Origin of the sequence: Paraglaciecola polaris LMG 21857, from assembly GCF_000315055.1 — a bacterium.
Taxonomy (GTDB): Bacteria; Pseudomonadota; Gammaproteobacteria; order Enterobacterales; family Alteromonadaceae; genus Paraglaciecola; species Paraglaciecola polaris.
On sequence record NZ_BAER01000033.1, the window covers coordinates 1 to 57,671 of the forward strand.

Annotated in this window: 46 protein-coding genes, 1 tRNA gene and 2 pseudogenes; 23 read left to right on the forward strand and 26 right to left on the reverse strand. The window is 45.5% G+C overall.

Features of this window, described 5'->3' with window-relative positions; translation table 11 throughout:
* Positions 1 to 168: 168 nt before the first annotated feature.
* From GPLA_RS06005 to GPLA_RS06035, 7 genes are all read right to left on the reverse strand, one after another.
* Complete coding sequence (locus tag GPLA_RS06005) at positions 169 to 372, reverse strand: alternative ribosome-rescue factor A (protein WP_040514019.1); 204 nt, start codon at positions 370 to 372, stop codon at positions 169 to 171.
* Positions 373 to 523: 151 nt separating this feature from the next.
* The gene (locus tag GPLA_RS06010) at positions 524 to 1,408 is read right to left on the reverse strand and encodes an aldo/keto reductase (protein WP_007103965.1); all 885 of its coding nucleotides are present in this window, start codon (positions 1,406 to 1,408) and stop codon (positions 524 to 526) included.
* Between the two features lie 373 nt (positions 1,409 to 1,781).
* On the reverse strand, positions 1,782 to 2,048 hold the full coding sequence (locus GPLA_RS06015) for a hypothetical protein (protein WP_007103966.1): 267 nt from the start codon (positions 2,046 to 2,048) through the stop codon (positions 1,782 to 1,784).
* 27 nt (positions 2,049 to 2,075) lie between these two features.
* The gene (locus tag GPLA_RS06020) at positions 2,076 to 2,546 is read right to left on the reverse strand and encodes a hypothetical protein (protein ID WP_007103967.1); all 471 of its coding nucleotides are present in this window, start codon (positions 2,544 to 2,546) and stop codon (positions 2,076 to 2,078) included.
* A 4-nt stretch (positions 2,547 to 2,550) separates the two neighbouring features.
* Positions 2,551 to 2,862, reverse strand: coding sequence for a hypothetical protein (locus GPLA_RS06025; protein ID WP_007103968.1), 312 nt, complete (start codon positions 2,860 to 2,862; stop codon positions 2,551 to 2,553).
* A gap of 370 nt (positions 2,863 to 3,232) precedes the next feature.
* Positions 3,233 to 3,832: a DUF502 domain-containing protein gene (locus GPLA_RS06030; protein WP_007103970.1), complete on the reverse strand. Its 600-nt coding sequence runs from the start codon at positions 3,830 to 3,832 to the stop codon at positions 3,233 to 3,235.
* 153 nt (positions 3,833 to 3,985) lie between these two features.
* A complete protein-coding gene (locus tag GPLA_RS06035) occupies positions 3,986 to 5,599 on the reverse strand; it encodes a methyl-accepting chemotaxis protein (RefSeq protein WP_040514031.1) in 1,614 nt (537 codons plus the stop codon).
* A gap of 428 nt (positions 5,600 to 6,027) precedes the next feature.
* Between GPLA_RS06035 and GPLA_RS06040 the strand changes: the two genes are divergently transcribed.
* Positions 6,028 to 7,164 (forward strand): arginase family protein, encoded by a 1,137-nt coding sequence (locus GPLA_RS06040; protein ID WP_007103972.1) that lies wholly within the window; start codon positions 6,028 to 6,030, stop codon positions 7,162 to 7,164.
* On the opposite strand, the gene GPLA_RS06045 is transcribed toward GPLA_RS06040, so the two are convergent.
* Positions 7,161 to 7,670, reverse strand: a complete 510-nt coding sequence (locus GPLA_RS06045) for an Lrp/AsnC family transcriptional regulator (protein WP_007103973.1) — start codon at positions 7,668 to 7,670, stop codon at positions 7,161 to 7,163. The genes GPLA_RS06040 and GPLA_RS06045 overlap by 4 nt on opposite strands.
* Positions 7,671 to 7,883: 213 nt before the next feature.
* Here GPLA_RS06045 and GPLA_RS06050 point away from each other — a divergent pair, with 213 nt between their 5' ends.
* From GPLA_RS06050 to GPLA_RS06065, 4 genes are all read left to right on the forward strand, one after another.
* On the forward strand, positions 7,884 to 10,043 hold the full coding sequence (locus GPLA_RS06050; protein ID WP_007103974.1) for a TonB-dependent receptor: 2,160 nt from the start codon (positions 7,884 to 7,886) through the stop codon (positions 10,041 to 10,043).
* A gap of 83 nt (positions 10,044 to 10,126) precedes the next feature.
* Positions 10,127 to 11,443, forward strand: a complete 1,317-nt coding sequence (locus GPLA_RS06055; protein WP_007103975.1) for a purine-cytosine permease family protein — start codon at positions 10,127 to 10,129, stop codon at positions 11,441 to 11,443.
* A gap of 156 nt (positions 11,444 to 11,599) precedes the next feature.
* Positions 11,600 to 12,736, forward strand: coding sequence for a DUF917 domain-containing protein (locus GPLA_RS06060; protein WP_007103976.1), 1,137 nt, complete (start codon positions 11,600 to 11,602; stop codon positions 12,734 to 12,736).
* A gap of 345 nt (positions 12,737 to 13,081) precedes the next feature.
* Entirely contained in the window at positions 13,082 to 14,767 is a 1,686-nt protein-coding gene (locus GPLA_RS06065) for a BamA/TamA family outer membrane protein (protein ID WP_007103978.1), read from the forward strand.
* A gap of 76 nt (positions 14,768 to 14,843) precedes the next feature.
* Here the strand turns inward: GPLA_RS06065 and GPLA_RS06070 are convergent, their stop codons facing one another.
* The 3 genes from GPLA_RS06070 to GPLA_RS06085 all read right to left on the reverse strand — a co-directional run bounded on the left by GPLA_RS06070 (position 14,844) and on the right by GPLA_RS06085 (position 18,707).
* Positions 14,844 to 15,530, reverse strand: a complete 687-nt coding sequence (locus GPLA_RS06070) for a pseudouridine synthase (RefSeq protein ID WP_007103979.1) — start codon at positions 15,528 to 15,530, stop codon at positions 14,844 to 14,846.
* 265 nt (positions 15,531 to 15,795) lie between these two features.
* The gene (locus GPLA_RS06080; RefSeq protein ID WP_007103981.1) at positions 15,796 to 17,262 is read right to left on the reverse strand and encodes a sulfatase family protein; all 1,467 of its coding nucleotides are present in this window, start codon (positions 17,260 to 17,262) and stop codon (positions 15,796 to 15,798) included.
* Positions 17,259 to 18,707, reverse strand: coding sequence for a sulfatase (locus GPLA_RS06085; RefSeq protein WP_007103982.1), 1,449 nt, complete (start codon positions 18,705 to 18,707; stop codon positions 17,259 to 17,261). Before GPLA_RS06085 ends, GPLA_RS06080 begins: the two co-directional genes overlap by 4 nt.
* A gap of 229 nt (positions 18,708 to 18,936) precedes the next feature.
* On the opposite strand from GPLA_RS06085, the gene GPLA_RS06090 reads away from it, so the two are divergent.
* Positions 18,937 to 21,132, forward strand: a complete 2,196-nt coding sequence (locus tag GPLA_RS06090) for a glycoside hydrolase family 3 C-terminal domain-containing protein (protein ID WP_007103983.1) — start codon at positions 18,937 to 18,939, stop codon at positions 21,130 to 21,132.
* A 63-nt stretch (positions 21,133 to 21,195) separates the two neighbouring features.
* Here GPLA_RS06090 and hmpA read toward each other — a convergent pair whose 3' ends face one another.
* Genes hmpA through GPLA_RS06105 form a run of 3 tightly spaced genes read right to left on the reverse strand, consistent with a single transcriptional unit; the run spans position 21,196 to position 23,929 of the window.
* Positions 21,196 to 22,386 carry an NO-inducible flavohemoprotein gene (gene hmpA / locus GPLA_RS06095; RefSeq protein WP_007103984.1) on the reverse strand — a complete coding sequence of 397 codons (1,191 nt, stop codon included), beginning with the start codon at positions 22,384 to 22,386 and terminating at the stop codon, positions 21,196 to 21,198.
* A gap of 52 nt (positions 22,387 to 22,438) precedes the next feature.
* Positions 22,439 to 23,674, reverse strand: coding sequence for an NnrS family protein (locus GPLA_RS06100; protein ID WP_007103985.1), 1,236 nt, complete (start codon positions 23,672 to 23,674; stop codon positions 22,439 to 22,441).
* A 3-nt stretch (positions 23,675 to 23,677) separates the two neighbouring features.
* Positions 23,678 to 23,929: a hypothetical protein gene (locus GPLA_RS06105; RefSeq protein ID WP_051997645.1), complete on the reverse strand. Its 252-nt coding sequence runs from the start codon at positions 23,927 to 23,929 to the stop codon at positions 23,678 to 23,680.
* A 280-nt stretch (positions 23,930 to 24,209) separates the two neighbouring features.
* Between GPLA_RS06105 and norR the strand changes: the two genes are divergently transcribed.
* Positions 24,210 to 25,796 carry a nitric oxide reductase transcriptional regulator NorR gene (norR, locus tag GPLA_RS06110; protein WP_040514020.1) on the forward strand — a complete coding sequence of 529 codons (1,587 nt, stop codon included), beginning with the start codon at positions 24,210 to 24,212 and terminating at the stop codon, positions 25,794 to 25,796.
* 76 nt (positions 25,797 to 25,872) lie between these two features.
* On the opposite strand, the gene GPLA_RS06115 is transcribed toward norR, so the two are convergent.
* Positions 25,873 to 26,847: an MBL fold metallo-hydrolase gene (locus tag GPLA_RS06115; protein WP_007103988.1), complete on the reverse strand. Its 975-nt coding sequence runs from the start codon at positions 26,845 to 26,847 to the stop codon at positions 25,873 to 25,875.
* 310 nt (positions 26,848 to 27,157) lie between these two features.
* On the opposite strand from GPLA_RS06115, the pseudogene GPLA_RS24315 reads away from it, so the two are divergent.
* Together GPLA_RS24315 and GPLA_RS24320 are read left to right on the forward strand one after the other, a co-directional pair.
* Positions 27,158 to 27,919 (forward strand): annotated as a pseudogene (locus tag GPLA_RS24315) (PAS domain-containing protein); the annotation flags it as partial.
* A gap of 204 nt (positions 27,920 to 28,123) precedes the next feature.
* Positions 28,124 to 28,459 (forward strand): annotated as a pseudogene (locus tag GPLA_RS24320) (methyl-accepting chemotaxis protein); the annotation flags it as partial.
* A 47-nt stretch (positions 28,460 to 28,506) separates the two neighbouring features.
* Here the strand turns inward: GPLA_RS24320 and cynS are convergent.
* The 5 genes from cynS to orn all read right to left on the reverse strand — a co-directional run bounded on the left by cynS (position 28,507) and on the right by orn (position 33,303).
* The gene (gene cynS, locus GPLA_RS06125; protein WP_007103990.1) at positions 28,507 to 28,953 is read right to left on the reverse strand and encodes a cyanase; all 447 of its coding nucleotides are present in this window, start codon (positions 28,951 to 28,953) and stop codon (positions 28,507 to 28,509) included.
* A 31-nt stretch (positions 28,954 to 28,984) separates the two neighbouring features.
* Complete coding sequence (locus tag GPLA_RS06130; RefSeq protein WP_007103991.1) at positions 28,985 to 30,727, reverse strand: bifunctional protein-serine/threonine kinase/phosphatase; 1,743 nt, start codon at positions 30,725 to 30,727, stop codon at positions 28,985 to 28,987.
* Positions 30,714 to 31,580 (reverse strand): formate/nitrite transporter family protein, encoded by an 867-nt coding sequence (locus tag GPLA_RS06135; RefSeq protein WP_040514035.1) that lies wholly within the window; start codon positions 31,578 to 31,580, stop codon positions 30,714 to 30,716. The genes GPLA_RS06130 and GPLA_RS06135 overlap by 14 nt, the downstream gene beginning before the upstream one ends.
* 891 nt (positions 31,581 to 32,471) lie before the next feature.
* Positions 32,472 to 32,546, reverse strand: a tRNA-Gly gene (locus GPLA_RS06140).
* Positions 32,547 to 32,757: 211 nt separating this feature from the next.
* Positions 32,758 to 33,303 (reverse strand): oligoribonuclease, encoded by a 546-nt coding sequence (gene orn, locus GPLA_RS06150; protein WP_007103995.1) that lies wholly within the window; start codon positions 33,301 to 33,303, stop codon positions 32,758 to 32,760.
* A gap of 112 nt (positions 33,304 to 33,415) precedes the next feature.
* On the opposite strand from orn, the gene rsgA reads away from it, so the two are divergent.
* From rsgA to GPLA_RS06170, 4 genes are all read left to right on the forward strand, one after another.
* Positions 33,416 to 34,444, forward strand: coding sequence for a small ribosomal subunit biogenesis GTPase RsgA (gene rsgA, locus GPLA_RS06155; protein ID WP_007103996.1), 1,029 nt, complete (start codon positions 33,416 to 33,418; stop codon positions 34,442 to 34,444).
* Between the two features lie 142 nt (positions 34,445 to 34,586).
* A complete protein-coding gene (gene asd, locus GPLA_RS06160; RefSeq protein ID WP_007103997.1) occupies positions 34,587 to 35,447 on the forward strand; it encodes an archaetidylserine decarboxylase in 861 nt (286 codons plus the stop codon).
* A gap of 2 nt (positions 35,448 to 35,449) precedes the next feature.
* Complete coding sequence (locus tag GPLA_RS06165) at positions 35,450 to 36,316, forward strand: DMT family transporter (protein ID WP_007103998.1); 867 nt, start codon at positions 35,450 to 35,452, stop codon at positions 36,314 to 36,316.
* A 9-nt stretch (positions 36,317 to 36,325) separates the two neighbouring features.
* Positions 36,326 to 37,018 (forward strand): glycerophosphodiester phosphodiesterase, encoded by a 693-nt coding sequence (locus GPLA_RS06170; protein ID WP_007103999.1) that lies wholly within the window; start codon positions 36,326 to 36,328, stop codon positions 37,016 to 37,018.
* Positions 37,019 to 37,070: 52 nt separating this feature from the next.
* On the opposite strand, the gene GPLA_RS06175 is transcribed toward GPLA_RS06170, so the two are convergent.
* Positions 37,071 to 37,481 carry a MerC domain-containing protein gene (locus tag GPLA_RS06175; RefSeq protein ID WP_007104000.1) on the reverse strand — a complete coding sequence of 137 codons (411 nt, stop codon included), beginning with the start codon at positions 37,479 to 37,481 and terminating at the stop codon, positions 37,071 to 37,073.
* A 507-nt stretch (positions 37,482 to 37,988) separates the two neighbouring features.
* Here GPLA_RS06175 and GPLA_RS06180 point away from each other — a divergent pair.
* The 10 genes from GPLA_RS06180 (at position 37,989) to GPLA_RS06225 (ending at position 53,051) form a co-directional block, all read left to right on the forward strand.
* Positions 37,989 to 39,344: a M24 family metallopeptidase gene (locus tag GPLA_RS06180; protein ID WP_007104001.1), complete on the forward strand. Its 1,356-nt coding sequence runs from the start codon at positions 37,989 to 37,991 to the stop codon at positions 39,342 to 39,344.
* On the forward strand, positions 39,344 to 41,110 hold the full coding sequence (locus GPLA_RS06185) for a DUF885 domain-containing protein (RefSeq protein WP_007104002.1): 1,767 nt from the start codon (positions 39,344 to 39,346) through the stop codon (positions 41,108 to 41,110). The genes GPLA_RS06180 and GPLA_RS06185 overlap by 1 nt, the downstream gene beginning before the upstream one ends.
* A gap of 169 nt (positions 41,111 to 41,279) precedes the next feature.
* Positions 41,280 to 42,908, forward strand: a complete 1,629-nt coding sequence (locus tag GPLA_RS06190) for a TldD/PmbA family protein (RefSeq protein ID WP_040514022.1) — start codon at positions 41,280 to 41,282, stop codon at positions 42,906 to 42,908.
* Between the two features lie 26 nt (positions 42,909 to 42,934).
* Positions 42,935 to 44,269: a TldD/PmbA family protein gene (locus tag GPLA_RS06195; RefSeq protein WP_007104004.1), complete on the forward strand. Its 1,335-nt coding sequence runs from the start codon at positions 42,935 to 42,937 to the stop codon at positions 44,267 to 44,269.
* Between the two features lie 72 nt (positions 44,270 to 44,341).
* Positions 44,342 to 45,052, forward strand: a complete 711-nt coding sequence (locus GPLA_RS06200) for a DUF4159 domain-containing protein (protein ID WP_007104005.1) — start codon at positions 44,342 to 44,344, stop codon at positions 45,050 to 45,052.
* 78 nt (positions 45,053 to 45,130) lie between these two features.
* Complete coding sequence (locus GPLA_RS06205; RefSeq protein ID WP_007104006.1) at positions 45,131 to 46,198, forward strand: AAA family ATPase; 1,068 nt, start codon at positions 45,131 to 45,133, stop codon at positions 46,196 to 46,198.
* Between the two features lie 2 nt (positions 46,199 to 46,200).
* A complete protein-coding gene (locus GPLA_RS06210; protein ID WP_007104007.1) occupies positions 46,201 to 47,103 on the forward strand; it encodes a DUF58 domain-containing protein in 903 nt (300 codons plus the stop codon).
* Between the two features lie 2 nt (positions 47,104 to 47,105).
* Positions 47,106 to 48,650: a BatA domain-containing protein gene (locus GPLA_RS06215; RefSeq protein WP_007104008.1), complete on the forward strand. Its 1,545-nt coding sequence runs from the start codon at positions 47,106 to 47,108 to the stop codon at positions 48,648 to 48,650.
* Positions 48,640 to 51,009, forward strand: a complete 2,370-nt coding sequence (locus GPLA_RS06220) for a hypothetical protein (RefSeq protein ID WP_007104009.1) — start codon at positions 48,640 to 48,642, stop codon at positions 51,007 to 51,009. Before GPLA_RS06215 ends, GPLA_RS06220 begins: the two co-directional genes overlap by 11 nt.
* The gene (locus GPLA_RS06225) at positions 51,006 to 53,051 is read left to right on the forward strand and encodes a hypothetical protein (protein WP_007104010.1); all 2,046 of its coding nucleotides are present in this window, start codon (positions 51,006 to 51,008) and stop codon (positions 53,049 to 53,051) included. The genes GPLA_RS06220 and GPLA_RS06225 overlap by 4 nt, the downstream gene beginning before the upstream one ends.
* Positions 53,052 to 53,097: 46 nt before the next feature.
* Here the strand turns inward: GPLA_RS06225 and GPLA_RS06230 are convergent, their stop codons facing one another.
* The 5 genes from GPLA_RS06230 to GPLA_RS06250 all read right to left on the reverse strand — a co-directional run bounded on the left by GPLA_RS06230 (position 53,098) and on the right by GPLA_RS06250 (position 57,649).
* Positions 53,098 to 53,706, reverse strand: coding sequence for a MarC family protein (locus GPLA_RS06230; RefSeq protein WP_007104011.1), 609 nt, complete (start codon positions 53,704 to 53,706; stop codon positions 53,098 to 53,100).
* Between the two features lie 273 nt (positions 53,707 to 53,979).
* The gene (gene ybaK / locus GPLA_RS06235; RefSeq protein ID WP_007104012.1) at positions 53,980 to 54,447 is read right to left on the reverse strand and encodes a Cys-tRNA(Pro) deacylase; all 468 of its coding nucleotides are present in this window, start codon (positions 54,445 to 54,447) and stop codon (positions 53,980 to 53,982) included.
* A gap of 24 nt (positions 54,448 to 54,471) precedes the next feature.
* A complete protein-coding gene (locus tag GPLA_RS06240) occupies positions 54,472 to 55,692 on the reverse strand; it encodes an FAD-dependent oxidoreductase (protein ID WP_007104013.1) in 1,221 nt (406 codons plus the stop codon).
* 40 nt (positions 55,693 to 55,732) lie between these two features.
* Positions 55,733 to 57,067: a Xaa-Pro aminopeptidase gene (gene pepP, locus GPLA_RS06245; RefSeq protein WP_007104014.1), complete on the reverse strand. Its 1,335-nt coding sequence runs from the start codon at positions 57,065 to 57,067 to the stop codon at positions 55,733 to 55,735.
* A gap of 12 nt (positions 57,068 to 57,079) precedes the next feature.
* The gene (locus tag GPLA_RS06250) at positions 57,080 to 57,649 is read right to left on the reverse strand and encodes a UPF0149 family protein (protein ID WP_007104015.1); all 570 of its coding nucleotides are present in this window, start codon (positions 57,647 to 57,649) and stop codon (positions 57,080 to 57,082) included.
* Between the last annotated feature and the right edge of the window lie 22 nt (positions 57,650 to 57,671).

Genomic DNA, 57,671 nt, shown 5'->3' on the forward strand with positions numbered 1-57,671 from the left:
AATTTGCCACTACAATAGAATGGCACGGGATAGTCGAGTCTCGCGATTGAGCCCGGACGCTGAAAAATGGCGGAGTGTGTAGACAAGCCTTTTTAGCCGTTTTTGCAAACGCTGAAGGTTAAGTGGAGAAGGGGTAAAAGTGTTATTTAATAGCGGCTATAAAAGCACTTAGGCCGCTATTAAATAAGACTCTTGTCTTATATTTTTTGCTTTGCGCTGGTAAGAACCTTTGCCTTTTTTGGCCTTCACTACCTGCATCTTATAAAGCTTTGAGGTCACTAGCGCGGCTAAAAAATTGTCTTTAATTTTGCCTCGCCCTAACTCCGTTTCACTCACTTGCGTTTTCCTTATTGTGTTTTTCTGCTTACTCATCATTTTTCCTTTCAGGTTGTTTATATATTTGCCTAGCAATGATTACTTATCCTATCACTGGCTGGTTCATCCAGGATAACGGTGTTACAAGGATGTGGATGTTCAGCCGTTATCGTGAATGTGTCACTTTTTCAGTCTAGTGTTAACGGTCTTAATCCGGCACTTGCATCTTCATATTGCCTTCGTAGGCAGTATCAGGATCGCCTCCGTATCTGTGATCACGGTTAAGTTGGTCGATTGCACTTAACTGCTCAGCACTAAGTTCAAACGAGTCCAGCTCAAGATTAGCCTTGATGTTTTTGTCACTCTCGGCTTTGGGAATAGCGATACGGCCCTGCTGTAAATCCCATTTTAGGATCACCTGCCCTGCACTGACACCATGTTTTTCAGCTATGCCAAGGACCACGGCATCCGCTATCGGTTTTTCATTGGTGGGTACACCGCTCCAGGTACCAGAGCCAAGAGGCGACCAGCAAGATACATAAATATCATGTTTATCACACACGTCACATAACGCCCGTTGGGTTAGATACGGATGAAGCTCTAGTTGATTGTAAATAGGTTTCACCTTTGCAAAACTCAACAACTGCTCTATGTCTGATGGTCTAAAATTCGACAAGCCCAACTGACGTACCTGACCTTGTGCATGAAGGTGTTCTAACGCTTGCCAAGTGGCCTGGGTTTTAGCGGGATTTGGCCAATGCACTAAATACAGGTCAATATAATCCATGTCTAAGCGTTTCAAGCTCGCATCAAAGGCGTTAAGGGTTTCATCGTAACCCTGCTCGGTATCCCACACTTTACTGACCACAAAAAATGCTTCTCTAGGTATCCCCGACGCTTTAATGGCTTTACCCACACTGCGCTCGTTGCCATAGAGCGAGGCAGTATCTATGTGTCGATATCCTGCTTTGATGGCTTTGAGTATGGTGTCGACAACATAGTCGTCATCTTGCTGCCAGTCGCCAATAGCGCAAGTGCCAAAGCCCAGTGCGGGAAAGCGAGTGCCGTCTTTTAATACGATTTCGTGTTGCATCAAATATTCTCCTGTAGTGGCAATAGATATGCGCCCATCCACTTTCTATTCAAGCTATTTAAAATAAAAATTAACGTCCCGTGCCATATATTTGATTTGCAAATTTGCGTCACAATACGAGGACGTATTGAAAGCGGCACAAAGCATTGAAAAGTATGTCTAACAGCTGGAGAACCAGCCTATATAGCACATTAATTAAGGTCACATGGATGGCAGGCTTGTATCTTAGAATAAAAAAGGAGTCACCAAAAAGCGGCAGAGGAATATTGCCTTTGGTAGGTTGGGTGACTCCTAAAAACTGTTGTAAACTGCCTGCGCTTGAAGCGCTGACAATAGGCTAAAAGGCTAAATTTAACCGATAAATTGGTCGACTCTAGAAGAGTCTCGCCATGGTAACAATACGCATAATAAGTGGCATCGCAGACGGCTTACTGTCATTGAGCACGCCTGCGGCACTGCCCGCAGCAAATGCGGCTATTGGGGTCAGTGGTTGCCTACATAATTCTTTTGTGGCACTGGTAATCTGCGCTCGGCGGGCCAAAATCATCTCTTGATTGGTGTGTGCTTGGCGCTCAACACCTTCAACATCCGTTAAACGCTGGCTAAGCAAAGCTCGACTAAAAAATTGTCCATTTAACATCAAATCACTCCTCTCGCGGTAACACCCTTACTTCTGAGCGTTATCAGGGGATTGTGCGGATGTGGAATTGTCAGCTGGTAGTTGAGTGGACAAAGTCAACGCATTCCATGTGCGACTAAGGCTGATATGTTTTAACAGCGCTCTGATCGTAGCAACAAGTCCCCACAGAACCAAACTGTTTAACAGTATTATTCCGCTTCCTACCCACATCCAATGCAATCCGAGTTGAATTAACCCAGTCGCTAGCATGGCATTTAACGTGACCCAGAGGGTCGCGCCAACCGCACTAATTGACAGTATCCCCACCAGCACCAGTAACAGTGCGCGAGCGGATAATTTCCACTCTCGCCCCGCTAGTGTGCGCGCCAACGTTAGTTGACGCTGATATCGTTTGCCTGCATCCGTCGCGGCCCCAAAAATTTCCTTAATAAGATCAGTATGCTGGGTTAACGGGTCGTCACTTTGGGCATTTGACTGATCTGGGTTAGGCACAGGCATCGACTTAACGCTTACGCAATAATGAAGTCAGTAACATGCCCGCCGTGAACGCGATACCCACCGTGGCAACCGGATTTTCTGTGGCGAAACGACGCACCTGCGAACCGTTCCATTGTTTGAGTACCTTTTCTTGGGTTTCCCCCAAAGACTCAGCAGATCTATGCGCGGTATCACGTACCGAACGCTCCGCTCTAGCGGCCTTATCAGCCACTGCGTCTACAGAATCATGTAACGCGTCTTGCGCCTTTTTAGAGATAGGTGAATCTGTTTTAGCAGTGTTTTTTGATGTTGATGTGGCTGTTTTCGCATTTTCCATGATAGTCCCCTTACAAATTTAAGATGCTGCTTCAATAATATTGTCGCTGAGCACCTAGTTAACTAAAATGCGCTGGCATCCTGAGAAACAATTCTCGTTAATGCACATTGCATCTGTTTTTTCATACTTGTATTGGTAAAAGCAATGCCTGTGCCAAAGTACTGCTAACGGCGCAATCCCATATTCCGCGTAATCTACAAGGGATATAAAATGTGTGATTTTACAGGAGAGAAACCCATTAACGGGTATATATTGCAACGGCTGTGCAATTATTACGAACTGACTTTGTTTATGGATTACCATCAAAAATGTCTGGGTTTATCGGCACCGCCGGTAAACCAAGATGCATTCAATTATGGTTGGGGCGGGTTTAACCTGACTTGCTTTTGCGCCGGGGGCCATCGCTTTTAGTTTGACTGCCACCGGTCAATGCAATGCGCATGGCCGTTTCAACATCGATATCCAATGCCGTCACCTTGCTTCGGTCGATATATAAGGTATAGCCACCTATTTGATAACTCAGTGGCACGTACACGCCAATTTTCTGCTCATCATTAAACAAGACTTTTCCGCCTTCGGCGTTTGTTACAAAGCCGATCAAATCAATACTGTCGCTGATTTGAACTGACACCACGCTTTGCATCTTTTGTTGCTTGCCGACGTTGATTAAATTGACCGCATCTTGGATCGCTCCATAAAAGGTTTTCACCAGGGGAATACGTTCAAATATCAGCTCTCCCCAATGCAACAACACTTTAATTACATAAGCATTCACCAATAAACCGGCAAAAAATAACAGCACGATCCCGGTGACTACTCCCATTCCGGGGAAATACCACTGCTGGGGTATGATAGGCGTTAGCGCCATTTCCACTGAGGTCACAAGCCAATATAAGGCGTATAAGGTCAATGTTATCGGGACCACGGCAAGTAAGCCCTGAACTACCAAGAGCGTTATTTTTTTAAGCATGTTTGTATCTCGATCTAGAAAAGAAGCCGTCCGCTAAGCAAGCAGCAATAATCATTTGATTTGGCGGGATTTTATCACGTTTTACTCAAAAATTAGCGACTAGGCGCTAATGCAGCACCGGCGAGCGTTCCGAGACTCGCTGGTGACACTGGATTACTGAACGAATTTTTGGATGATACTCGCCATTCGATCTTTAACATCCATTAACGTCAGATTGTCTTCGTCACACGACTGGGCATGCTCACCGTTTAGTTTGGCAATTTGGCTTAACTCATTCAAATGCTGCAAGATTTGTTCAGTGACACTGGTTTGATGAGCAATCGCATTTACAATCTGCTGGTTCACTCCAGCAATATCCTCAATGGCATTGGTCACGATTTTCAAGTTTCCATCGGCTTCCAGTACTTTATCCACACTGAATTTGGTTCCTTCCTGCCCTTGGCTAATGGCATTCACCGCATTGCTGGTACCTTTTTGTACGTTAGCGATCATCTGCTTGATCTCTTCCGTTGACTGCTGGGTTTTAGCTGCTAGTGTGCGAACTTCATCCGCTACCACGGCAAAACCCCGTCCGTGCTCTCCCGCGCGGGCGGCTTCGATAGCAGCATTTAAGGCCAGTAAATTGGTTTGCTCAGCAATACCTTGGATCACATCTAGTACTGAGCCTATTTTACGAGCATCCTCATTTAAATCAGAGATGACCTTAGCCGTATCTTCAATTTGCTGTGACGAGCTCGATATGGTCTCAATGGTTTGTTGCATCACATCGATACTGGTCACCGCTGATTGACTCGCTTGTGTGGCTGAATCTGCGGCTTGGTGAACATACTGAGATATGGTTTGCGCCACGTCGGTTAATTGATGTACGGCGTTTTGTACACTGGTAGTGCCGTGATTTTGCTCGGTCACACCTTGACTAATAGCCCCTGCGCTGTCGACTAAACTAAAGCAAACCCGGTCTAAATCCTGTTGCGTAGAACCAAGCCCTGAATGAATTTCGAGTAAATCTATACGCAATGACTCAATTGATTCCGTCATTTGTCCTATCTCATCTTTCCGGTCAGATGATAATGGCTCCGCTAACTTGCCTTGACTCACATGGTAGATATGGCGACTAAGTTGGCGCAGTGGTGTGGTCACTAAGGCTTTAATTGCCCACAGTAAAACTCCCGCGCCTAACACAAGTGCCAACACTAAACCCGTGCTACCCCACCAGAGTGAATTAGCCACCTGATTATTTTGGTATGCATTTTGTTCAATGACATGTTGACTGATTTGAGCACTGAGTGCTTCAAGTAACTTAGTGGGCGCTCGGTCAATTCCGGTAACGGCATTATCACCGGCGTAGGGATCAAACCCGGCCTGAACGAATGTGTCGTACCCCTTTTGATACTGTTTAAGTAAAGCACGGTGTTGAGTAGAAAAAATGCTCAGTTGCTGGCGGACACCTTGGCTCACTTGAATGTTTTTAAACTCTTCTACCAAGCCTTCTATTTCTTTATGCCGAGCAAGAAAGCTACGCCAATACTTTTCGCGTTTCGCGCTGTCTTTGCCACGCAATAACACGTTTTTCCATTCTTGAACTTGACGCTTGAAATTCAGGTTCATGCTGTCAATCAGTAACGTTGCTTTCACATCTTGCTCTAACAAATCACTGTATTGGCTCACGTGTGAATTGAGACTATTGATGATTAATGCTGCGATCAAAGCAAAAACGGCCACAAACATCATTAATACACTAAATACCTTGGAACTGAGTTTTTTCATAATAAACAGCATCTTATCCTATTGTATCAACCTAATATCACGCCGCCAATGCAGTATAAATGGCATAAAGCAACTTAGTCGCTACTAATATATCGTCCTAAATCGACATTTAATGAGCTCGTTTGTTGTCAATAAAAGACACTGACAGTGCCGAGTGCTTCTATCCCCCTCGATTAAACTTTGCGACTGTAGAGCAGTTTTCTTACATAAACATTAAAACATACAACAATTTAGGAAAATGAACTCGTTGTTAATATTGAAATATATGGAGTGGGGCGATATTCAGCGATGAGTATAAATAAACAGTTATTTTCTTGGTTAAGCATACAATTACAAAATTTTATTTTGTGCCTTCGCTATACACTTTTTTGTGACATCGACTGGCGTATTCCTGTCTCCAGGGCTGCGCGATAAAAATGGATAAATGTATGGCTGATAATATGACCTCCTTGATCGCAAACTTGGAAAACTTACTTTGCCCGCCTGGCAATGGCGTATTCACCGTCAATACCGCCAAAGCGCGCAAAGAAAAACTGCATCTTGCTTGTTTTGGCAGCACAGACAACGTGGAGCAGTTATGGCAAGAAAGCTTACGCAACTTAGCACATGGCTCAGATGCCTTATTGCTCGGCATCGCGTCAGATTGTGGAGGTGGTATATTACGCGGCGCAAACTGGGGGCCCTTATTTGTGCGCAGTACCCTTAAAGAACATTTTCCTGATAGCGGCTACTTTGACCTTGGTGACGTGCGGGTCATTCCGCACTTGTTGCACGACAAATACTTGAATCAGGCCACTATCGAGAATTGCAATCGGGCACTGTATCAAACCCAAAGTGGCAAAACCCCAAATGGTCAGGATAGTCGCCAGTACCCAGTTTCGCCCTTATCCATCACCCAAGATGTGGCGAGTATGATCTACGCGAGTTTCCCGCAAAAAGGAATTTTCGCCATTGGTGGCGATCACTCCGTTAGTTACCCTTTGGTTAAGGCATATTTACAAGCCAAAAAAGTTCAAGGTAAGCGGGCAGCAGTCATTCATTTTGACGCCCACACTGATTTGCTCACCGAACGCTTAGGCATTGATTTATGCTTTGGCTCTTGGTGTACTCATATTTTGCAAGATCTAGTTGACCCAAGCTTATTGGTGCAATTGGGTATCCGCTCTAGCGGCAAACCCAAAGCCTACTGGCAAGACACGTTTGGTATTACCCAGCACTGGGCAGATGAGATCCAAACCCAAGGTGTTGAGGTCATAACACAAGCAATTATCACGCAACTGACCGCCCATCAGGTAGATGAGTTGTATGTCAGTTTTGATATTGATGCCATAGACGAACAATACGCTGCGGCTACCGGTACACCGGAAGCAGGCGGCTTACACCCACAAGTAGCGTTAGATATTATTCGTATACTTGGTGAACATTTTTCGGTGACCGGAGCAGACATGATGGAAGTTGCACCATTTACCAACAGCACAGAAAACGCCAAAGATGCGCAAGCAACAACCCTTCAAGTCGCGGGGGAAATATCCGCATTACTGATTGCGCAAATTGCTCGTCCCTAGGGCGCTGAACTATCGTCAATCCACTTAAGATGAGCCAAGGGGTAACCCAGAAACCATTTGGCTCTGTCTAATACAATGCGGGTTTTAATGTGCTTAATCGATAACGCTGGGTTATCGCTTAGCGCCGTGCAGGCAGCATTCAATGCTTTAATATCTGGAAAACAACTTAACGAGATGTAATCCACGTCACCGCTAAGCTGCATGCAGTCCATGATATGCGGCATATCTTTGATCACCCCAGCAAACCTTCTGCGCATGGCCGCTGTATTGTCATCAAAGGTAAATTCAATATAAGCAAGTACGTGCTCGCAAAGCTGATCCAAGTTGACATCAGCATGGGATGCTCTGAAATAACCGGCTTCCTTTAGTGCTTTAACCCTTTGGAAACAGGCGCTAGATGATAAGTTTACTTTTTCAGCCAATTCGATATTGGTTAAGTCAGCTTGCAGGTGCAACGTGGCTAAGATTTTTCTATTGTAGTTATCAATCTTAATGGTCTTTTTCATATTTCTACCTAATTGCTTCACCGCGACCTCATTATGATGCAGTAAATCCGCACAATAAATGACTGACTCGGCTTGAGGTTCAATAAATTATGTATGTCGCTCAAAGCGATAACAAAATATTATTTTGCCAAATATATGGAGACTTAAATGACACAAAATATGAACAGGGTTGGAACTGTTCATCATACAAACAAACTCCCATTGAGGCGTATCATGCACAACAAAATAAAGTTATTTGCTAAATCTACCCTCGCGCTTTGCGTTAGTCTATCCCTTATTCCTGTGGTTCATGCTCAGGAGGATGAGCCCAGTACAAAGACAGGGCAAGCCAACAGCAAAGACATCGAAATCATCTCTATCTCAGCCCGTGGGCGAACAGAATCAATTCAATCTGTTCCTGACTCGGTCACCGCATTTTCCTCAGACATGATTGAAAGTGCTCGTATTAGCAACTTTCAAGATGTTGCTGCCCTTACGCCAAACTTAACCCAGCTCGATAATTTTCGCCCGGGGCTCGCACGTATCTCCATTCGTGGATTGATCACGCCCCAAGTGGGCGATCCACCACTTGCGTTTGTGGTAGACGGCGTAACGGCATCAGATCTGGAGTTTATCAATCAAGATCTAGTGGATGTTGAACGTATAGAAGTCATGCGCGGCGCCCAAGGTGCGTTATATGGTCGCGGAGCTGTGGGCGGCGCCGTTTTGATTACCACTAAACAGCCTATCGAAGAATTCGAAGGCAGCGTAAAAGGGTCTTATAGCAACGGCAATGCTTATCACCTCAGTGGCGTGTTATCAGGTTCCTTAAATGAAGAAGACACCGCCTATTTTAGAGTCGGCGGGTACAGTAAAAGCAGCGACGGCCTTATCGATAACACCTTGTTAAATGATGAAGCTGACGCACTGGACGAAGACTCAATATTTGGTCAGTTGCAATTTGATTTATTCGACGACACTAGCCTAAATATTAAGGGCCGTTATACCACCAGCACTGCTGGTTTTGCTTACTATCAAGGCGTAACGGAAGACAGCATTGAAGACTTTTCAATTCAGACTTCACAAAACATTAAAAATCGCGATGAGCGAGATGTTTACGAGATCAGCGCCAAACTCAGTCAGGATTATGACTTAGGCACATTCGATTTTATTACTGCCTATAGCAAATCTGAGAATGAGCATTTCTATGACGGCGATTATTCGGCCGATGCAACATTTATCGATACCGATGATTTTTTTCGAGCGCCCTTTGGAACCGCAGGTGAATTAGACGTTGAATCATTCACCGTTGAAAGCCGCTTTACATCCCAAAGCGAACAACCCTTGCGTTGGGCGGTTTCGTTGTTTTATCAAGACCGCCAGCGGGACAGCGTGGTCAGTTTTCTAGACGACTTTGCGGGCGATACACCGCGCACTCGCAGTGATTTTAGTGACGACGATATCTATCTTGTGATCGCCGATAACAACAGTAGCAAGGCTTGGGCGGTATCAGGGCAAGTTAACTATGACATCACTGAAAAACTGGAACTGACCGGCGCCCTGCGCTTCGATCATGACAAGCGTGAATCGTTTGATCCTAATTTTGCAGATGACACCTTTGCCAAAAAAACCTTTTCCCAATCCCAACCTAAAGTCACCCTAGCTTATCAAGCCACGCCCAATGTATTGCTGTATTCGAGTTACTCAAAAGGGTTTAGAAGCGGCGGTTTTAACGAGCCAGCAGAAGGCATCAGTCGAACATTCAATAAGGAAGTCTCTGATAGTATTGAAGCTGGCTTTAAAACCACCTTATTCGACAATTCAGTCACGTTAAACGGCGCGGTTTTTTCCATTGCCCAAGACGATGCCCAGATGACTAAATTCAATGTCAGAACCTTTACCTTAGAAAACCTAGCCATTGATGAAGTTGACACCAAGGGAGCGGAACTGGAGGTAGCTGTGGCCGCGACAGATAATTTGGATATCCGCTTTAGTGCCGGTTACATTGATTCTGACATCAAGAAATTTGCACGCGATCCCTCTTTAGTTGGCGAAACCATGTTCTGGGTACCAGAGTACAACCTTACCTTGTCAGCAACCCATCATCATGAGTTAAACGATACTTGGACACTCACCTCAAGAGCATCACTGCAAGTTGACGGTCCTAAATCGTTTGATATTTCTGCCCCGCAGATACGTTCTTCGCAATATCGCTTCATTAACGCTGGGATCGGTATTAAATCAGAGGAATGGACCTTGCAATTATTTGTCAAAAATCTTACTGATGAACGCACCATTGAAGATATATTCTTATTAGACGATGGGGTCACCGAATATGCACGCCAACCAAACAAACCGCGCACCTACGGTATTGAAGCGTCATATCGCTTCTAGTCCTGCATATATAGTCACCCTGAAATAAGCGATACACCTTTGCAGCCCCTTTTTGGGGCTCTCTTTTACATAGGCAGTAATAAATGACAGATAAACACGCTCCCTTGCCAAACTCTGCGTTTGATGACTACGCCACTAGCCCTGTTCCGCAAAGTGAAACCGTCAACGGGATTGGCATCGGCATGATCAATGGCGGACTGGCTTTCGCGGTTCCTGGGCTTATCACTGGCATTCAGTTGGGTGGATCCCTAGGGTTAGAAAAAAGTATTTTTGCCTTTCTACTGGGTGGCTTTGCCTTGGCAATGCTCGGCACGGTTACCGGTTTAGTCGGCATGCATAACCGCTTTTCTTCTTGCATGACGATCAAATTCGTCTTTGGTACCACAGGCGCCAACTTTATTAATCTCGCTTTCGTGGTTTCGTTACTCGGATGGTATGGGGTTAACGTGGATTTATTCAGCCAGGTCAGCCAACAATTTTTACTTAAATACGCTGGCGGCACACCTGACACTTGGCTGCTAGAGGTATTATTTGGTGTACTCATAACCGCCGTCACCATATGGGGGTTTAAGGTTATTGAGCGTATTACCAACTTACTGGTACCCATATTGTTTGCCATCATTGTCTACTTATTGGTGCAAAGTATTGGTTACGCCAACAGCCATGAAATTACGGCGATTACGCCGCAGACAATATCTTTGACCTTCGGTGAAGGTGTGTCTGCCGTGGTGGGCAGTTTTATTGTCAGCGTAGTATTAATGCCCGATTTTAGCCGTTATGCCGCTAAACCCATCGATACCGTTTATGCATCATTTTTACCATTTTTGCTCATCAATTCTTTTGTCTATGTGGTGTCAGCATTTGCTGGGATTGTGGTGGCAAATAGCGACATTCTTTCCGTCATGTTAGTACTCGGGCTTGGCGGGATGGCCTTTTTTTTATTGCTGGTATCGAGTTGCGTGACAAACGTCATTAACTTGTACAGCTGTGGTTTAGGGTTAATGGCTGTCTTTCCCAAATTTAAAGAATGGCAATGGATCATCGTCGCTGGGATATTGGGCGCAGTAGTGGCTTCGTTCAATGTATTGGACAACTTTACGAATTTCTTGTTTGGCTTGTCGATTATCTTTACCCCGGTGGCCGCTATTTACGTCGTTGATTTTTTCTTGATCAGGCAATCACGTAAGTACCAACTGGCCAGTTTGCAACGGGATCAAAATATCAATTATCGTGCGCTCATTGCTTGGTTAATTGGCATATGCACGTCTTTTTTGTCAAATCATGGCTGGTTAACGATCACGACCATAGAAGTCTTCGATGCCATGCTCGTTACCCTGCCAGTTTATTACTTACTATCGCGTAGCAAAATTCGCCGCAAGCGCCCTGAAGTGGCGAAATAACATTTTGTGTTTAGCCAAAATTCAAACGTTTGTTCGTCATAACGAAGTATTCGTCCGTAAATAAATTTTGCGTTGTGGTTAACATTTCAACGACGAATTAAACGCAGTATCCGCTCACTGTTCGACCAGCAGTTGGGATAAAACAAGGTAAAAACGATGAAAGAGTTAACGCGTGAAGATATATCCGATATTTTATATGGCTGCGCCATTCTTGGTACAGGTGGCGGCGGTGAACTCAGTGAAGGTTTTGGTTATATAGATGCAGCCATTGCCGCAGGTAAAACCTTTACTTTAGTCGATTTAGCAGAGGTACCAGCCGGACAAAAACTATGCACCCCTTATATGTTAGGTGCATTAACCCCCATTTCAGCAAGCGAAGAACAAGAATACTCAGCCCTGCCCAGAACGAACACAGTTCCTATGCTAGCGGCTTACGAACGCCTTAAAGCACTCACAGGGGATGACTATTACGGCACCATATGCTGTGAACTCGGCGGCGCAAACACCGCTATTTCGTTCTATCTTGCCGCAATGAGCGGAGGCTTTATTATCGATGCGGACCCTGCCGGACGCGCCGTACCGGAAATCACTCATTCAACCTATTATTTTAACGGTTTGCCCGCAGCCCCCATAGTGGCCGCCAATGAATTTGGTGAATGTTTTGTGTGCGAAAATGTGGTCGATGATTTACGCGCCGAACGTGTAGTGCGCGCGCTTGCGATGGTTAGTCGAAATGACATCGCCGCCATTGATCACGCATTACCGGTAGAGCAACTTAAAGGTGCAGTCATTCCTGGCACGATCAGCAAGGCGTTGAAAATCGGTCAAACTTATCGCTTAGCCGTTGCCGAAAAGCGCGATATCGCCGACGCCATCGCCCACAGTGGTAACGGCTACGTCGCTTTTCGCGGTCAGGTTAATCATTTTGATTTTACGACTGAAAATGGCTTTACACTAGGAACAATAGACATACAAGGAGAAGGACAGTACAGCGGCTCAACTTATGCTATTGAAGTTAAAAATGAAAATTTATTGGCGCGCATCAATGGCGAGATTGACGTCACAATTCCGGACCTGATTTGTTGTCTCGATCTTGATGAAAATGTGCCTATCACTAACCCCAATCATAAAATAGGAATGAATATAGCCGTAGTCATTTTACCTGCTCCCAAAGAATTCACTGGCGAAAAAGGCCTCGCCGCTTTTGGCCCTGCGTACCTAGGGTTAGCTGATGCATACCGCTGTGCAGTAACTCGCCACTTTGCTCAGCGGGCTAACACACTAGAAGCCTGAACCATACAAGTCAAAAGCAGCCTTGACGCTGCTTTTGACCCTTATACCTATTAACAACAGGCACCTTTGAACTGCCAAGCAATATTAGTCCACAGTCTAGAATCCTAACCAGACAACCCCAAGAGTGCGAACAAGACATTCTGGTTTGTGCTTTACCCCTAACACGTACGCCATTTACCCTTTGATACTTCGCCTAGGCTCAACCCGTCAACATTCTTTAGCAATGAAAACCATTCATTAAGTAAACCTTAATAATCTGCGCGCATGCTGCTTTTAACAAAAATGCAACAGTCAAGTTGACAGGGTATTTATGGCCGTCGTAACGAATATAATTAGGTGTACCCAATGGTGAATAAACACGCTTATCTAACCCTTACGGGCGTTATCGCACTATTCCCTGGTACATTGGTACATGCAGCCTCAGTGATCCTAGCCGATTGCCCAGCGTTTACCGCCAATGAAAATGATGCACAGAAGCAGCTTAAAACGCCGGAACTCATCGCCAGTACGATCAGCATTGATACCCAAGCAATTTTTGATACCCGTGCTCAAGACACGATGGCCATACACCGCTTTGCCAATTGGATGCACTATGACACCCGAGAAAGCGTGGTAAAACGCTTGCTGCCCTTTGCACCAGGACAGAAAATTACCGAATACGAATTAGCCGAAGCAGAACGCATTCTGCGCAGTGAAAGTTATTTACGGGATGCCAAGGTAACCGCCGAACCAGATTGTGATGGCAATTATCACGTCAAGGTAACGACTTGGGATAACTGGTCTTTACTGCCCACTTTTAGTTTTGGCCGCAAGGGCGGAGAAAACAAGCTCGCGCTAGGCTTTGAGGAAGACAACCTATTGGGCACAGGAATACGCACCACAGTGCGCTATAAAACAGATGACCAGCGTTCAGGTTATCAAGTTGATTTCAGATCTCCTGTGCCTTATTTATCCCATGCCACTATATCCACCCGCTTGATGGATAATGACGACGGCCAGTTGGTTCAACTGATACTGGATGATCCATTTTACCAAAGTTCAACCCAGCATATGTTCAATGTGCATTACGAGAGCGATCAGCGCATCGAACGCCTTTACCAAAATGGCGGAACCCGCAACCGATTTGCCCTAGATCATGATTTCAAGCAATTAACCTACGGTTGGTTGCTGCACAATGACCAACAAAGCGGCCATTACGGCGACGTGCTGCGGTTAACTGCGGGGATCACTCAGGATTCCACCCAGTTTACCTTACCCGAGTTTGAGCGGGCAGCTTCAGAACCGCTGTTTTTACCCGAAGATAGGGATTACCTATATCCTTGGTTAGGGTTGGAATACCGGCAAGCCGAATTCAAAGTGATGTCGAATGTCTACCTGATTGAGCAAAATGAGGATCTTAACTTAGGCTGGCATCACAGTGTGCGTGTTGGGGTTGATATGAACACCAATCAAACCGATTCCCGCCTGTTTCATTTAGACTTTAGCAGCGATAAAGGCTATCAGTGGCAAAATTATTTGCTGTTACTGTCAGTTCAAGGCCAAAGTGTTTTTGATGGCGACCAGCATAATCAGTTGAAACTGGCAGCGAGCGCAGAACATTTTTACCGCATAGACGATACGTGGTCATTGTATAGCAAACAAAGTCTGGTGACGTCTGCCCAGCAGTTTCGCGATCAACCTGTGGTCATAGGGGGCGACACCGGTGCCCGGGGTTATCCTTTGCAATATCAACACGGCGAGCATAGTGCATTGCTCAATGCAGAAATACGCGTATACCCCAAATACAATCTATACAAGTTATTCGATGTGGGTATGGTCGCTTTTGCCGATGTAGGCCGAGCGTGGGGCGGACAAGCAGCCATGCTGAATGAATCTGACTCAATATTATCAAGTGTCGGCATAGGTGCGCGTATTTACGCCAGTCGTTCAAGCCACCGTAATGTTATTCATATTGATATCGCAAAACCTTTGCTCAGTTCAGCATTTGTCGACAGTTGGGAGTGGCGCCTACAAGTTAAAAATAGTTTTTAATCGTGCCCAGCCCCGATGCAATGATTATTACCCGAATGTTATCCATGTATTCCCATATGGATAACATTCCTGTGCACTAAGGGATTAAATTGCGCCATTCACCTTCTGCCAAGTCACCCAGACAATAGGCACCAAACTCTTCTCTATGCAGGGTATCAACGTAATATCCGCACGCGGCAAACATGCGTCTAACTTGATGGTACTTTCCTTCATTTAGCGTGACGTTAGCCATGTTTTCGCCGATTATTTCTATCTTTGCCGGTAAACATTGCTCTTCTCCGTCACCTAACATGACACCTTTAGCAAATTCATTGACAATATTTTCCTCCAGCGGTCTATCCACACTGACCACGTATAACTTATCCACGTGATTTTTAGGCGATGTGAGCTGATGCACTAACTTGGTGTCGTCGGTGACTAATATAAGCCCTGTGGTATCTTTATCTAGACGACCTACACTCACAACCTTGGGATTGCGCGCCTCCCAGCGACTCGGTAGTAGATCATAAATGCGGCTGCCTTCGTTGTTATCATGACTGCAAACATAACCTTCGGGTTTATTAAGCATTACCAAGATCCCGTCTGGCATATCTAACGGTGCACCGTCGACTAAAACATTAGCAGGATCGACTTTTAGCGAAGCACTTTTTGTAATCTCGCCTGCCACACGTACCCGTTTGTCTTTGAGGAAGTAACGGGCTTCTTTGCGGCTGCAATAACCTAAATTACTCAGTAGTTGATCGAGACGTTTAAGGGTGGGCATAGTTAGTCCTAATTAGGGTAAAACATGGGTGTGCCAGGGCAGCTGATAACACAAGGTACTGCCGGTAAAACAACAAAAATCAGTGAGCGCGAGAGTATGCCATACCGAGGTGGATTTCCAAACCGTGATGATGGAACGTTATACAGAATGTATGACCTGTTAAATTATTTGTCGGGTCTGTTGGTTTTAATAAACGGGCATAGCTCAGGTCTGTGCGTCACCCGCTAGACAGGATGTGCTAGGAAGTGTTTGCCCCCTGTGAGCACTACTCTATAATTTGACTTTTACGCCCTAACGCTTTTTCTAATTGGGCCTGGTAAAGCTGTTGATAAAATGCTGCACGGCGGACTTTATAGGGCTCGTTTTGCAATAGAATATTTTCTTTATTTTCCTTGTTCCAATCGTTCCACAGTGCGGCAAGTTTGGCTTGTTGCTCGGGCATTTTGCCGTTTAGGTTAGTCGCCTCGTAAGGGTCAGCTTGCATGTCAAAAAAGCTTTTACCCACACCGGGCAGCGGTTGATTTAGATATTTAAAATCAGGGGTACGAACCGCCCATAAGTCGCTGGCCTCTTCTAAGCGCCAAAACAAGGCAAGATGCGGTGATTGGAGGTTTTCTCCTCGAATGTAAGGCAGTAAGTTTACCCCATCTAATTTGGCATCATGTACATCCGCTCCAGCTAAACCAAGGGATGTCGCGGCGATATCAAGGGATGATACTAGGCCATCGAACTGACCCTTGTTGCCAAAACCGGCCGGCCAGTGGGCAATAAAGGGCACATGCACCCCTCCTTCAGTTAAACTGACTTTACCGCGTCTAAAGGGTTTGTTGCTGGCCCAGTTCGAGTTTGGCATCCAAGATTCAGGATACACACCGCCATTGTCGGATAAAAAGAAAATCAGCGTATTTTCAAACTTACCACTTTGCTTTAGGCCGTTAACTAACCTACCTATACCTTGATCCATAGAGTCAACCATGGCGGCATAGGTCCTACGATTGATATCCTCGATATGTTGATATTTTGCTAAGTCTTTTTGTGTTGCCTCTAAGGGCTGGTGGGGCGCATTATAAGCTACATACATCATAAACGGCTGGGATGTCGTCATAGCAAACTCGGCTGCTTCTTTACTGATAGCCGTTGTTAAGTACTCGTTTAATTGGGCGGGTTTACCATTTCGCGACAAGGGAATACTGTATTCTTCATTACTCACTTTCACCGACTCAGGGAAATAGTCATGCCCACCACCGAGGAAGCCATAAAAATAATCAAAGCCTCGGTTATTTGGATGGAAATTAGGATGCGAGCCCATATGCCATTTGCCTATTACGGCCGTTTTATAACCCGCTTTTTGCATTCGTTTCGCAAACGTGGGTTCGTCAACTGGCAAGCCCATGAAGGGATCATCTGGAGAATGTGCGGCGTTAATTTCCATGCCAAAGCGCGCTTGATAACGTCCTGTTAACAAACCTGCTCGGGACGGCCCGCAATAGGGATGAGTCACGTAAGCATTACTGAACACCACACCCTTGTGTGCCAAGGCATCAATATTAGGCGTTTTGATTTCACGTGAGCCGGTAAACCCTAAATCGCCATAGCCTAAATCATCAGCCAATATCACTATTATATTTGGTCTGGAGTCTGCTTTAGTTTGGCCAGCATATGCCACGCTGGTTGCTAACAAAGTGCTTAAACATAAGCACTTTGCTGCGAGAATTAATGCACTGAATTTCATTTTTGCTTCATCTCCTGATTGCTAGTGATTCGGTAATTGTCCATGCGCATCATAGCGTCTCCCTCATATTGTCGTTTGAGTTGCCATAATGGACGTTCAAGGGTTAGTTCCCACTTAAAAAGACGCTCATATAGCTGGGCTACCCGCTCAGGGTACATATCAGCAAGATCGTGCATCTCTGAAATATCCTTGCTCAGGTCGTAAAGCTCTGCTGGGCGATCAGGAAAGCGCAGTAATTTCCAATTACCGTCTCTTATCGCCGCTCTGTTTTCTTTTTTCCAATACAGGCGTGAATGAGGTGGGCTGTTATTTTCCTGTTTAATGAATGGCAATAAATCCACTCCATCGATTGCCGCTAATTGCTGTTCATTCCCACCAGCAGCGCTAAAGAAAGTGGGCAATAAATCTAAGGTACTAATAGGATTAGGGTATTCCCCTTGAGACACCTTCCCCGCCGGCCAGCGCATAATAAAAGGCACGCGGATCCCGCCTTCCAGATGATTCGCTTTAGTGCCACTCAAAGGCCCATTATTAGATGCGTTGGTATCCGATGGCCCGCCATTATCATTGGTAAATACCACTAAGGTGTTGTCGCTCAGCCCCAACTCATCAAGCGTATTTAATACCTTGCCTATTTCCCGGTCCATGGATAGCGTCATAGCAGCCAGTTGTTGTCGCTTACCCTTAAGGTTGGAGAACTGAGCTAAGTCTGCAGGTTTGGCTTCCATAGGGGTGTGCACAGCATTAAATGACAAAAAGACGAAAAACGGATGTTTTTGATTTCGTTTAATAAATTCGACGGTTTCAGTCGCCAGCGCTTCCGTTAGATAACGCTTAGATTCTTGAAAGTGAGCAAAGCCACGCTCCAACTTATCCTCTGGGTAAGAAACGGGATTTTGAGCACCGAAACCGAAGTAACTTCGCGCACCGCCACGAAAGCCATAAAACTCATCGAACCCGCGTTTGGTTGGATGAAACCTGTCTGCATTGCCCTGATGCCATTTACCGATTAAGGCTGTTTTGTAGCCACGCTCGCGCAAATAATCCGCCATGGTTTTCTGATCAAGAGGTAAGCCCATATCGTCACCCGTTAAACCTGACTGACTCATATACCCAGGAACGTTATTTTCTTCATAGCCAAAGCGCTGCTGATATTTACCGGTTAATATTCCAGCCCTTGATGGGCCACACACCGCCGCACTTACATATGCTTGTGTAAATACCGTGCCTTGTGATGCCAATTTATCTAGGTTTGGGGTACGCATTACGTCGCTGCCCTGAAAGCCAAAATCCGCATACCCCGCATCGTCTGATAAAATAAATAGAATGTTGGGCGGGGACGTTTCCTGTTGCTGGCTGGCGTAAGACTGAATAGGCATCACGACGCTCACAGCAAGCATTAACCAGTGATTACGCCAAAATTTTTTCTGTATCAGCTTAGTCATAAAAAATTTTCTCCGCTCTATCTTGTAATCTGTTGCAATAACTTCCTCTCTATTGCACGTCTTGAGGCTCCATACCGGCACTTCGAATGTATTCATCTTCACTATTGATTGTCATTTTGTTAACAGTATACAATATACTTTAACCAAATTTACATTCAAAGGCAATTTATCCAGCACACTCTTAAATGGATTAAATAACGCTTTCGAAAATAGTGAGAAGGAATATTTGATGCTCAAAAAACTGACTGTGTTAGCACTTTTTTTAATAAGCCAATTAACCAATGCCACCGATAAAAATACAGCGCAACAGGTGTGGTTTGACCCTGACATCAGTTTTGCACAGCGGGCTAACCTCTTAGTTAATGCCATGACAGTGGACGAAAAAATCGCTCAGTTGTCACACGCCACGCCGGCCATTGCACGGCTTAATGTGCCCCAATACAATTGGTGGAACGAAGCGCTGCACGGTATCGCCCGTAACGGCAAAGCGACGATTTTCCCTCAGGCGATTGGCCTAGCTGCCACTTTCGATCCAGACCTAGCACATCAGGTAGCAAGTGCTATCTCAGATGAAGCGCGGGCCAAATATGCCATCGCCCAGTCTATCGGTAATCAAGGTCAATATGCCGGGCTGACCTTCTGGACCCCTAACGTCAATATTTTTCGCGACCCCCGCTGGGGGCGCGGACAAGAAACCTATGGAGAAGATCCCTTCTTGACCGCACAGATGGGTACGGCGTTTGTAAAAGGTCTGCAAGGTGATGATCCGAAATATTTGAAATCTGCCGGGGTGGCCAAGCATTTCGCGGTGCATTCGGGGCCTGAATCCTTGCGTCATCATTTTGATGTAGAACCCAGCCAAAAAGATTTATACGAGACCTATTTACCTGCCTTTGAAGCTCTCGTTACCCAAGCAAAGGTAGCTGGGGTGATGTGTGCATATAACGCTGTTAACGGCGAACCCGCCTGCGCCAGTGCCCAATTATTGGATGGCATTCTAAAAAAGCAATGGGGATTTCACGGCTATATAGTGTCTGACTGCGGCGCCCTAAACGATTTTCAAGCTGGGCATAAGGTCACAAAAAGCGGGCCTGAATCTGCCGCGCTAGCATTACAATCTGGCGTTAACCTTAATTGTGGCTCTACCTATGAGCATTTCCTAAAAGCTGCACTTGAGCAAAATTTAGTTCCCTTGGAACTGATTGACCAGCGCCTGACTCAATTACTGATGATCCGCTTTCAGTTAGGCTTCTTTGACCCTGCAGGGCTTAATCCTTACAACGAAGTTACCCCTGACGTCATTCATAGCCCTGAGCATATTAATCTGTCTCGTGACGTCGCACGTAAATCAATTGTGCTGCTTAAAAATGATAATCACGTATTGCCGCTTTCAAAAGACATCAAAGTGCCTTATGTAACCGGCCCATTTGCGGCCTCATCAGACATGTTGATTGGTAACTACTATGGTATATCTGACAGTTTAGTCAGTGTTCTGGAAGGTATTGCCGGTAAAGTGTCCTTGGGCTCTTCTTTAAATTATCGCAGCGGCTCACTGCCGTTTCATAACAATATCAACCCGCTAAATTGGGCGCCGCAAGTCGCCAAAACCGCAGATGCGGTTATTGCTGTGGTCGGTGTGTCTGCCGATATGGAAGGCGAAGAGGTCGATGCTATTGCCTCCGCTGACAGAGGGGATCGGGTCGCAATCACCTTGCCACAAAACCAAGTGGATTATGTAAAGCAGTTGGCAGCCCATAAAAAAGGCCCGTTGATACTGGTTGTTGCCGCTGGTAGTCCGGTTGATATCAGCGATTTAGAGCCCCTGGCTGATGCCATACTGTGGATATGGTACCCGGGGGAGCAAGGCGGTAATGCTGTAGCAGATGTGCTATTTGGTGATACCAATCCGTCAGGCCATTTACCCCTGACCTTTGTAAAATCGATTGATGATCTGCCGCCTTTTGATGATTACGCGATGACAGGCAGAACCTATAAATTCCTCGAAAAAGCGCCCTTGTATCCCTTCGGTTTTGGTCGATCATATACTGAATTTAGCTTCAATGATCTCACTGTTTCTCAAGGCAAAGCGATTGAAGGCGAAGCCTTGACCTTGAGTGTTGAAGTAGAGAACAGAGGAGACATCGCTGGTGAAACTGTCGTTCAAGCTTACCTGTCACCAATAGCGCGGATGAACAACGAGGCAATTAGCAGCCTTAAATCGTTTAAGCGCATCCATCTTGCCCCGAAAGAGACACGCTGGGTTGAGTTAACAATTCAGGGAAAGGATCTGTACCAAGTCAATAACGCAGGTGAAACTGTATGGCCACAAGGTCGATATAGCCTAGCGGTAGGCGACTCACTGCCCAGCCCACGCAGTCTTGAATTAGGCGCAGCGCCTCATCAGCGCCTAGAAATAAAATTTTAATAACGCTGGGATCGCCAGCGTGAATGAGCTGGCGATCGAGTTCGAGACTTTATCCCCGTACTGCTATAAATCGCTATGGGGGCCAAACACTTCATAGTGAATTTGCGCGTCTTTCACGCCTAAATCCAGTAGCTGGTGTTTGATAAACTTCATGAAACCAGTCGGCCCACAGATATAGAAATTACCACTGTTTACAGGCAGTTTCTGCGCCAATGGAGCCAATGACATTAATCCGCTAAACACATTATCTTGCTCAGGAGCTTGGCTTGCATACCAACTATATGCGCTAAGCTCAGGAGTGCTTTTTTCCAGGTCAGCAACGCGCTGAGTAAAGGAATGTTGCTGGGCATTTTCACACGCATGTAAAAAATGGATAGGCGTTTGAGGGTGGCTATCCACTACCGCTTCAAGCATCGACATCATAGGGGTTAAGCCCACTCCGGCAGAAATGAGTACCGTGGGTAAATGGCGATGTTGTAAAAAGAAATCTCCAGCAGGCGGTAAAACATCTACCACATCTCCTTGCTCAACCGACTCATGTAAATAGTTCGATACTAGGCCGTGTACGTCACCCTGTTCACGTTTTACACTGATACGGTAGGTCGCAGAATTAGGTTTGTCTGACAGCGAATATTGGCGCATTTCCACATACTCACAGTGTTTAGGATGCACCTTAATACCTAAGTACTGACCCGGTTTATAAGTCACTACCGGTTCACCGTCCACTGGCGCCAACACAAAACTGGTCACCAAAGAGGACTCAGGCGTTTTACTCAGAACTTTAAACTGTCGTGGCCCCAACCATCCTCCCTCAGCCTGTTCAGTTTGATTATATAAATCCCCTTCACGATTGATAAATATGTTCGCCAAGGCGCCATAGGCTTCGGTCCAAGCTTGTTCCACGTCAGGAGTGAATGCATCGGGCGCTAATTCACGAAGCGTCTCAATTAGATGATGGCCAACAATATCGTAGTGTTCTGGCTGAATAAAAAAGCTGGTGTGTTTATGGGCGACTCGCTCCACGACTTCATTTAATGCCCCCAAGTTGTCGATATTTTTAGCGTAAGCCGCGATCGCGCTAAAAAGTGCAAACTGCTGACGACCATTGGTTTGATTGGCCATATTAAATATGTTTTTAAGCTCTGGATTCAGGCGAAACATGCGCTGATAGAAATGGTCGGTGATCGCCACACCTGCTGATTCCAATAACGGAATAGTGCTTTTCACAGTGGCAATAGTTTGAGCTGATAACATAAAAAACCTCTTAATAGGTGATGGTGAAAGTATCGATTGTTTATCGACAAAATTAATCGGGCTTAGCGTCAATACGAGCCCGAGTGAGAATGGGCAGGTAGTGCCACAAGAACAAGCTAAACGCTGCTAGCCAAAAGCAGGCGCTCAACTGCCAATAGAAAAGAACATGTTCAGTTAACCCAGAAAGTGCCCGTATCAAACCCGCCACTAACAACAAAGCGAACGCGCCGTTTAGGCTAACGTTGATTTTTAAGGCACGGCCGGTATGCCCCAATGAGACTCGGGACATCATGCTTAGGATCATCCCAGATACCGCACTGATGCTGATAAGATGCAGGGCATCTTTTAGGGCTAACAGCGGCGTTAATAAACTCAGTCCAGCAAGCAGTAATCCCAGCGCCATGGCGAGATAGGACAAATGCAAAGACCATAACAAGGACTCCTGCCAAATGCCTTTGTGGTACCACTGCCTAAGACGCCACAGATGAGCAATACTCAGCAGTATTAATATGCCTGCGGCTTGTTGGGTAAAGGCAAAGTAAAATTGTGCGCCAAACACCACGCTTGCAAACAGTGACCCCCAGAAAAGCACGTTATCCAGTAGCGGGTTTTTGTACTGTTTTTGCCCAAGAGCGCGGGCGGTAAAAAACGGGATCACTCTGCCCCCAATCAGCGTGATCAGCACACAGAACAACACAATCGCGCTTTGCCCCATGTACGATGCGGCTGCAAATTCCTGCTTAATGAGTAAAAAAACAAAAAGTGTATTGCACATAAACATGGCGCTCAGGAGTAGGATCTGCACCCGATTGGCTTGATTTTTTGCCTTAATAATTAAGTAACTGAAGCAAGCAATCACCCCAAGCCACCAGCCAAACTGGGCCACACAAAAAACCGCTAGGCTCCAAGGTCCCGCATTAATAAGCAAACTCACTCTGGCGATTAACCAAAGTAGCGTTAACGCGATTAAAAACCCACCATGGGCACTGCGTAAGCCGGTCCACGTCTGCACTGCGGTCAGTAAAAATCCGCTCGCAATCAGAGCCGCAAAACCGAATATCATTTCATGGGCGTGCCAAAGTGTGGGCGGAAATACCCAATTCTCCGTCCATTGGCCGCTAAACCACAGGGTCCAAATTCCAACAGCCAAAAAGGCCCAAGCGGCGCCAAGTAAGAAAAAAATCCGAAACGCCAAAGAAAAAAGGACCCGCTTAGAGGCGCTTTTCATCACAGGTTGAACGGCAAGTGGATCTTGCACCTGTCCAGGGCTGATTATCAATTTAGCCATGAATTAACACACCTGCTTGTGCTGTTCGTACAGTGCAATGCACCTAGCCACATAGGCCACTTTAAGCACACTGGCGCTGACAATGATCACCACATGGCTGGCAACCTGCTGGCCTAAGGAAAACAAATCAGCCAGGGGATAACTAATCGCTATGCTAAGCACTAATAATCCCAACGAGATCCCCAGCGTCGAGTTAGCTACGTTGAATAGGGCGTGGTTGCGATTTGTGCTTTCTTTGCGTGCCATACTAGCCATAATTACCTCCAGTCACTGGGATTAAGTGTGTAAACGAGTTATTTTCTCGTTGATAACTAAGGTACTGCATCTTTAATGCCAACGAATAAAATAGATTAAAATCAAATGGTTATAAAAATAACTCAAACAAAAGAGTCATAATGACTCACAAAAAAATAGAGTCAATATGACTCATATGGTGTGTTATGACTTTAATTTTTTTTGTGGCATTATGTACCCAACCTAGAGCCATAAAATAACCACAAAGTAAATGGTGCAGGAAACTAACCGCTGAGATGACATGCTCGAAATGAACTCAACACTTTTGCTAGAAGTTGCGCTGGATTTAGCCAACAGTATTAACAATGAAGACCGTTTTGACCGACTGTTGTCGTCTATTCGAAAGGCGATCAACTGTGACGCTGTTGTATTACTGGCTTTTCAGACTGAGCAATTAAAACCGCTGGCGATTCAAGGGCTGGCGCCAGACACATTAGGACGACGCTTTAAGCTGGATGATCATCCTCGCCTTGCGCAAATCTGCTCAGGGAAACATCCAGTGCGTTTTCCATCTGATTCAACCCTACCCGACCCCTATGATGGTTTACTGCTTGCTAAAGAAGGCGATCTACCTGTGCATTCTTGTATGGGGTTACCCCTGTACAGTGATAATCAACTGATGGGTGTTGTGACCCTCGATAGCCTTCAACCCAATGCATTTAGCGATATTCCTGAGCGCACCTTGCAGTTGATCACTGCCCTGTCTGCGGCAACTCTGAAAACCGCAATACAGCTTAAAGCGTTAGAGCAACGCGCCCAGCAGGCACAGGAATTAGTACAGGAGTTGACCCATGAAGCCCTCACTAGAGACGGTGGCGAACTCATTGGCAACAGCCCTGTCATGCTTGCACTAAAAAGTGATATTCAATTGGTTGCGGGCTCGGATTACAGCGTGTTGATATTGGGAAAGACCGGCACGGGAAAAGAGTTAGTAGCCCGTACCCTGCACCAATTATCAGCCCGTCGTCAGCAACCTCTAGTGCATATAAACTGTGCATCGATACCGGAAACATTGGCGGAAAGCGAACTGTTCGGCCATGCAAAGGGAGCGTTTAGCGGAGCGGAGAAAGCGCGTCCCGGTAAATTCCGGTTGGCCGATGGCGGCACCATTTTTCTCGATGAAGTGGGTGAACTGCCACTCAGTGTACAAAGTAAGTTATTGCGCGTGTTGCAAAGTGGGGAAATTCAGCCCGTGGGTAAAGACAGCGTCGCTTCAGTCAATGTGCGCGTTATCGCTGCGACCAACCGCGATCTGGCTGAAGAAGTTAGATTAGGGCGTTTTCGCGCCGACTTGTATCATCGTTTATCCGTTTACCCCATCAGCGTGCCAGAACTTAAAGATCGTGAGCAAGATATCTTATTACTCGCGGGATTCTTTTTAGAAGTCACCGCTCGTAAGCTGGGCATACGCCAGTTAAAGTTGCGTCCAGACGCGCAAGCATCGCTACTGGATTATCCTTGGCCAGGCAATGTAAGGGAACTTGAGCATGTGATCAGCCGCGCATCCCTCAAAGCAAGTCGTGGTAGCGAACATCAAGATATTATTTCTCTTTCCGCGCAAGATTTGGATCTCGACCGCCAAGCAGATAATTTTCAGACCCCTGCCACACATTTGGCACCAGCCGAAAATGCGATGCCACCAGTTGATCTAGAAGGACTGAAAACGATGACAGAAACGTTCCAAAAAAATCACATTATAGCGGCTTTGCAACACAGCAGTGGAAATTGGACTCTGGCGGCGAAACATCTGGAGTTGGATCGCGCCAACCTGACACGTTTAGCAAAACGATTAGGCATCAGCATTGAGAAGAAGGTCAAACCCCAATGACGCACCCAACAAAGAACTTGCGTCATTTACCCTAAGACTTGTGCAGGTTAGTCTCTAAAACTTATTGCATCCCATCCTAGCGCTTTGAACGTAAACGTTGGTAATTAGCAGGGATCCATTTAAACCCATTCTGTAATTTAACTAAATGCCCTAACCCTGGAAACGGCAAATGCGCTCCAGCTATCATAGCCTTGCTGTTCGCCGCTTGCCCAAATATACGGCTACGTTGGGCCAAAGCGAGCTCTGGTGATGCGTCAAAATCAATAGTGACCTCTGGATACGCAAACTGTATTGCTGCCGCATGTATCAAATCACCTATCACCCACATGGCTTGCCCATCGCTCTCGAGTAAATAACTTGTGTGCCCCGGCGTATGTCCATGTGTGGCATTCGCCTTTATACCTGGCAAGATTTGCTGACTACCATCAAAAGCAACGACTTTTTGCGCGTTGACATAGGGATTAAGAGACGCCATCGCACCTTGGAAAAAACCTTTATTCTCTTCAGGCGCTTTATTCATTTCAGCTTCACTTAACCAGTAATCAAGGTCACGCTGATCAGCGTGTATCATGGCACTAGAGAATACGCGCTCACCGTCTTGCGCTAAACCGCCAACGTGATCAGGATGCAGATGGGTGAGTAAGATATGATCCACATCGCTTGGTTTATAACCGGCGGCGCGTAAACTGATGACGATGTTGCCCAAGGTTGGGCCAAACAAACTGCCTGCACCGGTATCGACCAACACCAGCTCTTCACCTGTATTAATTAAATAACCATTGACTGACGTTTCGGTTGGGGTGGCTAAAAAGACTCCTGCCAACTGAGCCTTGGTTTTATCCGCGTCTTGCTGCAATAATTTATCCATGGGCAAGTCCACAGTGCCGTCACTCAAAGCAGTCACTTCAAATTCACCGAGCTGAAGCCGATAAAATCCAGAGGACGATAACTTAGCCATACTTTCAGTCCCGTTCGCCTGAGAAGTCAGAGACAAGCCACACACCACAACAGGATAAAGAAGACAAATTCGTATTAGGTTAAATATTTTCATTTACTCAGCTTCCTTAAAAATATTAAGCATACACAATCATTTTTCTACTGGCTATCAGCAACAATTAAGCGCCTTGCCCCATATTCTACTCGCATAAAAAACTAGTTTACCCCCATATATAAGGCGAATAGGGCAACGTTCAATCGCCAGAAAAGAACAAATCACCATATTTATCAAGAGCCTCTACTAAGTCAACAAAGCCCGCATTAAAAACTGCTGTATTAATATACTATGTCGAAATTCCATCACTAATATTGATGGGTAAATTATTTTCCATTTATATGAATGATAGATAATGAGGTACAGAACCATGTTTTTTTCACGTACTAGTACAAAACCAGATGCGCCTACTGTCGTAAGTTTTGAATCATCTTTTATTCGCTCTCTTGAGAACCATTGTGCGACTATTTCATTTACCCCTGATGGTCAAATACTCGAGGCAAATCCGTTATTTTTAGCCACCGTGGGTTATACCTTGGCCGAAATAAAAGGCCAACATCACCGCATATTTTGTGCGACTGAAGAATCTGGTTCAAGCAGTTATCGCGCGTTTTGGGGGAGTCTCGCCAAAGGCGAGAGTTCCAGCGGTACATTTTTGCGTAAACGAAAAGATAATACGGATCTATGGCTTGAAGCGACCTACTTCCCCGTTGAGCAAAACGGTGACGTTGTCAGGATAATCAAAATAGCCAACGATATCACAGTTGAAAAAGAACGTCTGGACAGCCAAACAGCCATATTTCAAGCGCTAGATCGTGCAAATGCGCTGATAGAATTCACCCCATCGGGAGAGGTGTTAAACGCTAACGCGAATTTTATTAAAGCCATGGGCTATGCAAATTTAAATGACATAGTAGGTAAGCACCACAGATTGTTTTGCAACGACGATTTCTATCAAGAGAACCCGAATTTTTGGGCTGAGCTCGCCAGAGGAGAATTTAAAGGCGGGCAATTTAATCGGGTGACCCGTAGCGGCAAAACCATTTGGCTCGAAGCCACCTACAACCCCGTACTCAATAGCCAGGGGCGAGTCATAAAAGTGGTCAAAATAGCGTCGAATATTACCACACGAATAGAGCAGCAATTAGCCACTCAAGAAGCGGCTGAAATTGCTTATAGCACATCAATACAAACGGCTAAAATATCTCAAGATGGTGCAGTAATTTTACAGCGCAGTGTGGATACCTCCCATGCCATAGTTACCAGCACATTGACCTCTACCGACTTAATTGAGCAGCTTAACAAACGTTCAGAAGAAATTTCCAAAATTGTGACGACTATCAGTGGCATCGCCGACCAAACGAACTTACTTGCCCTCAACGCGGCAATTGAAGCCGCACGTGCAGGTGAATATGGCCGAGGATTTGCCGTTGTTGCGGATGAAGTGCGCACGCTAGCCGCGAGAACCGTCAGTTCAACCGCAGGCATTGAGCAATTAGTCACCAGCAACAGCGCATTAACGCAAAAAGCCAAAGACAGTATCGCCAGCATTCACCAACAATCGCGAGAAAGTGCCACCCAGGTTGAAGAAGCGGCAACAATTATCGAAGAAGTGCTAACTGGCGCCAGATACGTGAGTGAAACAGTAGATCGTCTGCGCAAAGAAGGTTAACTGGCTAGCTGGTTGCCCTTAAAGCAACCAGCTAACTGTAACCCAGCTTAATAAGATTTATACGGCAAAAATTTACCTGACAAACCAATACTGACGCGATCACCGGCGCTATTTTCCTCGCGCTTAATATCCATGGAAAAATCAATTGCGCTCATGATACCGTCACCAAATTCTTCGTGGATCAACGATTTGATCGTCGAGCCATACACATTGATCATTTCGTATAAACGGTAAAGTAGCGGGTCACTCGGCACACTTTCAGTGAAAGAACCTTTATAGGGTACAACTTGCAACCAAGCTTCTGCGTTTTCGTCTAAATTAAACAGTTGGGCCACAACTTTCGCTTGTGGTGCATCGAAGGTCATTTGCCCCAAACACCCTGCGGTTGTCCATTCCTTCGACTGACCAACGGCATCCGCAACCTGTTGCCAGGTGATACCTTTTTGTACTTTCGCCAGCACAATCGCTTGGGTAACTTGCTCTCTGGTTTGCATGAATTCACTCCTCAATAAAATGGCTTTAGGATTAGGTTAAAAATAGATATATAAAATATACATTGCTGATAAGTAGGGCACTGGCAACACACTGCCAAAATGCCACAGGATTGCGTTCCATAATGGGTGGTTTTGATTTACGTACAAAATCGGCATTGGGGTGACGTAAGTCATGTATAAATTCTGATAACTGTGCATAGCGTTTAAATGGATCGACTCTTAACGCCTTATGCAGAGTCGCATCCAGCCATGCCGGTAACACACTGTCATCATCTCTAACAGACTGGTAAATAAGCCTGTTTTGCTGAGATCGAGTGCGGGTCTTGGAGACATGGGTTTCATATGGAAAACGTCCAGTCAGCATGTGATAGGCCAGCACCGCCAAGGAAAACAGATCCGAACTGGGTGTGCCCACCTCGCCCAAGAAGTACTCCGGTGCCATGTAAAGTGCCGTACCAAGCAATTCATTATTGCCACAGCCTTGCCCGACTTCCTGTAGACCAGCGACCGTGGTAGAACCAAAATCAATGATTTTTACTGTGCCGTGTAAGTCAATCATGATGTTCTCAGGACGAATATCTTGATGTAGCATGTCTAAACGATGAAACGCCTGTAACCCTTTACCTATTTGCTCGATGATGTTTCTTACTGCTTCCAGTTCAGGTTTGGGATTATCGGTCATCCATTGACGTAATGACTGGCCTTGAACATATTCAGCCACCGAATATATAAACTGTTTGGGGCGCGAACTAGCAGGCACATTTAGCACATGAGGATTGTGCATACGCCGCCCTATCCATTCCTCTAAACAAAAACGCTCTAAGTATTCATCGCTGTCAGATAAATCGACTGAGGGGGTTTTCAACACCCATTGTTGCTGGTTGGTTTGATCTTCGACAAGGTACACATGGCTGCGGGCAGACACATGTAATGAACGAATAACATGATAACCGTCAAACGTTTGGCCAGCCTGTAACATAGGAGGTAAAGGCAAAGCTGTGAGCGCTTCAGTAATCGGTTTACCTTGCGGCTTGATCAGCTCTGTGACCTTAACGACTTGTAAGCTGAGGTTGTCGTCACTGCCGTTAGCCAGCGCTTGTTGTACCAAGCCCTCAGCAAGCAAGTTAGCTGATGCATTACCTTCAACGGCAGTCCCAGTTGTTACATTGTGCAACATGTCACTAGGCGATAGATATTCATGTACACCATCCGTGCACAGGATAAAGATATCGTCTTGGCATATTGGCAATGTTACATAATCGATATCAAGCTGAGTGTGCATGCCAAGCGCGCGGCTCAAGTAACTCTGACCTTGCGCAGCATATTGGCGATGATCGTTGGAAAGTTGCTCTAACCCCCCTTGACGTAATAGATAAACCCTAGCATCGCCTACATGAAAAATATGCGCTGTGCTTCCTTTTATAATCAAGGCACTAAAGGTACACACATAGCCCTTTTCAAGATCGTAACGAAACTCACTTTGCTTAGTATAACCGTGCAACCAAGCGTTAATGGACTGCATCACTCGAGTGGCAGATGTTTCAACCGACCATGCGTCAGACGTTGCATAGTAGTCTTGTAAGAAACTATTGACGGCAGCTTTACTCGCAACCTGACTTACAGTGCTGCTGCCAATTCCATCGGCGATTACCAACACTTGCCCCTTCAAGCGTCCTTGACTATCAATAGGACAGCAACTGCCACAATAGTCTTGATTAACCGATTTAAGGCCAGCAATACTATGCTGGCCAACATTCAACTTAGCGAGTTGCATGCTCAGCGACTGAGCTTGGGGCTAAATCAGCCGGTTTTGAATAAGGCAGGTTACGCTTAGGTGCAGTGCGTACATGAGTGCTGTACAAGGTTAAACCGGTAAAGGCTAAGCCGCCTACCAGATTACCCAACGCGGTAGGAATTTCATTCCATACCAAGTAATCCATGACTGAGAACTCCCCGCCTAAAATCAGGCTAAATGGGAACAAAAACATGTTAACCACTGAATGCTCAAATCCCATAAAGAAAAATAGGAAGATAGGCATCCACATAGCAATCACCTTACCGCTCACATGCGTAGAGATCATCGCACCGACCACACCCAACGACACCATCCAGTTACACAACATGCCGCGAATAAAAATCGTAAACCAACCAGCGGTGCCATATTCCGCGTATCCTAATGTACGCGCTTCGCCTATCGAAGCCACTTTCTTGCCTATGGCCCCCGGGTCAGTGTTAAAGCCATAAGTAAATATAAAGGCCATCATGATAGCCACCGTTAACGCGCCGCCGAAATTACCTAAAAAAACTAAACCCCAATTACGTAAAACCCCTTTGACGGTCACGCCAGGACGTTTATCGATAAGGGCTAATGGCGTCAGTACAAACACACCAGTGAGCAAGTCGAAGCCCATAAGATACAACATACAAAAACCCACAGGGAATAAAATAGCACCGAGTAAAAACATCCCAGTTTGCACTGCTATCGTAATAGCAAAAACAGCCGCCAGTGCCAAAATGGCTCCCGCCATATACCCCCGGATCAGGGTATCTCGTGTGGACATGAATACTTTTGATTCCCCTGCATCAACCATTTTGGTGACAAACTCTGCCGGTAATAAATAAGCCATAAATAACCCCGTTAAATTTAGTATGTTGAACCTAATTTGTTGTGTTAGCCCGGATAAATCAGTCATTTCTGCCTTTCAAAAAAAACAAAAAAACAAAAAAAACGGTGTCAGTTAACCCGCTAAAAAGCAGATAAACTAGACACCGTCGTCTAAATAATTTATTTGAAAGGGCAAAAAACCCGAACCTTACTATTGCGGTTACAAGTCTTATGCCAATAGAATAAAATTAATATTTTCAATTAGTTAACCAAAATACTCAATATCACTCTGATACAAGTTGGTGCATAAAAAGTCTAATGGGTGCACCCAGTGCAACATTTTAGCGCAGCGCATATCAGCATTCGCGCAAAGCAATACCATGCATTTAAAAAATAGGTCAGATAACAACAGAGCGAAGCTTGGACAGTAAATAATCCTGTATATAAAACAGTATTAAATGAAAACCTGACTGACGAGCAAAATCGGAATAGGGGACCATATTAGTAGCTGTCATAACCGTGTTACGGTCGACGCTCGATCGCGACGGGTCGCTTGCACAATAGAATATTGATTTGAAATTTGACTGAAACATCGAAATTGGAGCGAGAAACGAGGCTCGTAACCGGCAACCGCGTTACGGTCGACGCTCGATCGCGATTAATCGCTTGCACAATAGAATACTGATTTAAAATTTGACTGAAACGTCGAAATTGGAGCGGGAAACGAGACTCGTAACCGGCAACCGCGTTGTCGTGACCCCTTGGGGTCGCATACTGAGTAACAATATTCCTTGCTCTGAACGCTTTAAATTTGCAGCGGGAAACGAGACTCGTAACCGGCAACCGCGTTGTCGTGACCCCTTGGGGTCGCATACTGAGTAACAATATTCCGTTGCTCTGAACGCTTTAAATTTGGAGCGGGAAACGAGATTCGAACTCGCGACCCCAACCTTGGCAAGGTTGTGCTCTACCACTGAGCTATTCCCGCATAATAATGCTGTGCTTCGCAACCACTTTATGGTCATTGCTCAGTTCCTGAGCTATTACAAAATCACCCACTGTCATCAACAGCGGGTGCGCATTTTACAAAAACTAGCTGAGGACGCAAGCCCTAAATTGCATTTATATGTGTTTGTTGCTGTTAAATGCTTAGATTCTCAACATAGAGGCGAAGAAAAACACAACAAAAGCATTTTAAATTAGATATTGAATATGTGCTGGCGGTAAAACACCAGTTCTGCAATTGACTCACGAATATCATCTAAGGCTAAATGCACGCCTTTTTTAGTAAAACCTTCAAGCACTTCTGGTTTCCAGCGTTTCACTAACTCTTTTAACGTGCTCACATCAATATTGCGATAGTGAAAATATTCTTCTAGTTCAGGCATGTACTTCACCATAAAGCGGCGATCTTGGCCTATGGTATTACCACATAAAGGGGATGCTCCCTTAGGAACGTATTTTTCAAGAAAGCGTATTGTTTCAGCCACTGCCGTTTGTTCGTTAATCGTGCTTTTCTGACAACGTTCTGTTAATCCCGATTGACCATGGGTGTCAATGCACCATTGGTTCATGTTGTGCAAAACATCGTCAGATTGATGAATGGCCAGCACCGGGCCCTCTGCCAATATATTCAAATTAGCGTCAGTCACTATAGTGGCAATTTCAAGCACTACATCTACTTCTGGGTGCAACCCCGTCATTTCCAAATCAATCCAAACAAGGTTTTGTGCATCCACCGCCATGGTTTCTCCTAATGTCGCGCTAAATTAAGTTGGTGAAAGGAATTGCTATAATTCCGTTGTTGCTAACGTTACCATAATACTAGTTATTAGAATCAAATATAGATATTCCCCCGTGGCGAAAAAACCAAAACTTACCCATAAGCAACGTCGACAAGTCTCGCACAATCGCACAAAGCGTTTGGCCGAGCCCGTGACAACGCCAAGCGACGATTTATTAGAAGAGCAACAACCGGGGCGCGTCATCGGTCGCTTTGGTAAACACGCCGATGTAGAAGACAGCGAAGGCCACATTCACCGTTGCCATATTCGTCGTACTGTTATCAGCGTCGTCTGTGGAGACGAGGTATTATTCCGTCCAGGTAAAGATGGCACTGAAAATATCAGTGGTGTCATAGAGATTGTGCATGATCGTAAAACAGTGCTCACTCGTCCTGATTTTTATGATGGTGTTAAACCTGTTGCAGCCAATATCGATCAAATCATCATTGTCAGCTCCGTAATCCCTGCATTGTCCCTGAACATTATTGACCGCTATTTAGTCGCGTCAGAAGACGTAGGCATCGAACCTGTCATATTGCTCAACAAAGTGGAGTTGCTTAACGACAGTGAGCGCGAGGATGTTGAAAAACAATTACACATTTATCACGACATTGGTTATCGGGTGGTTTATACAAGTTGCAAAACACAAACTGGGATCAGCGATCTTGCCCTGTGCTTAAAAGATAAGATCAGTGTATTTGTAGGCCAATCAGGTGTGGGTAAGTCGAGTATCATTAATGAACTACTGCCCGACGCCAAAGAGATCACAAATGAAGTGTCAGATAACTCTGGTCTAGGTCAACACACCACTACTACGGCCAAGTTATTACATTTCCCGCAAGGTGGTGACTTAATTGATTCCCCTGGTGTGCGTGAATTTGCCCTGTGGCATATGCAAATGGAGCGTCTTACCTGGGGTTTTAAAGAATTCAGAGATTATATAGGCGGCTGCAAATTCCGTGACTGTACTCATGCCGATGATCCTGGTTGTATCATTCGAGCTGCGGCAGAAAAAGGCGATATTAGTATGTTACGCTACCAAAGCTACCATAAGATATTGTCGAATTTAGACGAACTACGCCCGTCGCACAGTAAGGTTTAAATGTATTCTGGTGATGATGTTTGAACTTTAATCACCAGAATAAACTAGCATATAGCCCATAGTGCTTATCATCCTTCCCACAAAATAAAATATTGCTGTACAATCACCTACGGTAAAAACTTTTCGTTTTAGGATTCTCATTTTGTTCGATTCGGTAAAAATTGCATTGCAATACATCACCCCTAAGCACTTGATTTCAAGACTAGTTGGTAAATTAGCTGCTGCTGAAGCTGGCGGATTAACGACCGCGTTAATCAAATTATTTATCAAGCAATATAAGGTTAATATGGCGGAAGCTGAGCGCGAAGATCCTGCTGATTATGCCTCATTCAACGAATTTTTCACTCGAGCACTAAAAAGCGATGCTCGGGTTATTTGTCCTAACGAGCAAGACGTCGCCATGCCTGTTGACGGCGCCGTGAGTCAGCTAGGTGATATTGAGCAAGACAGTATTTTTCAAGCGAAAGGTCACGATTACAGCTTAACCACATTACTCGGTGGCAAGCCCGAATTGGCCGCAGCCTTTAAAAACGGTAAATTCGCCACTGTATATTTATCCCCAAAAGATTATCACCGCATTCATATGCCCATTGATGGACAGCTAACCGACATGGTGTATGTACCAGGTGATTTATTTTCAGTCAGCCCATTAACGGCAGCCCGTGTACCTGGCTTATTTGCCCGTAACGAGCGTGTAGTTGCTATTTTTGATACCCCAAAAGGCAAAATGGCTATGGTCTTAGTGGGAGCAACAATTGTCGCAAGCATTGAAACAGTCTGGGCAGGCACAGTATCACCACCAGCTGGGCAAAATGTCGTGCATTGGCAATACGCTAACACAGGCGAAGAAGCGGTTTTCCTTAAAAAAGGCGATGAATTAGGTCGCTTCAAATTAGGCTCCACCATAGTCGCCTGTTTTGAACCAAACATGGTCGACTTTGCTGACTATAACGCTGGAGATGAAACACGCCTCGGTGATGTTTTCGCAACTTTGACGCAATAGTCATGGATCCCGTTAAAAAAAGTCTGTGGTCTCTACACCTCACGGTTATTTTGTTGGGGGCGACGGCTTTATTTTCTAAAGTCATTCCCCTTTCAGCCACCGATATTACCTTTGGCCGTTCTATTATTGCCTGCCTAATGCTGTTTTCATTGGTAAAAATGAACGGAGGGAAGCTTAACTTAGCGCGTAGAAAAGATTACTTCATCGGGATTGGTTTAGGTTTATTGATGGCTGCCCACTGGGTAAGTTATTTTGCCGCCATGCAATACTCTAGCGTCTCTGTAGGTATGATTGCGCTTTTTACTTTCCCGGTCATTACCGTTTTAATTGAGCCCTTCTTTGAAGGTATACGCTTAGTGTGGCAAGACATTCTCAGTGCCGTCGTCGTGCTATTTGGCATATTTTTGATTGTGCCAGAGGTATCTATCGATAACGATGTCACCTTAGGTATTGTGGTCGGTATAGGCTCAGCAGTACTGTATGCGCTGCGCAATCTGTGCCACAGAAAATATTTTTCTCACTATAGCGGTTCGTTAGCTATGGCGTATCAAACTTTAGTTATTTTCTTTTGTTTAAGCTTTTTTATTACACCTGAATTATTCCAAGCGAGTGGCCAAACCTACCTATACTTAGCACTGCTGGGCACCTTTTTCACAGCGGTTCCCCATGCGCTTATCGCCACGAGTTTACAGCACCTACGGGCAAAAACCTTTTCTCTGGTCGCCTGTATGCAACCCTTATATGGGGTGATTTTGGCGATATTGGTACTCGATGAACAGCCTAGCTGGCAAACTTATGTCGGCGGATTATTGGTTATTTCAGCGGCTTTATACGAAACTGTTAACACTCAGAAATTACACAAGAAATAGGCCGCTTTTATGCTTGTTTTTGCCCATCGCGGCGCCAGCGCCGATGCTCCTGAAAATACGCTTTTAGCTATCAATAAAGCCTTAGAACAAGGTTGCGATGGTATCGAAATAGATGTGCATCAGCATGGTCACCAATTACTGGTCATTCATGATCACTGGCTGCATCGCACCACAAACGGCACCGGTCAACTTAAAGAATATAGCTTTGAGCAACTGCAAGCTCTCGATGCGGGTTTAGGTGAGCGCATTCCCACGCTTTGGCAGGTAATGGAGTGTATCGCTGGGCGTTGCATGTTAAACATTGAAATTAAAGGCGTTAAAGATGTGCAACTGGTACTCGACAACATTGAAAAAGCTCAACATGCACTTAATTTCACCTTAGATCACTTTATTGTTTCATCGTTTGATCATCATTTACTGCGTGCTATCAAAGAACACACGCCAGATTTAAAAATTGGCGCCCTAACGGCCTGTAATCCAATCGGTTACGCACGTTTCGCTGAAGAGTTAAGCGCTTATTCGGTCAACGTCGATGTCAGTTTTATGGATGAAGCTTTTGTGCTCGATGCTAAGCGCAGAGGATTGAAGATATTTGCATACACGGTTGACCAACAAGCTGATCTTGCTCGGCTGGAAGATTGGCAGGTTGATGGTGTTTTTAGTAATGGGCCAGGAAAGGCAAAAGCATTTTTAGCTGCCTAGTATAGATTTTAGCTGTATTTAGCCCTGGGTGACTGACAAGGCTAAATGCGCTTTAATCGGCAGAACAACTAGTTTCAACCTCACAGCTATGGCAACTTTGACACAATTTCAAATTTACTACGTGAGCCCCCACAATCAACATTGCACCAATAGCAATAGTAAACGGCTCATAGCTTTCGCCGAACATATTTTTATTCCAATAGATTATCCCGCCTAGTACTAAGCTATACAGAGGGTAAATCTGACGGTGATAACGAAAGAAACCCGATAACAAAGCCCAGAATCCAACGATCATGGATAACGATAAAATCGTACGTTCGAACCAGTCTTGTGCAAAGAAGCTTGCGCCTACTAAAGGTAACAAGGGGATTAAGATCGGCAACGCCAGACAATGGACCGCACATAAACTCGAGGCCCAAATGCCAAGTCGGTCTAATAGCGATTTATCTTCTGTTATTTGCATTGCTAGTCAATCCTCAATAAGTTGAATGTTATAATATAACAAATTTTTGTTATTGCAAAATTATTTCAAGATTATTTTGATCAATTAACCGGCAAATTAGCACTAGCTTATGCCGAAATTATCGCAAGCCAACAGTGAGCCTATTCGCGCATTCACGTAAGCAATAACGCGAGAGCTGTTGTAATCTCGCCTATATGAAATTGCGAAGTCGCAAATTCTCTGGGCCTTAACTGAGATTTGCGCTCGTTGTTCCCAACGCACAAGACGTTAGCCAAACACGCCACACAAACAGCAAAACGAATTAGGCCAAGACACAGCCCTCAGCCGCTTTTGATGCGAAAAACGAGCTTAGTAATGTCAGGTGAAATATTGTGGCGCCTGCCCATGGCACTTCTTCGTCATGGGTTAAATTCCTTACAGTTAAATTCTTTCAATTTTGCCAACTGCCTATATCTCACCGACCTTTTGTAATAATGTTGTGGGCAAGTGTCATATGGAATGAACCTGATGAATATAACCAAAAGAGCTTTTATCAAAGCCAGTGCTGCTGCAGCTGTTACTTTCCCCCTCGCACAATCTGTATTGGCGGCGAGCCCATCACCATCAATAACCTCATCGCCAAGGGATAAATCGTTCCTAAAAAACCTTACCCGTGATAGTCAAGCCATCAGCAAAAACGAACGTCTAGGACGGATAAAAAAAGCTCAACAATTGATGAGGCAATTTAATATTGCGGCAATGGTGCTAGAGCCGGGCGCCACCATGGATTACTTTAGTGGTATTCAATGGTGGCGCAGTGAACGGTTAACCGCAGTCGTTATACCAAGAGAAGGTGACATAGCCGTGCTTTGCCCCTTCTTTGAACAGCCCAGTATTCGCGAGTCTCTTAAAGTGGGTGATGATGTGCGCGTGTGGCAGGAACATGAAAGTCCCTTCTTGTTAATACAACAGATACTGAAAGATCGCGGCATTCAAAAAGGCCAACTCGCATTTGAGCAATCAGTACGTTACTTCGTATTGCAAGGCGTGATGGCATTGATGAGCAATATGCAGCACACTTCTGCTGACCCTATTACTCAGGGTTGCCGCATGATTAAGAGTCCCCATGAAATAGCCCTAATGCACAAAGCGAATGAGATAACTTTGGCCGCTTATGCCCATGTGCACGCTAATCTTGCCATTGGTATGAGCCAGCAAGACGTCAATCAGTTGATGAACAGCGCTCAAGCGCAACTAGGTGGCACCAGTATCTGGACGATGGCACTTTTCAACGAAGCCAGTGCATATCCCCATGGCAGTAAACAAGCACAAACCATTCAAGCCGGCTCTACGGTATTGATGGATTGTGGCTGCGCGGTGCATGGATATCAGTCTGATATCAGCCGCACATTTGTGTTTGGTGAGCCCAGTAAAAAACAACTTAAAATTTGGCAAACAGTGCGCCAAGGTCAACAAATCGCCTTTGAAAAAGCCCAACTTGGTACCCCTGCTGGTGCGGTTGATGATGCGGTGCGTGCTTACTATCAAACACAAGGTTTAGGGCCTGACTATCAGTTGCCCGGCCTATCTCATCGCACGGGCCACGGTATTGGCATGGAAGGCCATGAACCCGTGAATTTTGTACACAACGAAGCAACCCAACTGCAAGTGGGTATGTGTTTTTCAGATGAGCCTGGCATTTATATCCCGGAGGAATTTGGCGTACGGCTAGAAGACTGCATTTATATGACAAAAGAAGGTCCCCACTGGTTCACCACACCGCCAGATAATCTCGAGTCGCCCATAGGTAGGTTAAGCCCTCTGGACTCGAACTTATCAGCTCTGCTCCCTTCCCTCTTATCGACCAAAGAAGAAACCATTTAATGAAGCACTCTACATTATTGGCGCGTACATCTAGCGCGCTGGCTAAAACATTACGCACCCTGACTTTGCTAACCATCAGTTCAGCAGCGTGGGCTGGCGCTAACGAAGATTTTTCGGCCTTGCTGGACACCCATTGGCAAGCAGCAAAAAAGGAAAAAATATTTTTTCGTACCGACCCTGACGGCTGGAAACCCCAAGGCAAACTCGCCGACTTTAGTCCACAGGGCTTTGCCCGCCGTGAAGCGTTTAATCAACGCATGCTCGACGCATTGAATGCCATCGACATGACGCAGTTAGGTACAGAGCAACAAGTGAGCTATCGTTTGTTCAAATACGAACGAGAAACAGAAGCGAACAGTTATCAATTTCAAGACCGTTATTTCCCGATCAATTTTTTAAGTGGTTGGCATACCTATTTTGCTGAAGCGCCAGCCAATATGGCATTTCAGAACTCACAAGATTACGATCAATACCTAGTCAGTCTTGCCGATTATCCTCGCTTCAATCAAGAGAATATCGACTTACTTGCACAAGGCGTTAAAAACGGTTTTGTACAACACTGCGAAACCTTCAAAAATTATCAACAAAGTATCGCTACGCACATAGTCGATACGCCCGAAGACAGCGCGTTATACGAACCTTTCACCCGCTTTCCTGGCCAATTTAGCCCGGCACAAAAAGCCCAATATGCTAAAAAAGGGGCTGAACTGATTAAACAAGCTGTAGTGCCAGCCTATGTTCATTTTTACGATTATTTTGTCAATGATTACATGACTCATTGCCGCAAAGAACCAGGCATAAGTAGTGTAAAAGGCGGAGCCGAGTATTACGCCTATGCCGTTAATTACTACACCACGACAGAGCTAACGCCAAAGCAAATTCATCAACTTGGTTTAGATGAAGTAGAGCGCATCGATAAGGAAATGCAAGCCAATATCAAACAAGTTGGCTTCGATGGCAGTAACAGCGAATTTCTGCAGTTTTTAGCTACAGATCCGCAATTTTACGCCCAAGATCGTCAAGATGTTATGGAAAAAACGGCCTTCATCACGCAAAAAATGTACGGCAAATTACCGAGCTTTTTTGCAACTTTGCCACGTAATACCTTCACAATAAACGGCTCGGCCTCCAGGGGGGCATTTTATATGCCGCCACCGGATACTCGCACACCGGGCACTTACTTTTTAACATCAGATCCTGCCCAGCAGCCCCTTTATAACCTTGAAGCCCTTAGTTTACATGAGGCGGTACCTGGACATCATTTGCAGAATACTATTGCTATGGAGCTGGATGTACCTGAGTTTCGCCGTACCTTGAGTCATTCTGCCTTCACCGAAGGATGGGGATTATACTCCGAACGCTTAGGCAAAGAAGCCGGATTTTATCAGGATCCCTACAGTGACTTTGGCCGCTTAGGTTATGAAATGTGGCGTGCCGTGCGCCTAGTAGTAGATACAGGCATTCACGCTTTTGGCTGGAGTCGTCAGCAAGCCATTGATTATTTGGGCTCTCACACCGCACTAACGGAGAAGTCCACAGCTGATCAAATTGATCGTTACATATCTTGGCCAGGGCAAGCATTATCATACAAAATTGGCGAGCTTAAAATACGAGAGCTACGCAGCAAAGCGGAGCACAGCCTCAATGATAAATTCGACATACGCCAGTTTCATGATGTGATCTTAGGGCAAGGGTCTTTGCCAATGGACGTGTTAGAAGACACAGTGAATCTATGGATTGAAACACAGCAAAAACACGACGAATAACCGTCTGTTACCGCTTGTTACGTATTAGTCATAAATAAGTAAATAAAGAGTAATTCACCGACTTGAGTGCCTTTTACTCTTTACCCTACACTAGCTAACGTAAATATAGACTTCTTAGAAAGTTGTAAAAATATAATCATAACAACACCTAACCCAGGGGACAGAGCAAATGGAACGACGCGACTTTATTAAATTAGGGAGTGCCGGCATGGGCACCCTTATGCTACCCATTTCGGGGGCGGCTATATCCGCCGATCAACTACTTGATAAACCAATGGACGTAGCTTATAAAAAGAAGCTTGCTGATATCGCATTAAACGCTGCAAAGGCAAAAGGGGCAACGTATGCCGATGCGCGTATTGGCCGTTACTTAAATCAATTCGTGACGACTCGCGAAACCCGTGTTGATAACATAGTTAATACCGAATCTGCAGGCATTGGCGTACGCGTGATTGCGAACGGCACCTGGGGATTTGCATCTACCTCAAATATGACACCTGACAGCGTGGCTAAAACGGCTGAACAAGCCGTTGCTGTGGCCATAGCTAACTCTAAATTTCAAACCACGCCTGTGCAACTTGCCCCTGTTAAAGGTGTAGGTGATGTAAGCTGGCAAACGCCCATCGTCAAAAACGCCATGGAAGTGCCCATTAAAGACAAGGTCGATTTGTTGTTATCCGTAAACGATGCGGCTATGAAAAACGGCGCCAACTTCATCACCTCAACGTTATTCTTAGTCAACGAGCAAAAGTACTTTGCTTCTACTGATGGTTCCTATATCGACCAGGATATTCACCGATTATGGGCCCCGTTTACAGCCACTGCTATCGGCGATGACGGCTTTAAGCAGCGCGCAGCGCTGGGTAATCCTGTTGGCATGGGATACGAATATTTAGACGGTCTAGAAAAGGACAAAGTACGCATTCAAGGTGCTAACGTAGGTTACAACAACTCCTACGATATGGTTGAAGATGCCGCTGCTGCTGGTAAACAACTACAAGCGAAGCTTAACGCCAAATCAGTTGAACCAGGTAAGTACGACCTGGTATTGGATCCTGCGCATTTAATGCTGACCATTCACGAGTCTGTGGGCCACCCGTTGGAACTTGACCGCGTACTTGGCTATGAAGCCAACTATGCAGGTACCAGCTTTGCTACTTTAGATAAATGGCAAAGTGGTAAATTCCAATACGGCTCGGATATCGTCAATTTATACGCCGATAAAAATCAGCCTCACACCCTAGGTAACGTAGCCTACGATGATGAAGGGGTGAAAACCAAAGAGTGGGATCTGATTAAAGACGGGATTTTAGTCAACTATCAAGCGACCCGAGACCAAGTACACATGCTAGGCCAAAAAGAGTCCCACGGGTGTAGTTACTCACAAAGCTGGCGCGACGTGCAGTTTCAGCGTATGTCTAATGTCTCCCTTCGCCCTAACGACAAAGACTTATCCGCAGATGATGTTATCAAAGACGTGGAAAAGGGCATTTACATTGCCGGTCGTGGATCGTATTCAATCGACCAGCAACGCTATAACTTCCAGTTTGGCGGGCAATTATTCTATGAAATCAAAGAAGGTAAAATCGTCGATCAAATTGAAGATGTGGCTTATCAGTCAAACACCCAAGAATTTTGGAATAGCTGTACTCAGTTAGCCGGGAAATCAGATTATAGAGTGGGTGGTTCGTTCTTTGATGGCAAAGGCCAGCCTTCACAAGTGAGCGCAGTTTCTCATGGTTGCCCAACCACGAGATTCGACAACATCAACGTTATTAACACTGCGCGCAACGTGTAAGCGGCTCACTAAGAAGGAATATAATCATGACAATCATTACAGAAAAACACGCAAAAGAGCTGCTGAGTAAGGTTTTAAAGTTATCAAAAGCCGATGAGTGTGAATGCAATTTGGAAAGTAAAGTGGGCGGTAATATTCGCTATGCCCGCAACACTGTTTCTACCTCAGGCCAGGAAAGCGACTTAGTGCTTATTGTACAATCAACCTTTGGCAAGCGCACAGGCACAGCCACTATTAATGAGTTTGATAATGCCTCGTTAGAGAAAGTTGTACTGCGTTCTGAGGAGTTGGCCAAACTTGCTCCGGAAAATGAAGAATACATGCCGATATTTGGCAAACAACGTTACTTGAAAGCCAATACGTATTTTGACACTACCGCCAACGTCACCCCTGAATATCGTGCTCAAGCCGCATTTGACAGTATTGACCCCTCTAAGAAAAACAAGCTCATAGCAGCAGGCTTCTTAGAAGACGAAGTGCTCATGAGCGCCATTATGAACAGCAAGGGCTTGTTCGCTTATAACACCTCAACCAATGTGGACTTCTCAGTCACTATACGGACAGAAGATGGTAAAGGTTCTGGTTGGTCATCAGGCAATTACAGTGACGTAAAACTTTTAGATACCGCAAAATTGTCATCCATTGCCATCCAAAAGTCTAAAGGTTCCGCTGATGCCAAAGAAATGGAGCCGGGGAAATACACCGTCATTCTTGAACCTGCAGCCAGTGTCGACCTATTGCAAAACATGATGCGTGCTTTCGATCAGCGCTCTGCCGATGAAGGCCGCAGCTTTTTGAGCAATAAAGTTGCGAAAGGTCAAGAAGGTGCCAAAAACAAACTGGGCCAGAAGATGTTCGACGAACGCGTGCATGTATACTCTGACCCGCAACATCCGATCGCTCCCAGCGCGCCTTTTGCAAGTAACGGATACCCGTTGAATAAAATCGACTGGATTAAAGACGGCACCATTAAAAATATGCCGAACTCTCCCTATTGGGCGAAGCATACAAAAAGTGAATATATTCCGAGCAATCGCAACATCATTATGACAGGTGGCGATCAATCCCTAGCCCAAATGATCAAAAGCACCCGACGTGGTGTGTTGGTAACACGATTGTGGTATATCCGCAGTCTGGATCCGCAAAGCTTGTTATACACAGGGTTAACCCGCGACGGCACGTTTTACATCGAGAACGGAAAAATCAAATACCCGATTAAAAACTTCCGCTTCAACGAAAGCCCGATTGTGATGCTAAATAACATTGAAGCCTTAGGTGAACCACAGCGGATTGACGGTAACATGATCCCGCCAATGAAAATTCGTGACTTTACCTTTAGCAGCTTATCTGACGCGGTCTAACATCCGCCTATCTCAGGCTCATTTGAGCCTGAGATAATTGCTATTGGGCTGATTTAATACGGGTTGTAATCTATGGCTATTAATCGTCGACGTTTTATTCAAAGTTCTTGCGTGGCAATTGCGGCGCAAGCCCTAACCCGGGGCTCTTATTCATGGGCACAAAGCAGTCATTTTGATTTCTATTTTACCCGCCTCAGTTATGAGTCCGGGGATTGGGAAGTTGACGAGCGTATGCCAGCGAATATGCTCAACTCACTGATTGAATACACCAGCTTACGGGTCGACATTAAAGAGCGCATCGTGCCCCTATCAGACCCGACTATGTTAAACGCGCCGTTTTGTTATATGGCCGGACACAGGTTAGTTCAGTTTAGTGATGCCGAAGCACAGAATTTTAAACACTATGTAGAAAACGGCGGGTTTGTTTTTGTAGATGATTGCAATCATGATATCGACGGTATGTTCGCTAAAACGTTTGAGGCACAAATGGGCACCATGTTTGGCGAAGATGCATTGCAAAAGATCCCAAATGATCACCCTATCTATAGCGCCTTCTTTACCTTCGACGGGCCACCGCGCACTTCTATCGAGCTTAATGGTTGGGGCGACGATCTGGTCCATAACTACCTAAAAGCTATAGTCATCAAGGGTAAAATAGCCGTTTTGTACAGTAATAAAGATTTGGGCTGCGAGTGGGATTACGATTTTCGTAATAAGCGCTGGCTCAAAGAAGACAACACTAAATTTGCGGTGAATATCGTGCTCTACGCCATGACAGCTTAGTATTTCGATTGGTATAACCAACTCGAAATAATCCATAACTCAGCGAACACGTTTCCCCATTTATAAGGCAGTATGACCATGAGCAGCACTGAAAGCTTACAAGTATCGACGCAAGCCCCAGCCCTAACCGAGCAAGACATTTTACAGTTACTTGCCAAACTGACCTCTGTGACAGAAGAGCTCGGGCGAGTCATAGTCGGCCAACGCGATGTCGTTCAACAATTATTAGTCGCCATGCTGGCAGGCGGTCATTGCTTACTTGAAGGCGCCCCGGGTTTGGCAAAAACGCTTATGGTGAGTTCACTGGCCAAAACCTTAGAGCTTGATTATAAGCGTATTCAATTTACCCCAGACTTAATGCCCAGTGACATTATAGGCACTGAAATTCTGGAGACTGATCATGACAGCGGCGAACGCTTTTTTAAATTCAAGCAAGGTCCGGTGTTCACCAATATTCTATTAGCGGATGAAATCAACCGTACACCACCTAAAACACAAGCCGCTCTGCTCGAAGCTATGCAAGAGCGCACGATTAGTTACGCTGGTAGTATTTATCCGCTGCCTAAACCTTTTTTTGTACTGGCCACGCAAAACCCTGTTGAGCAGTCAGGTACTTATGCATTACCTGAGGCTCAGTTAGACCGATTTTTAATGTTTGTGCGTGTGGGATATCCAAGCGCAGCAGAAGAAGTTGAAATACTCAAGCGCACCACAGGTACACAAAGCGTGACGTTAAAAGAAGTCCTGCACACACAAGACATTCTTACCCTGCAAGGTTTAGTGCGCCAAGTGGATATATCTGCGGTTCTGCTCGAATATATCAGTGTGTTAACCCGCAATACTCGACCTGACGGCAGTGACAATACACAAGTTGCAGACTTCGTAAGATGGGGCGCAGGCCCGCGCGCTGGGCAAGCGCTAGTATTATGTGCCAAGGCCAATGCGCTATTAAATGAGCGCTTCGCGGTGACACTAACGGACATTCATAAAGTTGCCCACGGTGTGCTGCGTCACCGTATTTTGCTCAACTTTCAGGCTGAAGCACAAAACGTTGACACTGACACCGTAATTGACCATTTACTCAAGCACACTCCATTACCAAAAAGTCCGCTGACGTCATCTACCTCCGCCGGTAACTTAAGCTAATTATGCAGCAATGGATCGATCCCCTTACGCTTTCGCGGATAAAAGACATGCCACTAGTAGCCAAAACTGTGGCGGAAGGTGTATTACATGGTCAACACACGAGCGTGCAGAAAGGTTCAGGGATCGAATTTAGTCAGTATCGAAGCTATGAGCCTGGCGATGGGCTAGGCAAAGTAGACTGGAAACTATTTGCTCGCTCAGACCGCTATTTTGTGCGCGAAGCTGAACGTGAAAGTGACACTCATATTTGGTTGGTGCTGGATGCTAGCCAATCTATGTTACAGCAATCCGTCGCCAGTAAGGCGCAAAACGGTTGGCATAAACTCGATTACGCACGTTATTTTTTAGCCACCATTGCCTATATTGCACAGCAACAAGGTGATGCAGTCGGCCTGTTGGGATTGTCCGACACGCATATTGATTACCTGCCTTGTGGCACAGGACAACGACATTGGCATAAGCTGATGCTCAAATTAAGCCAACTAAAAGTAGGTGAGAAATTTCCTACTCACGAAAACCTACAAAGGCAGCTTGGTAATATACGCCCCCAAGGATTGATCTTCGTTTTAAGTGACTTCATTGAACATAATCACGAAATATTGGAATTCATGCAGCCGTTGAATCACAGTAAAAATGAACTCGTTGCTATGCAGTTGGTGTGTGATGACGAGCTGAAATTTCCATATAAAGGCGCGATAAGAGTCGAAAACCCGGAAACACAACAACAAATACTGGTTTCAAGTAAAGACATAAAGGCCCCATATCTTGCAGCTTATCAGCGGTTTCAAATGGGTTTACAAGACCATTTAAGCGTGCAGAACGTTAATCTGTTTACGGCTAATATCGACCTTCCTTTGGATGAAAGCGTACATGCTTATCTCGCGTCGCGCAGGAAGGTCAGATAACCGTGTCGAGCATCATCAATACCCTAGCTAACTTTTGGCTATCGCCCCTATGGCTACTCGGCTTATTAGCGGTGACGATACCGCTGGTCATTCATTTATTCAGTAAAAGCAAAGCCCCGCTTATTTCCTTTGCACAATTTGCCCTTATCCCAATTCAACAGAGCAGGGTAGCAAATGCGATGCGGATCCGTCAGTGGCTCTTATTAGCATTACGGGTATTCATTTTGATAATGTTGAGTTTGTTACTCGCCCAGTGTGCCAAACCTGCAAAAGACAACAGCAAAGTCGAATACTTACTCGTCAGCAATGATTGGCTTGCGACCAGCAATCAACAACAAAAGCAAACCTTGCTGAATAGGTTTAATCAGACCTCTGATACGTCTGAAAGACGATTAGTACGGTTGGGATTGAACAAGCTTAATACCGTCATCAAGGGAACAAATAATGATGATTATATCTCGAGCGAACAGGGCCTATTAACACTTAGCGTGTTAAATCCAGATAAGGTAACGAAGCAGCATTCTGTAAGACCGCAGCTTACGATCTGGCAGCAGGTCGCCGACTTTTACGCCACACACACCACAATAACTCCGGCAAATATTCAGGTATTTACCACCGACCGCCTTGCGCTATTCGATAACGAACAAGTGGCCGTGCCAGCTCAAATAAAATGGCATATCTTGAAAAAGGAAAATGCGGCAAAAAACAGTTTAAAATCGACGATATTGCTGCTATTAACGCAAAAAAACCAAGAACAGGCAGATTATATACGCGCAGCATTAAGTGCCATTAACACCCAGCGCGAGCATAAAATACAATTTGACTTAGCCCAGCTTGCAACCTTTTCAGCTTGGGCTGAATTGTCACGATATGACTGGATATTTTACCTAGCGAATGGACAACCGAGCACTGAATCACGCACTCGCTTAAGTCAATATGTTCAAGGTGGAGGGCAACTTTTGTTAGTCGCAGCCGATGCCCTCGAACAAGGCAATTGGCAGGTTAGTAGCAATATTAGCAGCCCCGCAAACAGTGATATTAAGCTAACGCAAATGGGTGAGCCGCCAAAGGTGTTACTAGCCAAAAAAGATAGAGGGGCAGATACACAAAAAAAAGAAGTCACCAAGGTAATATGGCAAACCGATGAGGGACAAACCGTATTAGACTCCGTCACAGATAGTCACTCAGAGACACCTGGGCAAGTCTTACGTTTTCACAGCCGTTTTGAGCCTAATTGGAGCAATTGGGTCACCCAATTGGACTTTCCTTTTACCCTAGACAGTATCCTGAATCGACAGGCTTATCGTGATGAATTTTCGACCAATGCGCGCTTACATACAACGCAAATTACTGCTGGCGCTAGTCAAGCCCAATTGCCACCGATTTCCCAGAACATACGTCTAAGCAAAGCGTTAAACCGTCAGCGTGAAAAGAGCAATCATCATTGGTTACTCATTATGTTAGTCGGCGCATTTTGTCTTGAGCGAGTGTGGGCTGAGTTTGGCGTTAAAACAAGCCGCGTTGACGGACGAACCAATGAAGGGTAAACCTCTATTGCCCGCTCAACGATTGCATGCGTTAAAGCGCGCTTTACAAAAAAGTAAACAGCGTCAACTGTTCCAGCATATGTTGCAATGCAACCCTTTGTTGTTTGTACTTGCGTTGCTGTCTTGTCTGTTATTGTCTCAGGTCTATTCTCAGTGGCCAATTTACGCGCAATACACCTTGCTGCTATGCGCGCCAGTGTTTATTTTTGTCTTGGGTTTTGTGCGCCCGTCTTATCGACAAATAACCTACGCTAATTTAGCAAAAGATCTTAACAGGCGCTTTTCAACTCTTGAAGAAAGCTGTGCATTGCTGTTCATGGTTGAAGATAACACTAGTAGCTTAGGTCTAACGCCCGAGCAATCGCTCACAAGTCTTCAGCGCTTGCAGTTCAATCGCAGCGCAAATGCGTTAGATAACTTAATCCATACCAAGGATGTTGACTTAGCGGCACGCTATCCACTTAAAGTGCCTATTTTCATCAATATAGCCACAGGATTAGTGTGTTTCATCTTATGGTATTTTGTTGCTGGTAACCCACAGTCTTGGATAGGACAAAGTGAACATGCCAGCCTCAACGGTCAAGCTAACAGCACCAGCGTTAAAGCAGACCGTTTGGCCAGCATAATAACCGCGCAACTGGATGTCACACCGCCTCCATATGCCCTTGGCATTAACGGATACACCACTCATCAGACACATGCTTTAGATGCGCAAGTACTTGCTGGTAGCCAAGCAACTTGGCGCATCGACTTATCTGCCCGTCAATCACAGTACAGCCTTAAATTTAGTGATAATGACAGCCTTGCGTTAACTCAAAATGCGGACGGCATTTTCACTGGGTCTAAGGTTATTCATCGTTCATCGGTTTACCAAGTCCTCGATGAAAAACAAAGGGTTGTAGCGGTACACACCTTAATGGTCACTGCAGATGAAGCTCCCAAAATAACCTTCATTGCGCCACAAGCCACGATCACTGAAATACCTAGCTATGCTGAGGGAACGAAGCCTGTGGTATACACCCAAGCCCTCATAAAGGATGATTTTGCGCTAGGTAAAGTAGAAATAATTGCCTCAGTTGCCAAAGGCTCAGGAGAGTCTGTTAAGTTTCGCGACAGCGTATTTACCTTCGATACCGTTCAAAGCATTGCAGGCGAGCAGGTGTATAACAAATCATGGGATTTAGTTGCCCTTGGAATGGCACCAGGAGATGAGCTGTATTTTAGTATCAGAGCATGGGATAACCGTCAGCCGGATCCTCAACTGAGCCGTTCTTCGAGCAAAATTGTGCGTTGGTTAGACGAAGACACCGAAACGGTGTTCAGTGAGGGCACCTTAGTCGACAACATGCCTGCTTATTTTAAAAGCCAGCGTCAGATTATCATAGATACCAAAGCACTGATTGCGAATGAAGCGATATTAAATGACCCCGAGTTTAAACAGACCTCTGGAGAACTGGGCATCGCTCAAGCCGATTTAAAACACAAATACGGCCAATTTGTAGGAGATGAAATAAGTGGCATAGTGCACACCATGGAAGGCGGAGCAAACACTGAGCAATTCGACCAAGACAACCATGAAGAACATGCTGATGACGAGAAAGAGGATGAACACAAGGAACACAGCGCACATTCAAAACCTGACGCAATGGATAAGTCAGGCTACCAAACGGCAATAGAACAGTTTGGTCACGCTCACGGCGAAACCGACGTAGCGATATTTAAAACCCAAGACACAATAGAACAAAACCCTCGGGTCATGATGAAGCGCGCCATTGGATATATGTGGCAAGCGGAAAGCCAATTGAGATTAAATCGTCCGCAAGATGCCCTTCCCCATGAAGAGCAAGCCTTGTTATGGTTAAATCGCGCTAAAAAAGCCGAGCGGATTTACGTGAAACGGCTTGGATTTGAGCCCCCGCCCGTGAGCGAGAAGCGTCGTTATCAAGGCAAGTTAGATGATATTGAAAATAACGTGCAACAGCATCCCACCGTTCAAAATGACAGCAACATACAAGCACTGCAACGCCTCATTGCGTTACTCAATGCTCCAATGCAATCGACCATGCCTTTTAATAACGACGAACTCGCAATACTGCAAGATGCAAACTCACGGTTACAGAACATGTTAGATGAGGATCCCAATGTCATTCGGATACTTGCTTTGCTAGCACAAATTGAAAGCGCCAAGCAACGCCACCCAACATCATGTGAATTGTGCGCCGAGCGTTTGCAAGCACAGTTGTGGCAGCTTTTACCACCAGCACAAAGTAGCCCTGCCCAACTGCGTCGCCCATATAGCAATACCCAACCTGCCATTAAACATTACGCGGAGTTTTTGCGCATCAAGGAACACCCATGAGCTGGCACGTCGCACAAATAGGCGCATATTCATTAACCACGCCGCAGAATATGTCGTTAGGGCAGTGCACGGTACTGGGCATACTGCTGCTAGGAGCATGGCTATTTAGCAATCTGTTGATTTATCGCCGTTTATTCAAACCTCGACGGTATATTTGCGCGCTTCTGTTAAGCCTCAATACCTTAGCCTTCATGGCTTTTTTAGGCACGGTATTAGATACCAGGTATTCCCATACTCACACCAAGCAAGCCATATTGGTTACATCAGGCGTAAGCCAAGAAAAACTCGCAGCCTTAGGCAGGGATAAATCCGGTTATAACACGGTATTCACGTTGGATAACAATATCGATTTGTCTGGCGCAACCTATTTAGCCTCGCCATCTCTGCTCGTTCATGCCATGCCTGATGTTGATACAATATCCGTGTTAGGGGATGGCTTAAGCTCTGAACAGTGGCGAACATTGCTCGCCACTCAAGCACATAGGGACGGTGTTTATACTAACAGTATCGCTGTCACGTTTAGCCCCAGCATTAAAAGTACCGGCTTGGTAGATATGCGCTGGAATAGACAAATCACCTTAGGTGAGCAGCTTGATATTACTGGGATCGTGCAAGCCCCAACTACAGTAGACAAGGCAAATAGTCACGACACGACTCAATATTTATTACAGCTACAAACGCCAAGCGGTTCAGTAGAACAAGAGGTGCATCTCGTCGCCGGACAATCATTCCATTTAAGTACACAACCCAAATCGGCTGGTCAATGGTTATATACATTGAAATTGCTAACGTTAAGCAGCCAACAGGTACTTGAGCAAAGTCAGTTAGCGGTATCCATTGAGCAGCCGCCTACGCTGCGTGTGGCGATTTGGCAATCTGCCCCATCTTTTGAAACCAAACACCTAAAAGACTGGGCTAGCAAAACAGGCAGTCAGATAAAAGTTGTTACGCAAATCAGTCAACAGGCCTATTTGCGCCAAACTATCAATCAAGCCCCCCTCGCAACAGGTTCAGTTGCTCCCAAGGGTAAACAATTTTTCAGCCCACAAGCCTTAAATGACAGCGACATTTTACTCATGGATGGGCGCGGATTAGTGCAGCTATCTGTTGATGAGCGAGACCGCTTGGGGGAAGCGGTCGAGTCTGGGATGGGCTTATTGGTTTTTGCTGATAACGATTTAGCCGATAGTAATTTGTTCAATGGTGCGCCGCAAAAAAAGAAACTGAATATGCCTAGGGTACAAGTAGATAAGCAAGCAGAAGATGAATTAGCGATTATCTACCCACAGAGGCCCGTAACGAAAAACGCTAAAGCCATGACCAGTCAATTGCTTGCGGTATCGCCCTTACGTTTTAGCAATGAGCAAGGCGATGTATTGCTTAACGCCCCTAACCAACGTCCTCTGGTCAAACGTATCCATCAGGGGTTAGGGCAAGTCGCCATGACCTTAATACCACGCAGCTATGTGTGGAAAATCAACGATAATCAACAAGCGTATGGGCGCTTATGGCATTATTTGTTTAAACAAATTGCCCGCAATACGCTGCACACGTACTGGCAACCAGAGAAACAAGACCAATTGACCTTGTTACATGCCCAGTTGAATGCCTGTTTAACCCTAGGCAATGATAAATTTACTGTGTCCCGCTACCAAGCATTTAGCCAGTACATGGATAACCAACTGCGCATAGAACAACCCTTGGTGTTGAATCAACAACCTGAGCAACCTATTTGGTGGTGCACACATTATTGGCCACAAACGTCTGGTTGGCACCGCCTTTATCTCGCTAACACGACTACCGCTAATCAAGCTGAAACATCGCTAAATAAACCTGCCGCCTCGCAATACCGGTACGTGTATTCCCCTGATACATGGCCTAGTTGGCAGCAATCAAATAAACACGCCGCCAGCAAAGAAATGGCTGCGTTAAGCCCTCAAAAAACGAGCAACATACACCAGGAAATTTTACATAAAGGATGGTTTTACGGTCTGCTTTTGTTAATGCTGACACTGTTGTGGTTGGCGCGCCGCTTGCTCTGAAATTGAGCAAGGGCGACAATATAACAGCGATTATTGACCGAATAGCTTATAACGCGAAATACGTTTTAATTCCCTCAAGAATACTGGCTGTCGCCACAGAGGCAAGGATTAATCCCATGACTCTACTGACAATATTTGCACCACCGTTGCCAATGATTTTGTGAATAGGCCCTGCCGTCATGAGCAGAATAAGCGTGATCAACAGCACTGATAGCATGATACCCGCCGTTGTTGCTTGCTCCTCTAAGGTATAACGGGCATTTTCCGTGAGCATAACCGCAGCAAGCATAGCTCCGGGGCTAGCAATGGACGGCACCGCCAATGGAAAAATAGCGGTTTCAGTAACCGACTTGGCCATGCGTAACTCGCTTTTAGCCTTGCCCTCACCAAATATCATGGTTAACGCAAAAAGAAATAATACGATCCCGCCAGCAATTTCAAAGGCAGAAAGTGGGATCCCCATAGCTGACAGTAAGTACTCACCGGCAACAATGAAAAACAACAAGATACCCGTTGCGGCAATAATGGCCTTATAAGCAATATGGCGTTTGGCTTTGGCATCAAAACCAGTGGTAGTCGCAATAAAAACAGGCACACTACCGATAGGGTCGATGACGGCAAAGAAGAAAATAAAAATCGGGATTAATTCGCTCATATGGCTCCTACGGAAGAAAAGTCATGGAGTAAGGGGATAAATATTACCCTAACAAAGTGATGTGTGTTACTAAAATAATAGGTGGGATTAATGCTCCTTATTAAAGATAATACCGAATAGCCAATATTAGTTGCCAATATACAAGAGACAAATATAACATAAACACGGCTATCTAATCGACATTAAAAATGTCACTTAATGTATCCAGAAGTCACGAAATGAGTAGAGTGCGTGATTAAAATACGAGATCGTCGGCAAAATGAAAAATGGATCTCACTGGCAAATCGCAGCAAACCTAGCATTTAAAATCGACGCCAAATCATCCGGGGTGAGCGCTATTTCTAGTCCTCTTTTACCAGCACTGACGTAAAATGTCTGTAGTTCCCGCGCGGAGGTATCTATGATTGTCATTAGACGTTTCTTTTGCCCTAGTGGACTCACGCCGCCAAGTACATAACCTGTCACTCGCTCCACTTCTGCTTTATCTGCCATCTGGGCTTTTTTTGCCCCCACTGCTTTGGCTAGCAATTTCATACTAAGCATGCGTTCGACAGGCAATATAGCGACGCATAACGTCTGGGTGTCTAACTTAACAACGAGTGTTTTAAACACCACATTGGCGGCTAAACTTAGTTTCTGAGCCGCTTCTAAACCAAATGATTCAGCTTGTGCATCATGTTCATATTGCAGCACTTGGTGAGCAATTTTACTTTTAAGCAATAAATTAATAGCCGGTGTCATTTTGCACCCTTCCTTGCACAGGAATTAACCCTGTCGCTGTTCACCCATGGCCAAAGCAGGCAGCTCGCCACTTAAACCAATGGCGTGGCGCACAATATTTTGCTTCGCCCTCGGTAATTGGTCCATTGCTGATAAGCCGATATCCCGAACGAATTTTTGCACCGGATTGGCCCCATCAAACAAGCGTTTAAACGACTCCATGGTGGCGATCATTTTTACCGCTTCCGTTTTACGCCAGCGCTCATAAGGGCGCAAATTTTTGCTTAAACCAATATCTTTACCCTGCTCTGATATTTTAATGACCTGCTCAGCCAATGCCACTGCGTCCATGATCCCAAGATTTGCCCCCTGACCTGCCAACGGGTGCACCGTATGGGCCGCATCACCCACCAAGGCAACACGATCCGTTACCCATTGCCTGGCGTAACGCATTTTAAGGGGAAAACTGTGACGCTCACTTACCACCTCACATATGCCTAATCGCATATCAAAGGTCGCCATTAATGCTTTAGCAAATGCGGCGTTATCTAACGCCAGTAATTGTTTCGCTATGGGCTCTTGTTGCGACCAAACGATTGAGCAATGGTGCTGATCCCAAAGGGGTAAAAACGCAAGTGGCCCATGAGCGGTAAAGACCTGACGAGCCGTGTTGTCGTGGGGTAAGCTTGTTTTGATCGTCGCGACAATCGAATGATGTTCGTAGTCCCAAAATGTCAGGGGTAAATTCGCTTTTTGTCGCACCATAGAATTGGCGCCATCGGCACCGACCACCAAACGAGCGGTGAGCATATTTTCGTCATCAAGGGTGAGAAAACTTTCTTGTTGACCAAATACCATCTTGCTCACTTTTTTCGGCGCAATAAGACTAATATGTTTGCTTTGCTGTGCTTTTAACCATAGAGCGCGGCGCAAATTTTGATTTTCAACCACGTGCCCCAAATATGGCTGTTGCACATCTTCATGGGAAAACCCGATATTTGCGAAGCTGTCTTGATCCCATACGGACATATGCTGATAAGCACACAAACGCTCTTGGTCAAGTAACGGCCACACACCCAGCTTTTCCATCACAGTTTGGGTGGCTAGCGTGAAAGTACTCACTCTCAATTGAGGCGCGGCGTCGAGGGACTGGTCACCAACTTGTGCATCAATTACGGCAACATTGAGCTCACTTGTGGCTAAAGTAAGTGCCACCGTTAGACCAACGACACCTCCTCCGATGACGACCACATCATAACTTTGCATCAATTACGTTCCTATTTAAGGTTAGGTTTCATTGTTGAATTTATTTTTCGGGTTGGCCTTTTGCCATAAGCGCTTCGATATGTGCCATGTCTTTAGGAACATCTTGCGTTAACACTTCATGCCCCTGTGCTGTCACTAACAGGTTATCCTCTATTCGAATACCGATACCTCGCCAACGCGACGCAACAGGGGCGTCTGCAGCAATATAAATACCTGGCTCTACGGTTAACACCATCCCCGGTTCGAAGGGTCGGTCATTGCCGTCAATTTTATAATTTCCCACATCGTGCACATCAAGTCCTAACCAATGACTCAAGCCATGCATAAAAAAGGCTTTGTAGTGTTGCTGCTCAACATTTTCAGCCAAAGTGCCTTGCAACAAGCCTAACGTAAGCAAACCTCGGGTTATCACCTCGATGGCCACTTGCGTCGCCTGACCGACTGTGTTGCCTGGTTTAATACAAGCAAATGCAGCCAACTGGGCGTCTAAAACCAGTTGATACAATTGAGCTTGCTCCAATGAAAATTGACCGGATACCGGAAAGGTACGAGTAATATCTGCCGCGTAGCCTTGTAGTTCACACCCAGCATCAATCAGTACCAGCTGGCCAGCTTTTAGTTCGGCGCTATTTTCGGTGTAATGCAAAATACAGGCATTGTCGCCGCTACCGACAATGGTGCTATAGGCTGGGTGTTTGGCACCTTGCATAGCAAATTCGTGATGCAATACAGCTTCTAATTGATATTCGAATCGTCCGTGCTGGGCAAACTGCATGGCTTTAATGTGCGCTTGGGCACTTATTTTTGCAGCCTGGCGCATTATGTCTATTTCAAAGGCCGATTTAAACAATCGCATTTCGTCCAGTAATATTCGACTGTCAAGGATACTACTAGGTGCAGTTTGGCTCTGCTTCGGAGCCCCGCGCAACTGGGCTAAGCAATCCAGTAGTAATGCTTCCGTTTCAGGGTGATCACCTGATGCAAAATAAAGCTGATCGTGTCCATCGACTAGCTCAAGCACTCGGTCTTCAAATTCATCGCTGTCAAAGGCAAGGTCAACACCATATGCACGTTTTGCCTCACGCGGACCGATGCGTCTGCCCTGCCACATTTCAATATTGGGATCTTTCCCTTGGCAAAACAGCACGCATAATCCTTGCGGATAGGCTGGCGCATTCGACAAAATTAACCAGGCATCGGGTTCAGGAAAACCACACAGATAATGAAAATAACTGTCTTGACGGAAGGCAAATTCAGTGTCGCGGCTGCGTGTGTGTAGTGACGCGCTTGGCACAACACATATGCTGTTGCTGTGCATATTGCTAAGCAGCTGTTGACGCCGCTCGATAAAAGCACTGTTTTCAAATTCTATCATGGGAATAGTGACTTAATGGACTGTCTTAGGTTGACTTTGCTGCTCTTCAGGCGATTTACCCAACTCGTTGAAACACAACATAGCACTGACTCTCACGTACTCGACCACCTCGAATAACGCCTGTTCGAATTCTTCGCCTTCAGCCATCTCTTCATCCATACGGGCAATTTCAGCAAAATCTTCAAGAGCCTCTTTGACATCTGCTGAGCATTGGGTCAGGTCGTCCTGATGCAAACCAAAACCAAGCATAAAACCTTGAACCCATTCCAACAACGCTTGACCCCGTTCATTAATTGGCGCGGCATCATCCGGCAAACATAAAACCAACGCAAAATCAGTTTCGACTAATTGTTGACAGGTTTCGTTGTATAATTCGGTTAATTGCAGCTCAATCTCTTTGACTAATGGCTCACCTTGATTCACAAAGTCTGCGATTGCTTCAATCCAGTCCTGTGATTCAAGTGGCATACCACCACCTAGCATCCCGCAAAAGACACCTTGAATTTCTGCTGCACTGGCTAAGATATTTTCGCGCTGAAGCGCTGCGGATATCAGTTCGTAGTTCTGTTGTTGTGTATTCAAAGCATTGCCCCATATTGTTAAT

Excerpts from the sequence above, each read along its gene's own strand:
- cynS (WP_007103990.1), bottom strand. The coding sequence starts at position 28,953 with ATGCAAACCAGAGAGCAAGTTACCCAAGCGATTGTGCTGGCGAAAGTA.
- GPLA_RS06240 (WP_007104013.1), bottom strand. The coding sequence starts at position 55,692 with ATGCAAAGTTATGATGTGGTCGTCATCGGAGGAGGTGTCGTTGGTCTA.
- GPLA_RS06045 (WP_007103973.1), bottom strand. The coding sequence starts at position 7,670 with ATGAAAAAGACCATTAAGATTGATAACTACAATAGAAAAATCTTAGCC.
- GPLA_RS06170 (WP_007103999.1), top strand. The coding sequence starts at position 36,326 with ATGCTTGTTTTTGCCCATCGCGGCGCCAGCGCCGATGCTCCTGAAAAT.
- GPLA_RS06115 (WP_007103988.1), bottom strand. The coding sequence starts at position 26,847 with ATGAAAATATTTAACCTAATACGAATTTGTCTTCTTTATCCTGTTGTG.
- hmpA (WP_007103984.1), bottom strand. The coding sequence starts at position 22,386 with ATGTTATCAGCTCAAACTATTGCCACTGTGAAAAGCACTATTCCGTTA.
- GPLA_RS06040 (WP_007103972.1), top strand. The coding sequence starts at position 6,028 with ATGGCTGATAATATGACCTCCTTGATCGCAAACTTGGAAAACTTACTT.
- GPLA_RS06130 (WP_007103991.1), bottom strand. The coding sequence starts at position 30,727 with ATGCAACTCGCTAAGTTGAATGTTGGCCAGCATAGTATTGCTGGCCTT.
- GPLA_RS06180 (WP_007104001.1), top strand. The coding sequence starts at position 37,989 with ATGAATATAACCAAAAGAGCTTTTATCAAAGCCAGTGCTGCTGCAGCT.
- GPLA_RS06055 (WP_007103975.1), top strand. The coding sequence starts at position 10,127 with ATGACAGATAAACACGCTCCCTTGCCAAACTCTGCGTTTGATGACTAC.
- GPLA_RS06090 (WP_007103983.1), top strand. The coding sequence starts at position 18,937 with ATGCTCAAAAAACTGACTGTGTTAGCACTTTTTTTAATAAGCCAATTA.
- GPLA_RS06175 (WP_007104000.1), bottom strand. The coding sequence starts at position 37,481 with ATGCAAATAACAGAAGATAAATCGCTATTAGACCGACTTGGCATTTGG.
- GPLA_RS06220 (WP_007104009.1), top strand. The coding sequence starts at position 48,640 with ATGAAGGGTAAACCTCTATTGCCCGCTCAACGATTGCATGCGTTAAAG.
- GPLA_RS06025 (WP_007103968.1), bottom strand. The coding sequence starts at position 2,862 with ATGGAAAATGCGAAAACAGCCACATCAACATCAAAAAACACTGCTAAA.
- GPLA_RS06035 (WP_040514031.1), bottom strand. The coding sequence starts at position 5,599 with ATGAAAAAACTCAGTTCCAAGGTATTTAGTGTATTAATGATGTTTGTG.
- GPLA_RS06230 (WP_007104011.1), bottom strand. The coding sequence starts at position 53,706 with ATGAGCGAATTAATCCCGATTTTTATTTTCTTCTTTGCCGTCATCGAC.
- GPLA_RS06010 (WP_007103965.1), bottom strand. The coding sequence starts at position 1,408 with ATGCAACACGAAATCGTATTAAAAGACGGCACTCGCTTTCCCGCACTG.
- GPLA_RS06065 (WP_007103978.1), top strand. The coding sequence starts at position 13,082 with ATGGTGAATAAACACGCTTATCTAACCCTTACGGGCGTTATCGCACTA.
- pepP (WP_007104014.1), bottom strand. The coding sequence starts at position 57,067 with ATGATAGAATTTGAAAACAGTGCTTTTATCGAGCGGCGTCAACAGCTG.
- GPLA_RS06050 (WP_007103974.1), top strand. The coding sequence starts at position 7,884 with ATGCACAACAAAATAAAGTTATTTGCTAAATCTACCCTCGCGCTTTGC.
- GPLA_RS06205 (WP_007104006.1), top strand. The coding sequence starts at position 45,131 with ATGAGCAGCACTGAAAGCTTACAAGTATCGACGCAAGCCCCAGCCCTA.
- GPLA_RS06070 (WP_007103979.1), bottom strand. The coding sequence starts at position 15,530 with ATGCCCACCCTTAAACGTCTCGATCAACTACTGAGTAATTTAGGTTAT.
- GPLA_RS06030 (WP_007103970.1), bottom strand. The coding sequence starts at position 3,832 with ATGCTTAAAAAAATAACGCTCTTGGTAGTTCAGGGCTTACTTGCCGTG.
- orn (WP_007103995.1), bottom strand. The coding sequence starts at position 33,303 with ATGGCGGTGGATGCACAAAACCTTGTTTGGATTGATTTGGAAATGACG.
- GPLA_RS06135 (WP_040514035.1), bottom strand. The coding sequence starts at position 31,580 with ATGGCTTATTTATTACCGGCAGAGTTTGTCACCAAAATGGTTGATGCA.
- GPLA_RS06085 (WP_007103982.1), bottom strand. The coding sequence starts at position 18,707 with ATGACTAAGCTGATACAGAAAAAATTTTGGCGTAATCACTGGTTAATG.
- GPLA_RS06210 (WP_007104007.1), top strand. The coding sequence starts at position 46,201 with ATGCAGCAATGGATCGATCCCCTTACGCTTTCGCGGATAAAAGACATG.
- ybaK (WP_007104012.1), bottom strand. The coding sequence starts at position 54,447 with ATGACACCGGCTATTAATTTATTGCTTAAAAGTAAAATTGCTCACCAA.
- GPLA_RS06005 (WP_040514019.1), bottom strand. The coding sequence starts at position 372 with ATGAGTAAGCAGAAAAACACAATAAGGAAAACGCAAGTGAGTGAAACG.
- GPLA_RS06060 (WP_007103976.1), top strand. The coding sequence starts at position 11,600 with ATGAAAGAGTTAACGCGTGAAGATATATCCGATATTTTATATGGCTGC.
- GPLA_RS06195 (WP_007104004.1), top strand. The coding sequence starts at position 42,935 with ATGACAATCATTACAGAAAAACACGCAAAAGAGCTGCTGAGTAAGGTT.
- GPLA_RS06080 (WP_007103981.1), bottom strand. The coding sequence starts at position 17,262 with ATGAAATTCAGTGCATTAATTCTCGCAGCAAAGTGCTTATGTTTAAGC.
- GPLA_RS06100 (WP_007103985.1), bottom strand. The coding sequence starts at position 23,674 with ATGGCTAAATTGATAATCAGCCCTGGACAGGTGCAAGATCCACTTGCC.
- GPLA_RS06185 (WP_007104002.1), top strand. The coding sequence starts at position 39,344 with ATGAAGCACTCTACATTATTGGCGCGTACATCTAGCGCGCTGGCTAAA.
- norR (WP_040514020.1), top strand. The coding sequence starts at position 24,210 with ATGCTCGAAATGAACTCAACACTTTTGCTAGAAGTTGCGCTGGATTTA.
- GPLA_RS06105 (WP_051997645.1), bottom strand. The coding sequence starts at position 23,929 with ATGGCTAGTATGGCACGCAAAGAAAGCACAAATCGCAACCACGCCCTA.
- GPLA_RS06225 (WP_007104010.1), top strand. The coding sequence starts at position 51,006 with ATGAGCTGGCACGTCGCACAAATAGGCGCATATTCATTAACCACGCCG.
- GPLA_RS06020 (WP_007103967.1), bottom strand. The coding sequence starts at position 2,546 with ATGCCTGTGCCTAACCCAGATCAGTCAAATGCCCAAAGTGACGACCCG.
- GPLA_RS06190 (WP_040514022.1), top strand. The coding sequence starts at position 41,280 with ATGGAACGACGCGACTTTATTAAATTAGGGAGTGCCGGCATGGGCACC.
- GPLA_RS06165 (WP_007103998.1), top strand. The coding sequence starts at position 35,450 with ATGGATCCCGTTAAAAAAAGTCTGTGGTCTCTACACCTCACGGTTATT.
- GPLA_RS06200 (WP_007104005.1), top strand. The coding sequence starts at position 44,342 with ATGGCTATTAATCGTCGACGTTTTATTCAAAGTTCTTGCGTGGCAATT.
- GPLA_RS06015 (WP_007103966.1), bottom strand. The coding sequence starts at position 2,048 with ATGTTAAATGGACAATTTTTTAGTCGAGCTTTGCTTAGCCAGCGTTTA.